General features: G+C 72.2%; 36 protein-coding genes, 2 tRNA genes and 1 pseudogene (1 of these 39 cut by a window edge). 32 read left to right on the top strand and 7 right to left on the bottom strand.

All coding sequences use genetic code 11. The features are described 5' to 3' along the window. Window positions 1-267: 267 nt before the first annotated feature. Window positions 268-1,998: a beta-N-acetylhexosaminidase gene (locus tag ABZV00_RS23320; RefSeq protein ID WP_355609632.1), complete on the bottom strand. Its 1,731-nt coding sequence runs from the start codon at window positions 1,996-1,998 to the stop codon at window positions 268-270. A gap of 312 nt (window positions 1,999-2,310) precedes the next feature. On the opposite strand from ABZV00_RS23320, the gene ppdK reads away from it, so the two are divergent. After that, the gene (ppdK, locus tag ABZV00_RS23315; protein ID WP_355609630.1) at window positions 2,311-5,046 is read left to right on the top strand and encodes a pyruvate, phosphate dikinase; all 2,736 of its coding nucleotides are present in this window, start codon (window positions 2,311-2,313) and stop codon (window positions 5,044-5,046) included. Window positions 5,047-5,096: 50 nt separating this feature from the next. Here the strand turns inward: ppdK and ABZV00_RS23310 are convergent, their stop codons facing one another. Further along, on the bottom strand, window positions 5,097-5,597 hold the full coding sequence (locus tag ABZV00_RS23310) for a roadblock/LC7 domain-containing protein (protein ID WP_328419264.1): 501 nt from the start codon (window positions 5,595-5,597) through the stop codon (window positions 5,097-5,099). A gap of 251 nt (window positions 5,598-5,848) precedes the next feature. On the opposite strand from ABZV00_RS23310, the gene ABZV00_RS23305 reads away from it, so the two are divergent. The 3 genes from ABZV00_RS23305 to ABZV00_RS23295 all read left to right on the top strand — a co-directional run bounded on the left by ABZV00_RS23305 (window position 5,849) and on the right by ABZV00_RS23295 (window position 8,389). After that, a complete protein-coding gene (locus ABZV00_RS23305) occupies window positions 5,849-6,202 on the top strand; it encodes a VOC family protein (protein WP_328419262.1) in 354 nt (117 codons plus the stop codon). A 72-nt stretch (window positions 6,203-6,274) separates the two neighbouring features. Beyond that, window positions 6,275-7,543, top strand: a complete 1,269-nt coding sequence (locus ABZV00_RS23300) for a deoxyguanosinetriphosphate triphosphohydrolase (protein WP_355609628.1) — start codon at window positions 6,275-6,277, stop codon at window positions 7,541-7,543. A gap of 15 nt (window positions 7,544-7,558) precedes the next feature. After that, window positions 7,559-8,389 carry a siderophore-interacting protein gene (locus tag ABZV00_RS23295; RefSeq protein WP_355609626.1) on the top strand — a complete coding sequence of 277 codons (831 nt, stop codon included), beginning with the start codon at window positions 7,559-7,561 and terminating at the stop codon, window positions 8,387-8,389. Between the two features lie 7 nt (window positions 8,390-8,396). Here the strand turns inward: ABZV00_RS23295 and ABZV00_RS23290 are convergent, their stop codons facing one another. Next, window positions 8,397-9,605: a low temperature requirement protein A gene (locus ABZV00_RS23290; RefSeq protein WP_355609625.1), complete on the bottom strand. Its 1,209-nt coding sequence runs from the start codon at window positions 9,603-9,605 to the stop codon at window positions 8,397-8,399. Between the two features lie 114 nt (window positions 9,606-9,719). Here ABZV00_RS23290 and dnaG point away from each other — a divergent pair. Together dnaG and ABZV00_RS23280 are read left to right on the top strand one after the other, a co-directional pair. After that, window positions 9,720-11,622: pseudogene (gene dnaG / locus ABZV00_RS23285) on the top strand (DNA primase). Then, a complete protein-coding gene (locus ABZV00_RS23280) occupies window positions 11,623-12,159 on the top strand; it encodes a hypothetical protein (RefSeq protein ID WP_355609623.1) in 537 nt (178 codons plus the stop codon). A gap of 40 nt (window positions 12,160-12,199) precedes the next feature. Here ABZV00_RS23280 and ABZV00_RS23275 read toward each other — a convergent pair whose 3' ends face one another. Together ABZV00_RS23275 and ABZV00_RS23270 are read right to left on the bottom strand one after the other, a co-directional pair. Further along, complete coding sequence (locus ABZV00_RS23275) at window positions 12,200-13,219, bottom strand: TAXI family TRAP transporter solute-binding subunit (protein WP_355609621.1); 1,020 nt, start codon at window positions 13,217-13,219, stop codon at window positions 12,200-12,202. Beyond that, window positions 13,216-15,459 (bottom strand): TRAP transporter fused permease subunit, encoded by a 2,244-nt coding sequence (locus ABZV00_RS23270; protein ID WP_355609640.1) that lies wholly within the window; start codon window positions 15,457-15,459, stop codon window positions 13,216-13,218. The genes ABZV00_RS23275 and ABZV00_RS23270 overlap by 4 nt, the downstream gene beginning before the upstream one ends. Window positions 15,460-15,731: 272 nt before the next feature. On the opposite strand from ABZV00_RS23270, the gene ABZV00_RS23265 reads away from it, so the two are divergent. The 22 genes from ABZV00_RS23265 (at window position 15,732) to ABZV00_RS23160 (ending at window position 43,356) form a co-directional block, all read left to right on the top strand. Then, window positions 15,732-16,664 (top strand): ABC transporter ATP-binding protein, encoded by a 933-nt coding sequence (locus tag ABZV00_RS23265; RefSeq protein ID WP_355609619.1) that lies wholly within the window; start codon window positions 15,732-15,734, stop codon window positions 16,662-16,664. Between the two features lie 107 nt (window positions 16,665-16,771). Next, window positions 16,772-17,314, top strand: coding sequence for a hypothetical protein (locus tag ABZV00_RS23260; protein ID WP_355609617.1), 543 nt, complete (start codon window positions 16,772-16,774; stop codon window positions 17,312-17,314). Window positions 17,315-17,550: 236 nt separating this feature from the next. Further along, window positions 17,551-18,351 (top strand): ABC transporter permease, encoded by an 801-nt coding sequence (locus tag ABZV00_RS23255; protein ID WP_355609638.1) that lies wholly within the window; start codon window positions 17,551-17,553, stop codon window positions 18,349-18,351. A 10-nt stretch (window positions 18,352-18,361) separates the two neighbouring features. Continuing rightward, the gene (locus ABZV00_RS23250; RefSeq protein WP_328419247.1) at window positions 18,362-19,171 is read left to right on the top strand and encodes an ABC transporter permease; all 810 of its coding nucleotides are present in this window, start codon (window positions 18,362-18,364) and stop codon (window positions 19,169-19,171) included. A 63-nt stretch (window positions 19,172-19,234) separates the two neighbouring features. Next, window positions 19,235-20,260 carry a YihY/virulence factor BrkB family protein gene (locus ABZV00_RS23245; RefSeq protein ID WP_355609615.1) on the top strand — a complete coding sequence of 342 codons (1,026 nt, stop codon included), beginning with the start codon at window positions 19,235-19,237 and terminating at the stop codon, window positions 20,258-20,260. 258 nt (window positions 20,261-20,518) lie between these two features. Continuing rightward, entirely contained in the window at window positions 20,519-21,697 is a 1,179-nt protein-coding gene (locus tag ABZV00_RS23240; protein ID WP_328419243.1) for an ROK family protein, read from the top strand. 175 nt (window positions 21,698-21,872) lie between these two features. Beyond that, on the top strand, window positions 21,873-23,384 hold the full coding sequence (locus ABZV00_RS23235) for a sugar ABC transporter ATP-binding protein (RefSeq protein WP_355609636.1): 1,512 nt from the start codon (window positions 21,873-21,875) through the stop codon (window positions 23,382-23,384). Then, window positions 23,381-24,499, top strand: coding sequence for an ABC transporter permease (locus ABZV00_RS23230; RefSeq protein WP_355609613.1), 1,119 nt, complete (start codon window positions 23,381-23,383; stop codon window positions 24,497-24,499). Before ABZV00_RS23235 ends, ABZV00_RS23230 begins: the two co-directional genes overlap by 4 nt. A 95-nt stretch (window positions 24,500-24,594) precedes the next feature. Beyond that, on the top strand, window positions 24,595-25,647 hold the full coding sequence (locus ABZV00_RS23225; RefSeq protein WP_355609611.1) for a substrate-binding domain-containing protein: 1,053 nt from the start codon (window positions 24,595-24,597) through the stop codon (window positions 25,645-25,647). Window positions 25,648-25,667: 20 nt separating this feature from the next. Beyond that, a complete protein-coding gene (locus tag ABZV00_RS23220; protein WP_355609609.1) occupies window positions 25,668-26,894 on the top strand; it encodes a Gfo/Idh/MocA family oxidoreductase in 1,227 nt (408 codons plus the stop codon). A gap of 624 nt (window positions 26,895-27,518) precedes the next feature. Next, complete coding sequence (locus ABZV00_RS23215; RefSeq protein WP_355609607.1) at window positions 27,519-28,685, top strand: inositol-3-phosphate synthase; 1,167 nt, start codon at window positions 27,519-27,521, stop codon at window positions 28,683-28,685. Then, window positions 28,669-29,601 (top strand): SCO3242 family prenyltransferase, encoded by a 933-nt coding sequence (locus tag ABZV00_RS23210; protein WP_355609605.1) that lies wholly within the window; start codon window positions 28,669-28,671, stop codon window positions 29,599-29,601. Before ABZV00_RS23215 ends, ABZV00_RS23210 begins: the two co-directional genes overlap by 17 nt. Next, the gene (locus tag ABZV00_RS23205) at window positions 29,598-30,572 is read left to right on the top strand and encodes a sugar phosphate isomerase/epimerase family protein (RefSeq protein WP_355609603.1); all 975 of its coding nucleotides are present in this window, start codon (window positions 29,598-29,600) and stop codon (window positions 30,570-30,572) included. The genes ABZV00_RS23210 and ABZV00_RS23205 overlap by 4 nt, the downstream gene beginning before the upstream one ends. Window positions 30,573-30,628: 56 nt before the next feature. After that, a complete protein-coding gene (locus ABZV00_RS23200; RefSeq protein ID WP_328419229.1) occupies window positions 30,629-31,267 on the top strand; it encodes an EboA domain-containing protein in 639 nt (212 codons plus the stop codon). Next, on the top strand, window positions 31,267-32,124 hold the full coding sequence (locus ABZV00_RS23195) for a TatD family hydrolase (RefSeq protein ID WP_328419228.1): 858 nt from the start codon (window positions 31,267-31,269) through the stop codon (window positions 32,122-32,124). Before ABZV00_RS23200 ends, ABZV00_RS23195 begins: the two co-directional genes overlap by 1 nt. Beyond that, window positions 32,124-33,329: a metabolite traffic protein EboE gene (gene eboE / locus ABZV00_RS23190; protein WP_355609601.1), complete on the top strand. Its 1,206-nt coding sequence runs from the start codon at window positions 32,124-32,126 to the stop codon at window positions 33,327-33,329. The genes ABZV00_RS23195 and eboE overlap by 1 nt, the downstream gene beginning before the upstream one ends. Next, window positions 33,326-34,750 carry a nucleotide pyrophosphatase/phosphodiesterase family protein gene (locus ABZV00_RS23185; RefSeq protein ID WP_355609599.1) on the top strand — a complete coding sequence of 475 codons (1,425 nt, stop codon included), beginning with the start codon at window positions 33,326-33,328 and terminating at the stop codon, window positions 34,748-34,750. The genes eboE and ABZV00_RS23185 overlap by 4 nt, the downstream gene beginning before the upstream one ends. Further along, a complete protein-coding gene (locus ABZV00_RS23180; protein ID WP_328419222.1) occupies window positions 34,747-35,814 on the top strand; it encodes a polyprenyl synthetase family protein in 1,068 nt (355 codons plus the stop codon). Before ABZV00_RS23185 ends, ABZV00_RS23180 begins: the two co-directional genes overlap by 4 nt. A 288-nt stretch (window positions 35,815-36,102) precedes the next feature. After that, a complete protein-coding gene (locus tag ABZV00_RS23175) occupies window positions 36,103-38,976 on the top strand; it encodes a PQQ-dependent sugar dehydrogenase (RefSeq protein WP_355609597.1) in 2,874 nt (957 codons plus the stop codon). Window positions 38,977-39,051: 75 nt separating this feature from the next. Beyond that, on the top strand, window positions 39,052-41,169 hold the full coding sequence (locus ABZV00_RS23170) for a ThuA domain-containing protein (RefSeq protein ID WP_355609595.1): 2,118 nt from the start codon (window positions 39,052-39,054) through the stop codon (window positions 41,167-41,169). 344 nt (window positions 41,170-41,513) lie between these two features. Next, the gene (locus ABZV00_RS23165) at window positions 41,514-42,017 is read left to right on the top strand and encodes an ATP-binding protein (RefSeq protein ID WP_328419216.1); all 504 of its coding nucleotides are present in this window, start codon (window positions 41,514-41,516) and stop codon (window positions 42,015-42,017) included. A 331-nt stretch (window positions 42,018-42,348) separates the two neighbouring features. Further along, window positions 42,349-43,356 carry a sugar phosphate isomerase/epimerase family protein gene (locus ABZV00_RS23160; RefSeq protein WP_355609593.1) on the top strand — a complete coding sequence of 336 codons (1,008 nt, stop codon included), beginning with the start codon at window positions 42,349-42,351 and terminating at the stop codon, window positions 43,354-43,356. An 85-nt stretch (window positions 43,357-43,441) separates the two neighbouring features. Here ABZV00_RS23160 and ABZV00_RS23155 read toward each other — a convergent pair whose 3' ends face one another. Continuing rightward, window positions 43,442-43,864, bottom strand: a complete 423-nt coding sequence (locus ABZV00_RS23155) for a hypothetical protein (protein WP_328419212.1) — start codon at window positions 43,862-43,864, stop codon at window positions 43,442-43,444. A gap of 293 nt (window positions 43,865-44,157) precedes the next feature. Here ABZV00_RS23155 and ABZV00_RS23150 point away from each other — a divergent pair. The 4 genes from ABZV00_RS23150 (at window position 44,158) to ABZV00_RS23135 (ending at window position 47,993) form a co-directional block, all read left to right on the top strand. Further along, window positions 44,158-44,230, top strand: a tRNA-Asn gene (locus tag ABZV00_RS23150). A 194-nt stretch (window positions 44,231-44,424) separates the two neighbouring features. Continuing rightward, window positions 44,425-46,548: an MMPL family transporter gene (locus ABZV00_RS23145; RefSeq protein WP_355609591.1), complete on the top strand. Its 2,124-nt coding sequence runs from the start codon at window positions 44,425-44,427 to the stop codon at window positions 46,546-46,548. Beyond that, window positions 46,538-47,776 (top strand): NAD(P)/FAD-dependent oxidoreductase, encoded by a 1,239-nt coding sequence (locus ABZV00_RS23140; RefSeq protein WP_355609589.1) that lies wholly within the window; start codon window positions 46,538-46,540, stop codon window positions 47,774-47,776. Before ABZV00_RS23145 ends, ABZV00_RS23140 begins: the two co-directional genes overlap by 11 nt. A gap of 140 nt (window positions 47,777-47,916) precedes the next feature. Then, window positions 47,917-47,993, top strand: a tRNA-Ile gene (locus ABZV00_RS23135). Between the two features lie 118 nt (window positions 47,994-48,111). Here ABZV00_RS23135 and ABZV00_RS23130 read toward each other — a convergent pair. Then, window positions 48,112-48,689, bottom strand: the 3' portion of a protein-coding gene (locus tag ABZV00_RS23130; RefSeq protein WP_355609587.1) for a helix-turn-helix transcriptional regulator. The gene runs 190 nt beyond the window's last position; only the last 578 of its 768 coding nucleotides appear in the window; its start codon lies off the right edge, out of view — the gene reads right to left on this strand; the stop codon is at window positions 48,112-48,114.

The following is a 48,689-nucleotide window of genomic DNA, read 5'->3' as shown; positions in this document are numbered from 1 at the left end:
AGCGTCGGTCTTCCGCCCGAGCGTCGGTCTTCCGCCCGAGCGTCGGTCTTCCGCCCGAGCGTCGGTCTTCCGCCCGAGCGTCGGTCTTCCGCCCGAGCGTCGGTCTTCCGCCCGGCCGTCGGTCTTCCGCCCGGCCGTCGGTCTTCCGCCCGGCCGTCGGTCTTCCGCCCGGCCGTCGGTCTTCCGCCCGGCCGTCGGTCTTTCGCCCGACTCGCGGCCTGCGAGGGCCTGGGTGACGGGTGAGGCGAGGTCGCGGGTGCGGGGCGGTCAGGGCTGGTCGGCGACTGGGACGGGGACGGTACCGGGGTCGGGCTGGGTCGGGAGGTGTGGGCGGGTCGGCTGGGCGGAGCCGATCCCCTCAGTGGGCCAGGGGACCTCGGGGGAGAGGTGGAAGGTGATCCCGGCGGTGGTCCAGCGCGGGCCGTGTCCGGCCAGCCGGTCGCGGAACCCGGCCCAGTCGTGCGTAGCCCGGGGCGACCAGCCCAGCTCGGCGATGGCGGGCAGCCGAGGGAACAGCATGAACTCGATCTCGGCCAGCGAGGTGATCGACTCGGTCCAGAGCGGGGCCTCCACGCCGAGTACCGCCGCCTCCGGCACGCCCGTCACGTGTGACCCGGGATCCCAGTCGTACGCGCGTCGCACGTCGATCAGGCCGGCCCAGTCCTGCCCGACCGGGGTGTCCGGGGCGTACTTCATGTCCAGGTAGGCGTGGTTGCCGGGGGAGACGATCAGCCGGGCGCCGTGGCGTACCGCCTCGGCAGTGATGGCCGAGTCCTCGCCGTTCGTGCCCCACCACTGGAGCACCCGTCCGTCGGCGTGCGCGGCCGGGGCGAGCTGGTGCCAGCCGACGACGGTCTTACCGGTGTCGGCGACGATCCGCTGCACCCGCTCGACGAAACCGGTGTACACCTCGCCCTTGACCTTGAACGCCTCGTCGCCGCCGATGTGCAGCCACGGCCCCGGGGTGAGCGCGGCCACCTCGCCCAGCACGTCTGCGATGAAGTCGTACGTCCGCTCGTCGGCCGGGTCGACGTAGCTGAAGCCGACCTCGGTGCCGGTGTACGGCGGCGGTGCGACCTTGTCCGGTGCCAGTTCCGGGTACGCGACCAGCGCGGCGTTGGTGTGGCCGGGCAGGTCGATCTCCGGCACCACGGTGATGTGCCGGGCGGCGGCGTACTCGACGATCCTGCGGTAGTCGGCCTTCGTGTAGAACCCGCCGGGGCCGTCGCCGACCTCGGTCGTCCCGCCGACGGCGGTCAATCGTGGCCGGGAGTCGACAACGATCCGCCAGCCCTGGTCGTCGGTCAGGTGCAGGTGCAGGTGGTTGAGCTTGTACCGGGCCAGGTGGTCGATCACCCGGAGTACGTCGGCGACGGCGAAGAAGTGCCGCGCCACGTCGAGCATCGCGCCGCGGTACGGGAATCGGGGCCGGTCGACGATCGACCCGCCGGGCAGCATCCAGTGCTCGGCGACCGGGACCGGGCTCTCGATCGCCGGTGGCAGCAGTTGACGCAGGGTCTGCGCGCCGTAGAAGAGACCGGCGGCGGTGACGGCGGTGACGGTGACCCCGGTCCGGGTCACGGCCAGCCGGTACCCCTCGGGGCCCAGGCCGTCGTCGTCGGTCAGGACCAGCGCGATGCCGTCGACCGGTGCCGGCCCGGCGGCGTCGGTCACCGGCAGCGGGTATCCAGTGGCCGGACGCAGCTGCTCGGCGAGCTGTTCGGCGACCGCCAGCGCGGCGGGATCGGCGCTGGCCACGATGACCGCCTCGGCCGGCAGCAGCCAGTCCTCGGCCGGGTTCGGCTCGACCTCCTGCGGGGCGGGCACGACGTCGGCCAGGCGAACCGGGGCCGGCGGGGCGAGCAGCTCACCGGCGGCCCGTTCGGCGGCCCGGGCCAGCGTGGCCGCGTCCGGTTCGTGCCCCGACAGTGAGATCGGGTCGGTAGATCCGGCCGCGCCGGGGGTGGCGGCGGATCCGGGGGAGGAGATGGTCGACACGGCGGCGGCTCCGGGGGTGTATTCGCGCCGAATATGGCAAAAGTGAGTTTCGCTGGCTGCGTTGTCATCAAGAGTACGGCGAGAGGGCGGGATGCGTGATCGTGCGCGTGGAAGCGTTCCCAAAAACCGGTACGAACGCGGATAGTCGTGATGGCTGTGCCTATTGTCACCGAACGGTCCCAGGCCGCTCGATGTTCGCTTAACCTTCGCCCACCGATCGATGTCAACCCCGGGATTACCGGTGGTCCGTCCCGGGGTATGAGGAAACTGAACCTTCGTTAAGTGTCAATCCGGCGCGCGTGGGAGGCTCTGGTGGCAGCGCAAGAGACCGTCGATCACAAGTACGTCTACGACTTCTCCGAGGGCAACAAGGACCTCAAGGACCTGCTCGGCGGCAAGGGCGCAAACCTGGCCGAGATGACCAACCTCGGGCTGCCGGTGCCCCCCGGCTTCATCATCACCACCGAGGCCTGTCAGGCGTACCTCGCGACCGGCCGGGAGCCGGACGGGCTCGCCGGCCAGATCGAGGCGCACCTGGAATCGCTGGAGCGCGCGATGGGCAAGCGCCTCGGCGACCCGCAGGACCCCCTGCTGGTCTCCGTCCGTTCCGGCGCCAAGTTCTCGATGCCCGGCATGATGGAGACCGTCCTCAACGTCGGCCTCAACGACCAGAGCGTGGTGGGGCTCTCCACCCAGGCGGGCGGGTCCACTGAGCAGGCCGCCTCCGGCGGCGCGAACAGATTCGCCTGGGACTCCTACCGGCGACTCATCCAGATGTTCGGCAAGACCGTCTGCGACGTGCCGGGCGAGGAGTTCGAGCACGCCCTCGACGAGGTCAAGCGCGCCAAGGGCACCCACAACGACCTGGACCTGGACGCCGACGACCTGCGCGGGCTGGTCGACTCGTACAAGAAGATCTTCGTCAAGCACACCGGTCGGGAGTTCCCGCAGCAGCCGCGCGAACAGCTCGACCTGGCCATCCGGGCGGTCTTCGAGTCGTGGAACGCCGAGCGCGCGGTGCTCTACCGCCGCCAGGAGCGGATCCCGGCCGACCTCGGCACCGCGGTCAACGTGGTGTCCATGGTCTTCGGCAACCTCGGCCCGGACTCCGGCACCGGCGTCGCGTTCACCCGGGACCCGGCCAGCGGCGCGCAGGGCATCTACGGCGACTACCTGGCCAACGCCCAGGGCGAGGACGTCGTCGCCGGCATCCGCAACACGGTGCCGTTGCAGGAGTTGGAGCAGCTCGACAAGTCCTCCTACGACGAGCTGCTCGGCATCATGGCCCGGCTGGAGGAGCACTACAAGGACCTCTGTGACATCGAGTTCACCATCGAACGCGGCAAGCTCTGGATGCTGCAGACGCGGGTCGGCAAGCGCACCGCAGCCGCCGCGTTCGTCATCGCCGGGCAGTTGATCGACGAGGGCCTGATCGACCTGGACGAGGCGCTGCACCGGGTCAACGGCGCGCAGTTGGCCCAGCTGATGTTCCCGCGCTTCCAGCTCGACCACGACTTCCAGCCGGTCGCCAAGGGCATCGGCGCCTCGCCCGGCGCGGCATCGGGCAAGGTGGTCTTCACCTCCGCCCGGGCCGTCGAGCTGGCCGCCGAGGGCGAGTCGGTGATCCTGGTCCGCCGGGAGACCAACCCGGACGACCTGAACGGCATGATCGCCGCCAAGGGCATTCTCACCTCGCGCGGCGGTAAGACCAGCCACGCCGCCGTGGTGGCCCGGGGGATGGGCAAGACCTGCGTCTCCGGCGCCGACGAGATCGACGTGAACGTGCCCGCGAAGCGGTTCACCGTGGCCGGGCAGACCGTCGGCGAGGGCGACGTCGTCTCCATCGACGGCACCACCGGCAAGGTCTACCTGGGCGAGGTGCCGGTCATGCCGTCGGAGGTGGTGCAGTACTTCGAGGGCAGTCTCGACCCCGCGCACATCGACAACGCGCTGGTTCGGGCCGTACACCGGATCATGACGCACGCCGACGACAAGCGGCGGCTCGCGGTCCGCACGAACGCCGACACCGGCGCGGACGCCGCCCGGGCCCGGCGCTTCGGCGCCGAGGGCATCGGGCTCTGCCGCACCGAACACATGTTCCTCGGCGACCGGCGCGAGCTGGTCGAGCGACTGATCCTGGCCCGAGCCGAGGGTGAGCGCGAGGCGGCGCTGGCGGCGCTGCTGCCGTTGCAGCGGGCCGACTTCGAGGAGATCTTCCGCGAGATGGACGGGCTGCCGGTCACCGTCCGGCTGATCGACCCGCCACTGCACGAGTTCCTGCCGCCGCTGGAGCAGCTCGCGGTCAACGTCGCGGTCGCCCAGGAGCGCGGCGAGGACGTGGCCAAGGAGGAGGCGCTGCTCGCCGCCGTCCGGCGGATGCACGAGGAGAACCCGATGCTCGGGCTGCGGGGCGTCCGCCTCGGCCTGGTCATCCCCGGCCTGTTCGCGATGCAGGTCCGGGCCATCGCCGAGGCGGCTGTCACCTGCGCCCGTGGCGGCGGGACGGCCAAGCCGGAGATCATGGTGCCGCTGGTCGGCGCCGTACAGGAACTGGAGACGGTCCGCGCCGAGGCCGAGAAGATCATCGCCGAGGTGGTCGGGGACAGCGGGGTCGAGGTGCTGATCGGCACCATGATCGAGGTGCCCCGGGCGGCGCTGACCGCCGGTCAGATCGCCGAGGCGGCGGAGTTCTTCTCCTTCGGCACCAACGACCTGACCCAGATGGGCTGGGGCTTCTCCCGCGACGACGTCGAGGGCGCGTTCTTCTGGCGCTACCTGGAGTTGGGCATCTTCGGCATCTCGCCGTTCGAGTCGATCGACCGCGACGGCGTGGGCCGGCTGGTGCGGATCGCCGCCGAGGAGGGCCGGGCCGCCCGGCCCGGGCTGAAGCTCGGTGTCTGCGGCGAGCACGGCGGCGACCCCGACTCGGTGCACTTCTTCCACGAGGTCGGCCTGGACTACGTCTCCTGCTCGCCGTTCCGGGTGCCGGTGGCCCGGCTGGAGGCCGGTCGGGCGGCGGTGGAGACCGGCGGGTCGGACAGCCGCTGACGCAGGGCCGGCGGTGGACCGGGCTCCCGGGCCACCGCCGGCACCAGCGATCAGATCGGCGGGCGCCGCCAGGTGGGTCGGGCCGAGCGGTGCAACTGCGCCGGCAGGGTGGCCATCGGGGTACGCACGGCCAGCGGGGCGTGCGCGTCGGGCATGGCGGTGTTGCCGATCCCGCCGCCGCGGATGTCCAGCACCGAGCCGGCCCGATGGGCCACCGCCCGGGCCTCCTCGTGCAGCGCCTCCAGGTCCTCCGCGGCCGCGACGGTGACCAGGGTCAGCAGGGCGTTGCGCCCGGCCGGGTAGGTCACCACGCAGCCGGCGGTGGTGCGCACCACCGACTCCCGGAACTCGCCCTGCTGGGCCGTGTCGGCCATCCGGTGGCCGAGCCCGAAGCTGGCCGCGGCGAGCGCGGCGAGGTGGGTGGCGTCGGTGCTGGGCAGGTCGCTGGAGATGAGTAGCCCGTCGGTGCCGGCCAGGACGGCTCCGGCGACCTCGGGACGGCGCCGACGCAACCCGCGTAGCTCCGTTCCCACCACGGTGTCTGCGTCCACGAGCGTCCCCTTACCGGTCAGGCTCTGCGTGTCGATCGGCTGGTCACGTTCCGCGCTGGGAACGCTACCGGTAGCGACCTCCGCTCGCGAGCCCGTAACCCTCGGCAATCGGTTGACAACTCCCGGCCAATCGGCGGTTGTGGGCCTGCGGACGAGGCGTCGCGGGCGGGCCGGGCGGCCCCGACCGGCGTAATCTTGGCTCCTTCGCACACCGCCGATTGCGCACGCCGTCGAGGGGGAAGGGTGACTGCATGACCAGCGTCTGGGAGAGCCTGACCGTCGATGCCCGCGATCCGGCCCGACTGGCCCGCTGGTGGGCCGAAGCCCTCGGCTACCAGATCATCACTGAGAAGCCGGACGAGGTGGAGATCCGCCAGTCCGTCGACAAGCTACCCGGCCTGGTCTTCCTGCCGGTGGCCGACGGCAAGGAACGCAAGAACCGGCTGCACCTCGACCTTCGTCCGGCCGACCAGGAGGCCGAGGTCGAACGGCTCGTCGACATGGGCGCCCGGCACGTCGACATCGGCCAGGGCCAGGTGGACTGGACGGTGTTGGCCGACCCGGAGGGCAACGAGTTCTGCGTGCTTCGCGAGCGCGAGGAGTGAGCCGGGTTTGCGAGCCCCGCAGTCGCGAGCAAGATGTGGCTTCGCGAGCGCGAGGAGTGAGCCGGTGACCGGTTGACCGCACCGCCGTCCGTCGCGGCGGACGCCCGGCTGGTCGAGGAGCCGCCCAAGGACACCGGCCACCGCCGGTCACCGTACGAGCGGGACCGCGCCCGGGTGCTGCACTCAGCGGCGTTCCGCCGGCTGGCCACCAAGACCCAGGTGCACACCGCCGGCACGGACGACTTCCTGCGCACCCGGCTGACCCACTCGCTGGAGGTCGCCCAGATCGCCCGCGAGATGGGCGCCCGGCTGGGCTGCGACCCGGACGTGGTGGACGTCGCCGGGCTCGCGCACGACCTCGGGCACCCGCCGTTCGGGCACAACGGCGAGGAGGCGCTGGACCAGCTCGCCACGCCCTGCGGCGGCTTCGAGGGCAACGCCCAGACGCTGCGGGTGCTGACCCGGCTGGAAGCGAAGGTGCTCCTCCCGGACGGCTCGTCCGCCGGGCTGAACCTGACCCGTGCCTCGCTCGACGCGATCGGCAAGTACCCCTGGCTGCGCCGCCCCGGGCAGCGCAAGTTCGGGGTGTACACCGACGACGCGGCCGTCTTCGGCTGGATCCGGGCCGGCGCGCCTGGCGACCGGCGCTGCCTGGAGGCGCAGGTGATGGACTGGGCCGACGACGTCGCGTACTCCGTGCACGACGTGGAGGACGGCATCCACGGCGGGTACGTCACGCTGCGTCCGCTGCTCGACGACGCCGATGAACGGGCGGCGCTCTGCACCGACGTGGCCGCCACCTACTCCGGGGAGTCCCCGGGTGACCTGGCCGAGGTGCTGGTCGAGTTGCTGGCCGACCCGCTGCTGGCCCCCCTCGTCGGGTACGACGGCAGCCACCGCGCCCAGGCCGCGCTGAAGGCCACCACCAGCGGGTTGACCGGCCGGTTCGTCTCCGCGGCGGTGGCCGCCACGGAGGAGCGGTTCGGCGCCGGCCCGCATCGCCGCTACGCCGCCGACCTGGTGGTGCCGCGGCTGGTCCGGGCCCAGTGCGCCCTGCTCAAGGGCATCGCGCTGCGCTACGTGATGCGTCGCTCCGGCTTCCGGGGCCGCTACGAACGGCAGCGGGCGATGCTGGCCGAGTTGGTGGGCGCGCTGGTCCGGCGGGCGCCGGACGGGCTCGACCCGATCTTCGCCCCGCTGTGGCGGGCCGCGCCGGACGACGCCGCCCGGCTGCGGGTGGTGATCGATCAGGTCGCCTCGCTCACCGACCCGGCGGCGGTGACCTGGCACACCCGCCTGGTGGGAGGTGGAGCACCGCCGTCCGGGGGTGGCGCAGCTTAGGCTAGCCTAAGTGGTATGACGGAACGCCCTAGGAACGTCACCTCGGTCCGAGTGCTGCGCACCGAGCGGCCCACCCCGCATCTGATCCGGCTCGTCCTCGGCGGGGACGAGCTGGCCGGCCTGCCGGTGGGCGAGTTCACCGACCACTACATCAAGCTGGTCTTCCCGCAGCCCGGCGTCGCGTACCCGCAGCCGCTGGACCTCGCCGAGATTCGCCGTGACCTGCCCCGCGAGCAGTGGCCCCGGCTGCGCGCGTACACCGTGCGGCAGTGGGACCCGCTGGCTGAGGAGCTGACCGTCGACGTGGTGCACCACGGCGACGAGGGGCTGGCCGGCCCGTGGGCCGCCGCGCTGCGCCCGGGCGACCCGGTGCACTTCGTCGGACCCGGCGGGGCGTACGCCCCGAGCCCGGACGCGGACTGGCACCTGCTGGTCGGCGACGAGAGCGCCCTGCCGGCGATCGGCGCCGCCCTGGAACGGCTGCCGCTGGGCGCCCCGGCCCATGTCTTCGTGGAGATCGCCGACCCGGCGGAGGAGCAGAAGCTGCTCAGCCCGGGCGCGGTCCAGCTCACCTGGCTGCACCGCGGCGAGCGCCCGGTGGGTGCCGCGCTGGTGGCGGCGGTGCGGGACCTGGAGTTCCCGCCGGGCCAGGTGCACGCCTTCGTCCACGGCGAGGCGACCTTCGTCCGGGAACTGCGCCGGCTGCTGCGCGCCGAGCGGGGCGTACCGGCCGATCGGCTCTCCATCTCCGGCTACTGGCGGCGCGGCATGGACGACGAGGGCTGGCGCTCGGCCAAGGCCGACTGGAACCGGGAGGTGGCGGCCGAGGAGCCCACCGCTGCCTGAGCACGGTTCAGCCCTCGGTCTGCCGGTCCCATTCCTCACGGACCGCGGTGAGTCGCCGGTTGAGCAGCACGGCGTACCCGACGATCGCCGGGGCGAGCAGCAGCAACAGCAGCCGGGCCTCGCGTACCGTCGCGCCGATCAGGCTGACCGAAATCACCGCGTAGGCGGTGATCGCCAGCCGGGAGGCGCTCGGCCGGGTAGCGAGCGTGAACAGGCCCAGCCCACACAGCACCCAGACGACCACCGAGGCAGCCAACAGCAGCCGCAGCTCCAGCGGCAGCCGGCTCGCGCCGCTGTCGACCAGCCGTACCGTCTGCCCGAGCGACCAGCCGAGCAGCAGCAGCGCACCGCTGAGCGGGATGTGCAGATAGGTGTACGCCTGCCCGGCACGCAGGCGGGTCGTCGACAGGTTGGTGGTGACGAAGGTGGTGTAGACCCACCAGACGGCGGCCGGCACCACGAAGGCCAACCCGGCGGTGAGGATCATGTGCGGCCGGGGGTGGTCCGGCACCGCGAAGAGCAGGTTGGCCAGCGCGCTGCCCAGCACGATGATGGTGAACTGGCCGATCCGTTCCGGCAGGTGCCGGTTGTCCACCGGCCACTGCTCGAGCCGGCGTCGGCCGACCCAGGGCGTGGCCAGCTCGATGGCCATCGCGACGACCCACAGCGCTGGGCGCAGCGCGATCGGCACGGCCAGCGAGACCAGCCAGATCAGCCAGCCCAGCCCGAAGCCGACCAGGTAGACCGAGATCACCGTGCGGGCGATCGGGCTGGCCGGCCGGGCCCGCAGGTAGAGCAGAAGCAGCACGCCCCGGACGATCAGGTACCCGACCGGCAGCAGCGCGCTCTCCGGCACCTCGTCCACGCCGAGCGTCATCGTGCCGGCGCCGACCAGCGCGACCAGCACCAGCAGCCGGTGCGGCAGATCGTCCGGGTCGAACCGGGTGTCGTAGTAGACCTGACCCATCCAGGCCCACTGGACCACCACGAAGAGCCCGCTCACGGCAAGTATGCCGCCCACCGACGGGGTCGAGTCGGTGCCCAGCCGGGCCACCACCGCCGCCAGCGCGTACACGAAGATGATGTCGAGGAAGAGCTCCAGCCAGGTGGCGTGGCGGTGCCCGGCCTCGTCCTCCAGCGGTGCCGGCCCGCGTACGCCCAGCCGACCGGACAACCATCCCGGCAAGCGGGCGCCGACGGTCCGTACCCTCCGCATCTGGTCATGGTCCCCGCGCGGGTCCGGCTCCCGGGCGGGAACCGTCGAGCCGGCAGCGGTGGCCGCCACATCCGGCGTGCCCCGGCCGGCGTGCCGCCGGTCCGGCAGGGCAGGATGTACGCCGAGGGGGTGGCGCATGGCTGGGCGAATCCGGGACGAGGACATCGCACTGGTCCGGGAACGCACCTCGATCGGGGACGTGATCTCCGAGACGGTCACCCTGAAGTCCGCCGGCGGCGGCAACCTCAAGGGCCTGTGCCCGTTCCACGACGAGAAGAGCCCGTCCTTCAACGTCTCCCCGGCCCGCAACGTCTGGTACTGCTTCGGCTGCGGGGCCGGTGGCGACGCGATCAAGTTCCTGATGGACGCCGAGCACCTCAGCTTCATCGAGTCCGTCGAGCGGCTGGCCGGCCGCGCCGGCATCCAGCTGCGCTACCTGGAGGACGACAAGGGCACCCCGCGCCCCCGACCCCAGCAGGGCCAGCGCCAGCGCCTGGTTGCCGCGCACGCCGCCGCCGTCGAGTTCTACCAGGCTCAGCTCAGCACCGCCGGTGCCCGCCGGGCACGGGAGTTCCTGGCCCAACGTGGCTTCGACCGGGCCGCCGCAGAGCGCTACGGCTGCGGCTTCGCGCCGGAGGGCTGGGACCTGCTCACCAAGCACCTGCGCCAGCAGGGCTTCACCCACCAGGAACTGGTCACCGCCGGGCTGTCTCGGGAGTCCCGCTCCGGCACGCTGATCGACCGGTTCCGCCGGCGGCTGCTCTGGCCGATCCGCGACCTCGCCGGCGACGTGATCGGTTTCGGCGCCCGCAAGCTCTTCGAGGACGACGACGGCCCGAAGTACCTGAACACCCCCGAGACGCCGATCTACAAGAAGTCGCACGTGCTCTACGGCATCGACCAGGCCAAGCGGGAGATCGCCAAGCAGGGCCGGGCGGTGATCGTCGAGGGCTACACCGACGTGATGGCCTGCCACCTGGCCGGGGTGACCACGGCGGTGGCGACCTGCGGCACGGCGTTCGGCGCCGACCACATCGGGGTGCTGCGCCGGTTGCTGCTGGACACCGACTCGGTGGCCGGGGAGATCATCTTCACCTTCGACGGGGACGCCGCCGGGCAGAAGGCGGCGCTGCGCGCCTTCTCCGACGACCAGCGCTTCGTGGGCCGGACGTTCATCGCCGTCAGCCCCGACAACATGGACCCGTGCGAGCTGCGGCTGGCCAAGGGCGACCTGGCGGTGCGCGACCTGGTGGCCCGGCGCGAGCCGCTGGTCGACTTCGCGCTGCGGCACGTGATCAGCCGGTACGACCTGGACACCGTCGACGGCCGGGTCGAGGCGATGCGCCGGGCCGCGCCGCTGGTCGCGCAACTCAAGGACCGGGAGAAGCGCCCGGAGTACGTCCGCAAGCTCGCCATGGACCTCGGGATGGAGATCGAGCCGGTGCAGCGGGCGGTGCTCGCCGCCGCCAACGCCCCGCCGCCCGGCGCCCGGGACGCCGCCCCCGCCGGCCGGCCCGCGCCGACCCGCCCCGAGCCGGCACTGGACAGCCCGCAGTCGATGGTCGAGCGGGAAGCGTTGAAGCTCGCCCTGCAGCAGCCCGTGCTGGCCGGGCCGATGTTCGACGCCGTCGAGGCCACGGAGTACCGGCACCCGGTGCACGTCGCGGTACGCGCGGCCATCGCGGCGGCCGGCGGGGCCGTGTCGGCGACCGGCGGCGCCGTCTGGATCGAGTTGGTCCGCGACGCCTGCGACGACCTGGCGTCAGCGGCGCTGGTCGGCGAGCTGGCGGTGGAGCCGCTACGGATCGACGGTGAACCGGACCCGCGCTACGTGTCGATCACGATGGCCCGGGTGCAGTTCGGGTCGGTGACGGCCCGGATCCGGGACCTCAAGTCGCGGATCCAGCGGATCAACCCGGTCAACAACAAGGACGAGTACTTCGCCGCCTTCGGCGAGCTGCTGTCACTGGAGCAGCACGCCAGGGCGCTGCGCGAGCAGGCCGCAGGAGGCCTTTAGATGGGACTGTTCAGCCGCAAGCCGAAGCTCCCGCCGGCCGACCGGCCGCCGCTCGCCGCCGACGAACGGGTGCTGGCCTGGGCGGCGGCGGGCAACGGCGAGGGCGACGGGGTGGTGGTGGCCACCAACCTCGGTCTGTGGCTGCCCGGTCGGGGGCACCGGCTCGGCTGGCACGACATCCTCAAGGCCGTCTGGTCCGGCCGCGAGCTGACCGTCACGCCCGCCGAGACCCTCGTCGAACGCGACGCGTACACGGTGGTCACCGACTGCCCGGCCGAGTCGTACCTGCTGCTCGACCCGGGCGAGCTGCCGCACCAGGTGCGGGCCCGGGTGACCCGCTCGGTCGCGTACACCGAACACCACCCGGTGCCCGGTGGCGGGGCCCGGGTCGCGGCCCGGCGCGCGGCCGGGGTGGACGGTCTGACCTGGACGGTCCGCCTCGACCCCGGCACCCCGCCGGACGAGGAGGACCTGCTCGCCGAGACCGACCGCCTGGTCACCGCGGCCCGGGCCGCCACCGCACCGGTCGACGGGTAGCCCGACGCCCGGCCCGCGGCGGCCCGACCCGCTGGCCGGGTCAGTTGGCGCCGAGATCCTCCAGCGCCTTCGCGGCACCACGGTGCAGCGGAACCGGCTCGGTCTTCCGGGCGGTCTCCAGGGAGATGCCCTTGGCCGCCGGGTTCGCCTGGGCCAGGGTGTCCCGCTTGTCGAAGACCGTCCGGGTGATCGCACAGGCGACGTTGGCGTCCAGGTCCTTGCGGACCAGCAGCACGTTCGGCACGACGATCGTCGGGGTGTCCGCCGCCGTCCGGTACGCGTCCCGGCCGATCGTCCCGGCCTGGTAGGCGGGGCTCAACTCGGTCATCTTCGGCAGCAGGGGCGCGATGTCGATGAACTTCACCCGGTCGCCGGCGGTGGTGAACAGGTCGGTCAGGCCTCCGGTGGGCAGGCCGCCGGACCAGAAGAAGCCGTCGATGCTGCCGTCCTTGATCCCCTCGACTGTCTTGGTCAGGTCGAGCCGCTGCGCCCGAATGTCCTTGGCCGGGTCGAGGCCGGCGGCCTCCAGCAGCCGATTGGCGATCACCTCGGTGCCGGACTTCGGCGAACCGGTGGAGATCCGCTTGCCCCGCATGTCGGCCACCGAGTTGATCCCGGCGTCATTGCGGACCACGACCTGGGTGTAGTTGTCGTAGATGCGTGCGAGCGCCTCGACCGGCTGCGGCGCGGTGAAGCTGCCCTTGCCCTGAACCGCGTTGACCGCCGTGTCGAAGAGGGAGAACGCCACGTCGTACTGGCCGCCGACCAACTGCTCGACGTTCTGCACCGAGGCGCCGGTCTCCGCGGCCGTGCCGGAGAGCTTGCCACCGGTCGCTCCGGACAGTTGCCCGGCGAGGGCGTTGCCGACCACGTAGTAGACGCCGGTCGCGTTGCCGGTGGCGATGCCGACGCGGGTCTCCCGGGTCACCTCACAGGTGACCTCGCTGGCCGCGTCGTCCTTGGCGGCACCGCCCTGCTGGCCCCCGCAACCCGTGGCTCCGACCGCGACGAGGGCGACCACGCTCAGACCCGCCACGAGCCGTACATCGATTCGTCTCACAGTTTCTCCTCCCGGAGGTTCGCTGGTGAACCGGCTGGCCGCCCGCCGGCCCGGCCGGCGGATCCGCGTCGTACGAACACTCCCGCCACCGCGACGGCGGCCAGCGCGGCGCCGACCGTGACCGGTACGGGTTCGAGCCAGAGCAGCGTCACGCCGGCGAGTGCACCGAGCACACGCTCCGGGGCGCCGGCGGGACCAACGCCGGGCAGCCATCCACCGGCGGCGACGGCGAGCACGGCCACGCTGAGCGCGGTGACAAGGCCGGCGAAGACGATCCGCTGCACGCCGCCGATGCCGAGCAGGCCGAGCCCGGCCGGTGTGATGACGAAGGCGATCGGGGTCAGGTAGGCCGGCAGCGCGTAGCGCAGGGTCTGCCACATGGTCGGCACCAGCCGACCGCCGGTGACCGCGGCGGCGGCCACCGCCGCGAGCGCGGTCGGTGGGGACACCTCGGACAGGACCGCGAAGTAGAAGACGAACATCGCGGCGGCCGGTGCCGTCACGCCCAGGTCGAGCAGTGCCGGGCCGACGATCACCCAACCGATCACGAACGAGGCGGTGACCGGCACGGCCAGGCCCAGCAGAGTGAGGGCGACGGCCGCGAGCAGCGCGGTGAGCACCAGCACGAGGGTCGGGTCCGAGGTGACCGCCTTCGCCCCACCGACCAGCAGCGCCGCGGCCTGCGGCCCGAGGCCGGTCTTCGTCGTGGTCGCCGTGATGATGCCGGCGGCGGCGCAGACGGCGGTCACCGCGAGCACGCCGCGTACGCCGGTGACGAGCGCGGCCATCAGCCGGGCCGGGGTGAGCCGGTGCGTACGGTCCAGGAAGGAGAGCGCAGCCGCCAGGAGGGTGGCGAAGACGACCGCTCTCGTCGCGGACACGCCGACGGCGAGGAGCACGATGATGGCGATCAGCGAGGCGAAGTGGTAGCCGAACCGGCCCAGTAGGCGCCACGGTGAGGCGACGTCGATCACCACCGGGCGTACGCCGGAGCGGCGTGCGTCGATCTCCACGGCGAGCAGGATGCCGAGGTAGTAGAGCACCGTCGGCACGGTGGCCCAGCCGAGCACCTGCAGGTACGAGACGCCCAGGTACTCGGCGATGATGAACGCCGCCGCGCCCAGGGTTGGTGGGGAGAGGATCGCGCCCACCCCGGCCGCGGCCAGCATGCCGCCGGCCCGCTCCGGGGGATAGCCGGCGCGGCGCAGCAGTGGCCAGGTGACCGCGCCGATGCTCACCGTCGTCGCGGCACCGGAGCCGGAGACGGTGCCGAGCAGGAATCCGGAGGCCACCGCGGTCCGCCCGGCGGCGGTGCGCGAGCGGCGGAACGCGGCCGCTGACAGCTCGACGAAGAACCGCCCGGCACCGGACAGCTCCAGCACCGCGCCGTAGATGGTGAACAGCACGATGTACGAGGCGGCCACGTCCAGCGGGGTGCCATAGAAGCCGCTGTCGGAGTTGTAGAACGCGTCGACCAGTTGGCTGAAGTCGAGCCCGGAGTGGGCGACCGGCCAGGACTGCGGCAGCAGCCCGCCGTAGTAGCCGTAGCCGAGGAACAGCAGGCAGACCGCGGGCAGGATCCACCCGGTGGTCCGCCGGCACGCCTCCAGCAGCAGGAGCAGCAGGAGGGTGCCCATCACCAGGTCCAGCGGCACGAGCAGGCCCTGCCGGTCGAGGAAGGCGTTGTAGCCGCCGCCACCCGTACCGATCCAGATCGGCAGCACGGGGTAGAGGCAACCGGCCACTGCCAGCGCGACCAGGGCCCAGTCCACCGCGGTGGGTCGCGTCGGGGCCGGACGCGGCAGGCCCGGGTCGACCGGCCGGCTGGTGCGGCGCTGCCAGGCCAGCAGCCGGGCCCGCAGCCGCAGGTCGGCCGGGTAGGCCAGGAAGACCAGCGGCAGTACGAGCGCCAGGAAGATGATCAAGTAGTACTTGCTGCCCTGCGCCAGCGGGCGGAACACCTGCCAGAGGGCCAGCCCGCTGGCCGCCAGCGCCGCCGCGGTGAGGAGCAGGCCGGCCGGCCCGGACAACACCCGGCCCGGCTTCTCGTCCTCGAACTGGGCGGCCAGGTCGCGCGTCGTCCGCTCGGGGTCGGTGCGCGCATCGTCGCCGTCGATGCGCCCGGCCTGGTCGGCGCTGCCGGGTGGGTCGGCCACGGCGGTCTCGGCCCCGGCTGGCGCAGCGACGGTCCCGGTCTCGGCTGGCGCAGCTACGGTCCCGGTCTCGGCTGGCGCAGCCATGGCCTCGGTCTCGGCTGGCGCAGCCTGCCGGGGTGGTGCACCGCCGGTGCCCGGAGCGGGCTCGCTGGTGGGGGAGTCGGCTGGTTGTGCGGGTGGTGGCGAACCGTCGGGCGAACGGGTGGGCGACACGAGGGGACGATACACGTCGATCGACTATCAGGTGGGGCATCGACGGGCGTTTCGCCGCGGGCAGGTCGGGTGTCGGCGCCGCCGCCTCGACCGGCGTCGAATTTGCCTGGAGGGCTGTCGGACCTGGCCGCTAGGGTCGGGCGGTGACTTCGGGGCGACCACTGATTCAGGCTCGCGGGCTGGTGAAGCGGTTCGGCGACTTCACCGCCGTCGACGGCATCGACGTCGAGGTGCGCTCGGGCGAGGCGTTCGGCTTCCTCGGGCCCAACGGCGCCGGCAAGTCCTCCACCATGCGGATGGTCGGCTGCACCTCCCCGCCGAGTGGGGGTGAGCTGCGCATCCTCGACCTGGACCCGGTCCGCGACGGGCCGGCCATCCGGGCCCGGCTCGGCGTCTGCCCGCAGCTGGACAATCTCGACCCGGAGCTGACGGTCCGGGAAAACCTGACCGTCTACGCCCGCTACTTCGGCATCTCGCGCCGGGCGGCCCGGGAGCGGGCCGCCGAGCTGCTCGACTTCGTCCAGCTCACCGAGCGGGCCGACAGCAAGGTCGAGCCACTCTCCGGCGGAATGAAGCGCCGGTTGACCATCGCCCGCGCGCTGGTCAACGATCCGGAGATCGTGCTGCTCGACGAGCCGACCACCGGGCTCGACCCACAGGCTCGGCACCTGGTCTGGGAGCGGCTGTTCCGGCTCAAGCAGCAGGGCGTCACGCTGGTGCTCACCACGCACTACATGGACGAGGCCGAGCAGCTCTGCGACCGGCTGGTGGTGATGGACGGCGGGCGGATCGTCGCCGAGGGTTCGCCCCGGGCGCTGATCGAGCAGCACTCCACGCGCGAGGTGGTCGAGCTGCGCTTCGCCGCCGAGTCGCAGGAGCCGTTCGCCGGCAAGCTCGACGGGCTGGGGGAGCGGGTCGAGGTGCTACCCGACCGCATCCTTCTGTACGTGGCCAACGGCGACGCGGCGGTCGCCGAGGTCTCCGCGCTGGGGCTCAGGCCGGCCAACGTGCTGGTGCGACGCAGCGGCCTGGAGGACGTCTTCCTGCACCTGACCGGCCGCACCCTGGTCGACTGACCCGCGCCCGAGCCCGCCGGTCGGGTCAGTGGCGCGTTGTGATCTTGCGTAGCATCGGCAGCCCGGTGAGCGCGTCCGCCCGACCGGCAGCAAACCATGGGGGTTTCATGTCCAACCTGCCGACCAACAGCCGGCATCAGGCCGGGTTGACCGCCCTCTACCTGGGCTTCTTCGCCACAGTCTGGTTCAGCGTGCCGGCGGCGGAGCAGCCGTGGCGCGCACTGCTGGTGGTGGGCAGCGTGGCTTCCATGATCACGGCCGTGGTGGGCGGCGTGGTGTCGGGCCGCCCCCGGGGCGCCGGCGGCGGAGCGGGGGACCGGGCGACCAACCGGCGGTACGTGCTCATCGTCGTCGCAGAGTTCGCCGCCGCCGGGGTGGGCGCCGTCCTGCTGGCCGCCGCCGACTGGTCCGAGTACATCCCGGTGCTGGTCTGTGCGGTGGTCGGGCTGCACTTCTTCCCGCTCGCCCCGCTGTTGCGAGACCCGCTGCTCCGGCCACTCGGCATCGCGATGTGCGTGCTGGCGGCGGCGGGGCTCGTCGTCGCGCTCGCCTCGGCGGTGTCGGCCGGTGTGGTGGTCGGCACCGGCGCGGGGGTGCTGCTGCTCGGCTACGCCGTACAGGCGCTGGTCCGCGCCCCCCGGCGCGGCTGATCCCGCCGCCGCACCCGCCTCGGCGTGCACCCGCCTCGGCGTGCACCCGCCCCGCCGCCGGCTCGCACCTGTCCGACGGTGGGCGCGAAACGCGCCCCGTCGTGGTTGCCGGGGCCGGCGGAAACGGGGGGACAGGTCGGGGGAGGTCGCCGTAGGGTGACCGGCGGCCTGTCGTACCCCGGGGGTAGGAAGGTCGTGGTGGCAGGCACGGTGGGGCGGGGGTGGTCGTGGTGAGCGTGGCGGGATCGACGCGCGAGCGGGCTCGGCCGGGGCTCCCCTGGGTCCCGGCGTACGCCGTGTTCGAGCACTACCTGGTGGGGTTACGACGCACCTGGCGGGCCGGGGTGTTCTCCTCGTTCCTGCTGCCGGTGTTGACGGTGCTCGGCTTCGGGGTGGGCGTCGGCGCCTACATCGACCAGGGCGTCGGCGGCGTGCGTTACCTCGACTGGCTGGTCCCCGGGCTGATCGCCTCGACCGCCCTCCAGGTGACCGTCGGCGACTCGACGTGGCCGGTGTTCAGCAACTTCCAGTGGGTCAAGACATACTTCGCGCAGAGCGCGTCGCCGCTGCGGGTGGGCGACATCGTGGCCGGGCACCTGGCCTTCGTGCTGTTCCGGGTGCTCACCACGATCGCGGCGTTTCTGCTGGTCACCGGGCTGTTCGGGGCGCTGCGGTCGCCCTGGGCGGTGGCCACCCTGCCGGTGGTGGCACTGCTCGGGCTGGCCATGGCCGCGCCGACATTCGCGTACACCGCGTCGGTGTCCAGCGACAGTTGGCTGGCGATGCTGTTCCGGTTCGCGGTCATCCCGATGACGCTCTTCGCCGGGGTGTTCTTCCCGGTCGAGTCGCTGCCCGAGGCGCTGCGCTGGCTGGCGTACCTGACACCGCTCTGGCACGCCGTCGACCTCTGCCGCGCGGCCACGCTCGGCGTCGCACCACAGTGGTCGATCGCCGGGCACCTGCTCTACCTGGCGGCCTGGGCCCTCGGCGGCTGGTTGCTGGCGCTGCGCGCGTTCCGTCGCAAGCTCGTCGTCTAGGGAGAATGTCGTGGTCACGCTGATCCTGCCTCGGCTGGTCGACGTCTCCGCCGCGTCCCGGCGTTCGGCGTCGGTGGTCGAGCGCAACGTCGCGGCCCTGAAGTCCGTCTACTGGTTGCTGCTGCTCTCCGGCTTCGTGGAGCCACTGCTCTACCTGTTCTCGATCGGGGTGGGCGTCGGGACGCTGGTCGGCGACCTGCCGCTGCCCGACGGGCGGCTGGTCTCGTACGCCGAGTTCGTGGCCCCGGCGATGCTCGCCTCCTCGGCGATGACCGGGGCGCTCGCGGAGACGACTTTCAATTTCTTCGGCAAGATGAAGTACATGAAGCTGTACGACGGGATGATCGCCACCCCGGTACGGCCGTTCGAGATCGCCGTCGGTGAGTTGGGCTGGGCGATGCTGCGCGGCAGCGCCTACTCGGCAGCGTTCCTCGGGGTGATGATCGCGCTGGGCCTGACCACCGTCCCCCGGGCGCTGACCGCTCTCCCGGCCGCCGTGCTGGTCGGGTTCGCGTTCGGCGCGCTCGGCATGGCGCTCTCCACCTTCATGCGTAGCTGGCAGGATTTCGACCTGATGGGGTCCGCCCAGTTCACCCTCTTCCTCTTCTCCGGCACGTTCGTGCCGGCGCAGGCCTATCCGACCCTGCTGCACTGGCTGATCGAGGTCACCCCGCTCTACCGGTCGGTGCACCTGATCCGTGGTCTCGCGTTGGGTGGCAGTGGTTGGTCCTGGCTGCTCGACGTGCTCTACCTGCTGGCGATGATGGCGCTCGGCCTGCTGGTCGCCTCGCGCCGGATGGGCAGGTTGCTCTACAAGTAGGGGTTACCCGGCGCCTCCTGCGGGGCATGTCGGAGGCAACATCGCCGACAGTGAGGAGGGGCAATGGCCTCCGACGAGTCTTCCGCCGACAGCGGGCGTGAGCGTGACTCCGCCAGCGCGCCGGTCGGTCCCGACGCCGGGCCGGACAGCCCCACCGACCTGCCCGGCAGCGGCTGGAAGGCGGCTCTGCGCCGGACGGTCACAGAGTTCCAGGACGACAGCCTGACCGACTGGGCCGCGGCGCTGACCTACTACGGGGTGTTGTCCATCTTCCCCGGGGTGCTGGTGCTGATCTCCCTGCTCGGCCTGCTCGGCGACGGCGCCACCGAGGGCGTCAAGGACACCGTCAACCAGGCGGTGCCGGAGGGGAACATCCAGCAGATCATCACGGACGCGATCAACCAGGCCCAGCAGAACGGCGGGCTGGCCAGCATCGCGGCGATCATCGGTCTGCTGGCCGCGTTCTGGTCCGCCTCCGGGTACATCGCCGCGTTCATGCGCGCCTCCAACACCATCTACGACGTGCCGGAGGGGCGACCGATCTGGAAGACGCTGCCGATCCGGGTCGGCGTCACGGCGGTGATCGGCGTGCTGCTGCTGGCCTGCGCGGTGATCGTGGTCTTCACCGGCCGCCTCGCAGAACTGGTCGGGAACGCGGTCGGGTTGGGCGAGACGGCGGTCACGGTCTGGAACATCGCCAAGTGGCCGGTGCTGCTGATCCTGGTCAGCCTGATGTTCGCGATCCTCTACTGGGCTTCGCCGAACGCGCGGCACGGCGGGTTCCGCTGGGTCAGCCCGGGTGGCGTGCTGGCCGTGGTGATCTGGCTGGTGATCTCCGGCCTGTTCGCCTTCTACGTGAGCAACTTCGGCTCGTACAACAAGACGTACGGGGCGCTGGCCGGGGTGATCATCTTCTTGGTCTGGCTCTGGCTGAGCAACATCGCGATCCTGTTGGGCGCCGAGTTCGACGCGGAGCTGGAGCGCGGCCGGGCCATCTCGGCCGGCCACCCGGTCGACGACGAGCCGTACGTCGAGCTGCGCGACGACCGCAAGCTCAGGAAGAAGCGGAACGCCGCCGGCCGCCGCTGATCGACGGTCCGACCGCCCCGCCACCGGAGAACGGCTGGCGGGGCGGTCCCGTGTCCTGCGGCGGTACAGCCGGAGAGCGGATGCGGGCGGCAGGTGATCCTTTTCTTGATCGACTAGTAGCTTTTGTTCTTTCGGACAAAAGTTGGGATCAGAACGGTTGAAGCTCTGGACACGCGGTACGGAACGCTCCTACTGTGTCGGACACAACACATCGGCATTGCGCCGATGTGAACGAGTCCGATGAAGAGGTGAGTCCCGGTGCGGACCGTCGACCCCCTGCACGTCCGGCTGTTGCGGTTACTCCGCGACGAGGGGGCCGTGTCCCGGGCAGAGCTGGGTGACCGGCTCCAGATGCCACGCCCGCGCCTGTTGGCCGAGCTGGACCGACTGGTCGCTCTGGGTTACGTCGCCGAGGCCGGGCTCGCCGCGTCCCGGGGCGGGCGCCGCTCCACTCTGGTCGAGCTGAACCCGAAGCTGCGGTTCGCGGCCGTCGACCTGGGCGCCAGCTCGATGGACGTCGAGGTGGTCAACGGCCGACTCGAACCGGTGGCCCACTACGCCGAACCGGCCGACATCCGCAACGGACCGAAGGTGACCCTGCAACGGGTCAACGAGTTGCTGCACAAGGCCCGGGTCGACGGCGCGTACGAGCGGCTGGACGCGGTGGGCATCGGTGTGCCCGGCCCGGTCAGCTTCCGCGACGGCGTCCCGGTCTCGCCGCCGATCATGCCCGGCTGGGACCGGTTCCCGGTGCGCGAGCTGCTCAGCCGGGAGCACGGCTGCCCCGCGGTCGTCGACAACGACGTCAACATCATGGCGATCGGCGAGCGCCACGGCGGGGTCGCCCACTCGGTGGACGACTTCCTCTTCGTAAAGATCGGCACCGGAATAGGGTGCGGCATCTACCTCACCGGCGAGGTCTACCGGGGCACCGACGGCTGCGCCGGGGACATCGGCCACATCCAGGTCGACTCGCACGGTCCGATGTGTTCCTGCGGCAATGTCGGCTGCCTGGAGGCGCTGTTCAGCGGTGCCGCACTGGCCAAGGACGCCATCGCCGCCGCCCGCAGCGGAGTGTCGCCGGCGCTGGCCGAGCGGATGGCCCTGCGCGGTGTGGTCACCGCGCTGGACGTCGCCGAGGGTGCCGTCGAGGGGGACGTGACCTGCATCCAGCTGATCCGCGACGGCGGACGGCGGGTCGGCGGGGTGCTCGCCGGCCTGGTCAGCTTCACCAACCCGTCGATGATCGTGATCGGCGGCGGGCTCGCCCAGCTCGGGCACATCCTGCTCGCCGAGATCCGCAGCGTCGTCTACCGCCGGTCGCTGCCGCTGGCCACCGGCAACCTGCCCGTCGTGCTGTCCGAGCTCGGCGGCCGTGCCGGCGTCGCCGGCGCGGCCGTGCTCGCCAGCGACGTCGCCTTCGGCGAGGCGTCATGAACCCCCAGTCGCAGACCGGGATGACGTCCGCGAGCCCGCAGTCGCCAACCGAACAACCGTCGTGAGCGAGGAGGAGACCGTGGCCCAGCCCGAGGAGAACGTCGCCACCGGTCCGGCGGACGCCGCCGCCGAGGCGCCGCTGGTCGAAGCCCCCGCCGACACCGTCGCTGGCGAGGTGGTCCTGCGCCTCACCGACCTGGTCAAGACCTTCCCCGGGGTACGCGCCCTCGACGGCGTGCAGCTGGAGGTGCGCGCCGGCGAGGTGCACTGCCTGCTCGGGCAGAACGGCGCCGGCAAGTCCACCCTGATCAAGGTGCTGGCCGGGGTGCACCAGCCGGATTCCGGCCAGGTCGAGTGGCGGGGCGAGCCGGTCAATTTCGCCAACCCGCAGGCCGCGATGCGCGCCGGCATCGCCACCATCTACCAGGAACTGGACCTGGTCGACGACCTGTCGGTGGGGGAGAACGCCTTCCTCGGCCACGAGCCGCGCCGGCTGGGCTTCGTCCGCCGTGGGCACATGGCCCGGCGGACCCGGCAGATCCTCGGCCGGCTCGGCCACGCCGAGATCCCACCGGGCCGGATGGTCCGGGCGCTGCCGGCGGCCGGCAAGCAGATCGTCAGCATGGCCCGCGCGCTGTCGCACGAGGCACGACTGATCATCATGGACGAGCCGAGCGCCGTGCTGGCCCACGACGAGGTGGGCAACCTGTTCCGGATCATCCGGGAGCTGACCGCCCAGGGCATCGCCGTCATCTACATCTCCCACCGGCTGGAGGAGATCCGCGAGATCGGCGACCGGGTCACCGTCCTCAAGGACGGCCGGACCACCGCGGCGAACCTGCCGGCTCGGGACACCCCCACCCGCGACCTGGTCAGCCGGATGACCGGCCGGAGCATCGAGTACGTCTTCCCGGAGCGCCCGGCGGACGACCCGGCCGGGGTGGAGTTGCTCCAGGTCGACGGGTTGACCCGGCCGGGCGAGTTCGCCGACGTGTCACTCAGCGTCCGGGCCGGCGAGATCGTGGGCATCGCCGGGCTGGTCGGCTCCGGCCGCTCCGAGCTGCTGGAGACCATCTACGGCGCGCGGCGGGCCGAGGCCGGCACGGTCCGGATGGCCGGCAAGGCGTTGCGGGCCGGCAGCGTGGGTGCGGCGGTCCGGGCCGGGATGGGCATGGCGCCGGAGGAGCGGAAGAGCCAGGCGCTGTTGCTCGGCGAGCCGATCTACCGCAACGTCACGCTGGCCACGTTCGGCCGGTACGCCCGGCTCGGCTTCACCAACGCCGGTGCGGAGCAGGCCGAGGCGGACCGGATCGCCGAAAGCCTGGAGCTGCGACCGCGCGACGTCCGCCGGCCGGTACGCACCCTCTCCGGCGGCAACCAACAGAAGGTGGTGGTCGGGCGCTGGCTGCTCGGCGACACCAAACTGCTGCTGCTGGACGAGCCGACCCGGGGCGTGGACATCGGCGCCCGGGCCGAGCTGTACCAGGTCATCCGCGGGCTGGCCGCTCGCGGTGTCGGGGTGCTGCTGGTCTCCAGTGAGGTGCCCGAGGTGCTCGGCCTGGCCGACCGGGTGCTGGTGATGCGGGAGGGGCGGGTCATCCGCGAGGCCCCCGCCGGCGAACTCGACGAGAACACCGTGCTCGACCTCGTGATGGCGGGGTCCCTGATGGAAGGCGCACCGGCATGAGCGACGCGACTCCCACTCCCACCGCGACACCGGAGCGCCCGCACGTGCCGGCGCAGTCCCCGGCCGAGACGGCGGTGGCCGGCGACCGGGCGGCCTCGACCGGAAACCGGCTCTCCTGGTGGCGGGGCGACGGCGGCGACGGCGCCAAGCGCAACCTCGGTCTGATCGGGGTGCTGGCCGCGCTCATCGTGGTGGGGGCGATCACCAAGCCTGATCTCTACGACGACCCCACCTGGGTCTGGAACAACATCCTGGCCATCCTGCAACTGGCCTCCGTCGTCGGCGTGGTCACGGTGGGGATGACCTTCGTGATCATCGGCGGCGGGATCGACCTCTCGGTCGGTGCGATCGTCGCGTTGGCCGGGGTCTGGTGCACCACGGTGGCCACCCAGAGCTACGGCGCCGGCGGCATGATCTTCGCCGCGATCGTGGTCGGCATCTGCGTGGGTCTGGTCAACGGCGTGCTCATCTCGTACGGGCGGTTGGTGCCGTTCATCGCGACGCTGGCGATGCTGGTGGCCGCCCGCGGGCTCGCCGCGTCGATCTCCAACAAGCAGACCCAGGTGTCGAGCAGCACCTTCATCAACGACATCGCGGCCCGCAAGGTGCTCGGGATCCCGATCCTCGTCTACATCCTCGGCGCGGTCGTCCTGGCCGGGTGGATCCTGCTCAACCGGACGACCTTCGGTCGGCGGACCATCGCCGTCGGTGGCAACCCGGAGGCCGCGCGGCTGGCCGGCATCAACGTCCGCCGGCACACCATGCTGCTCTACGCGCTCTCCGGCCTCTGCTGCGGCATCGCCGCCATCATGCTCACCTCCCAGGCCACCTCGGCCCAGGCGGCGATGGCCAACCTCTACGAGCTGGACGCGATCGCCGCCGCGATCATCGGCGGAACACTGCTCAGCGGTGGCCGGGGCACGATTGTCGGCTCGCTGCTCGGCGTCATCATCTTCGCCACGATCACCAACCTCTTCGCCATCAACGGCCTCTCCATCGAGGCGCAGAACATGGTCAAGGGCGGCATTATCGTCGCCGCCGTCCTGGTCCAGCAGTTCCAGTTCAAGTCCTTCACTCGGCTCCTCGCGCGGAACAGGGTCACCACCGCAACCTGACGCACCGCACCGTTGTCCCTGGCGACGTCGAGATATTCGACAGTGGCCGGACCTCGCACACCCTCACCACTCAAACCCGCTCCCAGGAGGTCGTCATGACCCAGCACAGTCGCGACCTGTCGCGCCGTCGGTTGCTGTTCGGCGGGGCCGCCGTCGGCGCCGCCACCCTGCTCACAGCATGCACAAGCAACGACACCCCGGCCGCCAGCACCCAGACCAAGGCCGCCGGAGACGGCGCCGGCAACAACGCCCCGGGCAAGAAGGTCGTCATCGGGTTCTCCGCCCCCGCGGCCGACCACGGCTGGATGGGCGCGATCCACGCCAACGCCAAGGCTCAGGCTGCCGCGTACTCCGATGTGGAGCTGAAGGAGGTCGACGGTGGGACGACCTCCGAGGCCCAGCGCTCCACGCTCGGCACGCTGATCGCCCAGAAGCCGGACATCATCGTCGTGCTGCCGCACGACGGCAAGGAGGTCAACGCCGTTGCCCTCCAGGCGATGCAGGCGGGCATCCCGATCGTCAACCTCGACCGGGTCTTCCCCGACGCGCTGGCCTCGCGGCTGGTCATCAAGGGTGACAACTACGGCATGGGCGTCTCGGCCGGCCACTTCATCGGCAAGCAGCTCAAGGACAAGGGCGTCACCAACCCGGTCATCGGCGAGATCGCCGGTCTGGAGATCCCGCTGACCGTCGAGCGCAGCGCCGGCTTCACGGCGGCCCTGGCGACGTACGGGTTCAAGGTGTCCAACCGCCGTTCGGCCGAGTTCACCTCCGACAGCGGCCAGCGCGAGGCGGCCCAGCTGCTCCAGGCGCTGCCCAAGATCGATGCCATCTGGAACCACGACGACGACCAGGGCATCGGCGTGCTCGCCGCCATCAACCAGGCTGGCCGCAAGGAGTTCTTCATGGTCGGCGGCGCCGGCTCGAAGCTCGCGATCGACGCGATCAAGGCCGACAACAGCGTGCTCAAGGCCACGGTCACCTACAACCCGTCGATGGCCTCCTCGGCGATCTCGCTCGCCCGGCTCGTCGCCCAGGGCCGGGGCCTCGGGGACCTCACGGAGCTGCAGGTGCCCAAGGAAGTGACCCTCGCCTCCGAGACGATCACCAAGGAGAACGCGGGCAGCTACGAGAAGCTCGGGTTCTGACACACGGGGGGAGACCCACCTTGTCCACGACAGACAAAGAACTGCGGGTCGGCATGGTCGGCTACGCGTTCATGGGCGCCGCGCACTCACAGGCGTGGCGCACCGTGAACCGCGTGTACGACCTGCCGGCGCGGGCCCGAATGGCGCTGATCTGCGGCCGGGACACCGCGAAGGTGGCCGACGCCGCCGACCGGCTCGGCTGGGACGCGTACACGACGGACTGGCGTGACCTGATCAACCGGGACGACATCGACGTGGTCGACATCTGCACACCGGGCGACAGCCACGCCGAGATCGCCCTCGCCGCGTTGGCCGCCGGCAAGCACGTACTGTGCGAGAAGCCGTTGGCCAACACGGTGGCCGAGGCGCGGGCGATGACCGCTGCGGCGGAGACCGCCCGGGCCGCCGGGGTGCGGTCGATGTGCGGGTTCAACTACCGCCGGGTTCCCGCGGTCACGATGATGCGCCAGTTGGTCGCCGACGGCCGACTCGGGGTGATCCGGCACGTCCGGGCGACGTACCTGCAGGACTGGATCGTGGACCCGCAGTTCCCGCTGGTCTGGCGGTTGCAGAAGGACAGGGCGGGCTCCGGCGCGCTGGGTGACATCGGTGCGCACATCATCGACCTGACCCAGTTCGTCACCGGCCAGCGGATCACCGGCGTCAGCGCGGTCACCGAGACCTTCGTCAAGGAACGGCCGTTGCCGGCCGAGTCGAGCGGCTTGGCGGCCACGGTGGACGGCGGCGGTCCGGTCGACGGCACCGGCGCGGCCACCGGGCCGGTCACCGTCGACGACGCCGCGGTCTTCGTGGCCCGGCTGGACGGTGGCGCCCTGGCCACGTACGAGGCGACCCGGTTCGCCACCGGGCGCAAGAACGGCCTGCGAGTCGAGATCAACGGCTCGCTCGGCAGCGTGGTCTTCGACCTGGAACGCCTCAACGAGCTGGAGTTCTACGACGCCACCCGGCCCAGCGTGGAACAGGGTTTCAGCCGCATCCTGGTGACCGAGGGCGAGCACCCGTACATGTCGGCGTGGTGGCCACCCGGCCACATCATCGGCTACGAGCACTCCTTCACCCACCAGATGCGCGACTTCATCGAGGCGATCGCCACCGGGGTCGACCCGGCTCCGTCGTTCGCCGACGGGTTGCAGGTCCAGCTCGTGCTGGACGCGGTGACCCGTTCGGCGGAGATCGGCTCCTCCTGGACCGAGGTGGAACCGGCGCTGGCCGTGGCGGCCGTCTGACCCATGTTCATCCGCGATGGCGGTGCTCGCGCCGCCATCGCCCGACCGGCTTTCCGGAGCCGACCGGCGAGGGACCGGCCGCGGTTTGCGCCCCGCGGTCGGGACGAGGTCGGCACCGGAGGGCGTGCAGCCGGGCCGTACGGCCCGGTGGCGCACGAGCAGGACGGTCGTCCGGTGCGACCGGACCGGGATTCCCCGGCCGCACCGGAGGACCGCCACCACCCCCGGCGATCCGGAGGACCCCATGGAACCGCCCGCCGCTGCCTTCACCCGTACCGCTTCCGTCCGCCGACGTTCGGCGTGCCGCACTCCGGTCGGTGATCCGTTGGGCACGGCGGCCTGAGACGTCCGGCCGGGGCGGGCCAACGCCCCGGTCGGCCGGATGCGGGGGAGGCAGGGTCGAGACGCCGACCGACCCTGCCTACCAACCCCGTCTGCCCGCCTCCGTACCGGGAACCGGTCCGGTGTCGTCGCCGCCGACGCCGACGTCGGAACCCGGTGCCGTCCCGGTGCGGGGCGCGGGCGGACGGGGCCCATCCACCCAGGCCGTATCTTTCCGAAGAATATTCTGATATTCCTATATTTAACTGCACCGACGGTTCCTCCTGAACGGGAAGGAGCACCATGCGAACGGGTGTCTGGCTGGTAGGAGCGCGCGGTTCCGTCGCGACCACCAGCATCGTCGGAGGGCTCGCGTTGCGGGCCGGCCTGGCCGGGCCGACCGGCTGCGTCACCGAGCTGCCGGAGCTGCGCGGCCCCGCCCTGCCGTCCTTCGCCGATCTGGTCTTCGGCGGTCACGACGTGGCCACCACTCCGCTGTGCAAGCGGGCCGAGGCGTTGGCCGACACCGGTGTCATCCCCGGGCGGCTGGTCGCCGCGCTCCCCGACGAGTTGGCCGCCGTCGAGCAGGAGCTGCGTCCGGCACCGGCCGGCGCGACCCAGGCCGACCGGGCCGCCGCCGTGGTCCGCGATCTCACCGCCTTCCGCGAGCGGCACGGGCTGGACCGGGTGGTGGTGGTCAACGTCTCCGCCACCGAACCGGCCCCTCGACCGCACCCCGGGCACGCCGACCCGGACGCGCTGCGCGCCGCTCTCACCGGCCCGGACGAGGTGCTGCCACCCAGCTCCCTGTACGGGTACGCGGCGCTGCTGGCCGGCTGCCCGTACGTCGACTTCACCCCGTCCACCGGGCTGCGGCTGCCGGCGCTGACCGCGCTGGCCGAACAGGCCCGACTGCCGTACGCCGGGCACGATGGCAAGACCGGCGAGACCCTGGTCAAGTCGGTGCTCGCGCCGATGTTCGCGATGCGCAACCTGGCCGTGCGGTCCTGGTCCGGGGTCAACCTGCTCGGCGGCGGTGACGGCGCCACCCTCGCCGACCCGGCCGCCAACGCCGCCAAGGTGCAGAGCAAGCAGCGGGTGCTCGGCGAGACGCTGGGCTACGTGCCGCAGGGCGGCACCCGGATCGAGTACGTCGAGGAGCTGGGCGACTTCAAGACCGCCTGGGATCTGATCACCTTCGCCGGTTTCCTCGGCACCGGGATGCGGATGGAGTTCACCTGGCACGGCTGCGACTCCGCGCTGGCCGCGCCCCTGGTGCTCGACCTGGCCCGGCTCACCGCCGCCGCGCACGCCGCCGGTCACGTCGGGCCGCTGGCCGAGCTGGGCTTCTTCTTCAAGGACCCGCTCGGCACGCCCACCCACTCGCTGGCCGAGCAGTGGGCCCGGCTGGTCGGCTTCACCGAGCGGCTGCACGCCGGCCGGGACGGTGCCCATGACCACGTTGGCTGACCTCGCCGAGCTGGTCCGGGCGCCGGCCGCGCTCTCGGTGCCCGGGGACGTGGTCGCCGGCGCCGCGGCGGCCGGCGCGCTGAGCCGGCGTACCCCCGCCCTGGCCGGTGCCTCGGTGTTGCTCTACTGGGCCGGCATGGCCGGCAACGACTGGGCCGACCGGCGGCTGGACGCCGTCGAGCGGCCCGAGCGGCCCATCCCCAGCGGCCGGGTCGCCCCGGTCGCCGCGGTCGGGCTCGCCGCCGGCCTCACGGCCGCCGGGGTGGGCCTGGCCGCCGCCGTGGGCGGTCGCCGTGCCGCCGCGCTCGCCGTGCCGCTGGCGGCCACCATCTGGGGGTACGACCTGCTGGCCAAGAACACCGCCGCCGGGCCGGCTGTGATGGCCGCCTGTCGCGGGTTGGACGTGCTGCTCGGCGCGTCCGGCGGTCGACTGACCCGGGCGCTGCCAGCGGCGGTGACCGTCGCCGCGCACACCTGGACGGTCACCGCACTGTCCCGCCGGGAGGTCACCGGCGCCGACGCCGCCCTGCCGCTGCGCACGCTGGCCGGCACCGCCCTGGTCGCCGCCAGCGCCGCGGTCGCGGCACCTGGGGCCGCCGTCCGGCGCGCCGAGCCGACCCCGACCGACGGCCCGTCCGCTGCTGGTGACCGCCCTGCCTTGCCGGTCCGGCTCGCCGCCGCGCTGCCCGCGGTGCTCGCCGGCTGGTACGCCGCCCGCTATGGCGCGGCCCAGGCCCAGGTGGTCCGCGACCCGTCGGCCGGCCGGGTACGCGCTGCGGTCGGCGCCGGGATCACCGGACTGCCCGCCCTGCAGGGGGCGCTCACCGCGCGCGGAGGCGCTGGCCTGCTCGGGCTGGCGGTCGCGGCGGCGGCGCCGCTGGGCCGGCGGCTGGCCCGGAAGGTCTCCCCGACATGACCGCCCCGCACCCCCGCCCCGGGCCACCGGCCGACGCCTCGACGCTGCGCCTCGGCTACGGGACCAACGGCTTCGCCAACCACCGGCTCGACGACGCGCTGGCCGTCATCGCCGACCTCGGGTATGTCGGGGTGGCGCTGACCCTGGACCACGACCACCTCGACCCGTTCGCGCCCGGCCTCACCCGCCGGACGGCCGCCGTCAGCCGGCGGCTGAGCGCGCTGGGCCTCGCGGTGGTGATCGAGACCGGGGCCCGCTACCTGCTCGACCCGTGGCACAAGCACGCCCCGACATTGCTGCACGACGACCCGACCCGGCGGATCGAGTTCCTGCGCCGGGCCGTCCGGATCGGCGCCGACCTCGGCGCGGAGGCGGTCTCCTTCTGGGCCGGCGTCCGCCCCGATCCGGTGCCGGCGCAGACCGCCTGGGACCGGCTGGTGTCCGGCTGCGCCGCCGTTGTCGACGCCGCCGACGCCGCCGACGTCACCCTCGGTTTCGAACCGGAGCCGGGGATGCTCGTCGAGGACATCGCCGGCTGGCGTCGGCTGCGCGCCGCGCTCGGCGACCCGGCCCGCTTCGGCATCACCCTCGACATCGGGCACTGCCGCTGCCTGGAGCCGTGGCCTGTGCCGCAGTGCGTCGCCGAGGTGGCCGGGCACCTGGTCAACGTGCAGATCGACGACATGCGCCGGGGAGTGCACGAGCACCTGGAGTTCGGCACCGGCGAGATCGACTTCCCGCCGGTGCTGACGGCCCTGGCCCAGGCCGGTTACCGCGGGCTGGTCGCCGTCGAGCTGCCCCGGGACTCGCACGCCGCGCCCGCCGTGGCCGCCCGGTCGATCGAGTTCCTGCGCGCCGCCGCGATGAGCGGCCGCACCGAGGACGAGGTGCCCGCCGGCACCCTCCGCTCTGCGTCAGCGGACGCGGCAGCCATGGCCGCCTATCCGGGCAGTGGCCGTCGTATGGGTTGAAGCAGCGCGGAGGGTGTGCCTGGGCACCTGCGGAGCAGCACGAGGGAGGAGACGGGATGACACCGGATTCACTACGGGCCGCGCTGCGGGGCGTACCCGACCCTGACTGGCTGGACACGGCGCTGCGCCGGGTCGGGGCCGAGCCCACCGCGATCACCCGGTTGTTCCCGGCCGCCGGCCGGCGCTGCGGCCGGGCCGCGCTGCCCGACGTCCCCGGCTGGACCGCCGACGACGCGGCCCGGGTATTGCTGCTCACCGCCCTGCCCGCCGAGCACGGCGAGTACGCCGACACCCTCTACCGGAACGGCGACGCCGCCGAACGGCGGGCCGTGCTGCGCGCCCTGCCGCTGCTGCCGATCGGCGCCGCCGGGGTACCGCTGCTGCACGACGCGATCCGGACCAACGACACCCGGCTGGTCGCCGCCGCGCTCGGCCCGTACGCGCGGCACCTCGATCCGGCGGCCTGGCGGCAGGCGGTGCTCAAGTGCGTGTTCTCCGGCGTGCCGCTGGCCGTGGTGGCCGATCTCGACACCCGCGCCGACGGGGAACTGGCCGCGATGCTGGCCGCGCTGGCCGCCGAGCGGCACGCCGCCGGCCGGGAGCTGCCCGCCGACGCCACCGCCCTGCTCGACCGGCTCACCGCGCACAGCGGCGGGACCGGCACCGTCGACCGGCCCACCCCCACGGAGGCGTGATGCGCATCTTCGACCCGCACATCCACATGACCTCACGCACCACGGACGACTACGAACGGATGGCCGCCGCCGGGGTCCGGGCCGTGGTGGAGCCGTCGTTCTGGCTGGGTCAGCCGCGCACCAGCGCCGCCTCGTTCGCCGACTACTTCGACTCGCTGATCGGTTGGGAGCCGTTCCGGGCCGGGCAGTTCGGGGTACGGCACCACGCCACGGTGGCGCTGAACCCCAAGGAGGCCAACGACCCGCGCTGCCGGCCGGTGCTCGACCTGCTGCCCCGCTACCTGGACAAGGACGCGGTGGTCGCGGTCGGCGAGATCGGGTACGACTCGATGACCCCGGAGGAGGACGAGGCGTTCGCCGCGCAGCTCGCGCTGGCCGTGGCGCACGACCTGCCGGCGCTGGTGCACACCCCGCACCGGGACAAGGCGCGGGGCGTCGAGCGCACCCTCGCCGTGGTCAACGAGTCCGGCATCGAGCCGGGCCGGGTGGTGGTCGACCACCTCAACGAGGTGACCGTCAAGCTGGTCCGGGACACCGGCTGCTGGCTGGGCTTCTCCATCTACCCGGACACCAAGATGTCCCCGCCCCGCATGGTGGAGCTGCTGCGGGAGTACGGGACCGAGCGGATGCTGGTCAACTCGGCCGCCGACTGGGGGCGCTCCGACCCGCTGCTGACCCGGGCCACCGGCGAGGCGATGCTGCTGGCCGGGTTCACCGACGACGACGTCGACCGGGTGCTGTGGCGCAACCCGGTGGAGTTCTACGGGCAGTCCGGCCGGCTCGACCTGAGCGACCTGGACTCCGCCGCCGCCGTGGACCCGCAGACCGGCAACTCGATCCTGCGCGGTGGTAGCTGATGCGGCTGCGGCATGCCGGCGGCGAGACCGTCCACCTCGGCTACTGCACCAACGTGCACCCCGCCGAGGAGTTCGCCGGCATCCTCGCCCAACTGGACACCTACGCCGTGCCGGTACGCGCGGCGCTCGGCTCCGACCTGCTCGGCCTTGGCCTGTGGCTGGCCGCACCGGTAGCCGCCGAGCTGGCCGCCGACCCGGCACTGCGCCGCCGGCTGCGCGCCGAGCTGGACGCGCGCGGGCTGGAGGTGGTGACCCTCAACGGCTTCCCGTACGCGGCCTTCCAGGCGCCGGTGGTCAAGCACGACGTCTACCGCCCCGACTGGACCACCGAGCAGCGGTTGACGTACACCCTGGATCTGGCCCGGGTGCTCGCCGACCTGCTACCCGACGACGCCGCCCGGGGCTCGATCTCCACCCTGCCGCTGGCCTGGCGGCAACCCTGGGGCGCCGACCAGGCCGATGCCGCCCGACGTCGGCTGGACCAGCTCGCCGCCGGCCTGGCCGCGGTGCAGCGGGACACCGGCCGGCAGGTGCGGGTCGGCTTCGAGCCGGAGCCTGGCTGTGTGGTGGAGAGCACCGGCCAGGCCGCCACGCTACTGTCCGGTATGGACACTGAGCGGTTGGGCATCTGCCTCGACCTCGCCCACCTGGCCTGTGCGTGGGAGGAGCCCGGCGCGGCGCTGGACCGGCTGCGGACGGCCGGCCTGCCGGTGGTCAAGGTCCAGGTCTCCGCCGCCGTCGAGGCGGCCGACCCGGCCGGCGGCGCCGACGCGCTGCGCCGCTGGGTGGAGCCGCGCTTCCTGCACCAGACCCGGAGCGCCGGCTGCGCGGGCGGGGTCGACCCGGCCGACCCGGCGTACGCGGCCGACGACCTGGACGCGGCGCTCGACGCGGCGCTGCCCGGCCCGTGGCGGGTGCACTACCACGTGCCCCTGCACGCCCCACCCGAAGAGCCGCTCGGCTCCACCCTGCCGGTGCTGCGCGCCGCGCTGGCCGCGCTCTACGCCGGACCGGCGGCCGGCTGTGACCACCTCGACGTGGAGACGTACACCTGGGGGGTGCTGCCGGCCGCGCGGCGACCGGGCACCGACGCGGAGCTGGCCGCCGGCATCGCCGCCGAGCTGGCCTTCGCCCGCGCCGAGTTGGTCGGCCTGGGCCTGACGCCGGAACTGACCACGACGGCCTGCGCGGGGGTGCCGCGATGAGCCGGCGACTGGTGGTGCTCGACGTGGTCGGGCTGACCCCGCGACTGCTGGCGCACATGCCCCGGCTGCGGGGGGTCGCCGACGGCGGCTTCCGGGCCGAGCTGGGCACCGTGCTGCCCGCGGTGACCTGCTCGGTGCAGTCCACCTTCCTCACCGGCGAGCCGCCGAGCGGGCACGGGATCGTCGGCAACGGGTGGTATTTCCGGGAGCTGGGTGAGGTGCTGCTGTGGCGGCAGCACAACGCGCTGGTCGGCGGGGAGAAGCTCTGGCAGGCGGCCCGGCGGGCCGAGCCCGGCTACACCGTCGCCAACGTCTGCTGGTGGTACGCCATGGGCGCGGACGTCGACTGGACGGTCACCCCGCGCCCGGTCTACTACGCCGACGGCCGCAAGGAGCCGGACTGCTACACCGACCCGCCGGAGCTGCACGACGCGCTCACCGGGCGGCTGGGCACCTTCCCCCTGTTCACCTACTGGGGGCCGACGGCCGGGCTGCCCTCGTCACGGTGGATCTGCCAGGCGGCCGAACAGATCCTGGCCGACGTGTCGCCCGACCTGACCCTGGTCTACGTCCCGCACCTGGACTACGACCTGCAACGGTACGGCCCGTCCTCGGCCCAGGCCGCGGCCGCGGCGGCCGAGTTGGACACGGTGCTCGGGCCGCTGCTGGACGCCGCTCGGGCCCGCGACGCCACGGTGGTGGTGCTCTCGGAGTACGGCATCACCGACGTGTCCCGGCCGGTGGACGTCAACCGGCTGCTGCGCGCCGAAGGGCTGCTGCGGGTGCACACCCAGGCCGGCATGGAGTACCTCGACCCGTGGACGTCCCGGGCGTTCGCGGTCGCCGACCACCAGGTCGCGCACGTCTACGTCCGGGACCCGGCCGACGTGCCGGCGGTGGCGAAGCTCTGCGCCGGGCTGCCCGGCGTGGCCGAGGTGCTCGACGCCGAGGGCAAGGCCGCGCACGGGCTGGATCATCCACGCGCCGGGGAGCTGGTGCTGGTGGCCGAGCCGGACGCGTGGTTCACCTACTACTACTGGCTGGACGACGCCCGCGCACCGGACTTCGCCCGGCTGGTGGAGATCCATCGGAAGCCGGGTTACGACCCGGCCGAGCTGTTCTTCGATCCGGCCGCGCCAGGTGCGGCCAAGCGTCGCGCCGGGGTGGCGCTGGCCCGCAAGAAGCTGGGCATGCGCTACCTGATGAGCGCGGTCGGCCTGGACGCCGGGGCGCGGGCGGTACGCGGCTCGCACGGGCGGCTGCCGACCGACCCGGCGGACGCTCCGGTGCTGCTCTGCTCCGACCCGGCCGCCGCCCGGGAGCGGATCGCCGCCACCGACGTCAAGGCACTGCTGCTGGAGCTGGCCGGGCTGACCTCTGGGGGCGGCGCGGAGGCGGCCCGGCCGGGGGAGGGGTCATGACGGTCACCGTCGCGCCCACCGACGCCAGCGGGCTGCGGGCTCGCTTCGACGCGGAGTTGGCCGGGTTCCTCGACCGGCAGGGCCCGGACTGGCCGGACGGCGCGCCGCGCGGCGTGTTCACCGCGCTGTACCGGTTCGTGCTGGCCGGCGGCAAGCGGCTGCGCCCGCTCTTCTGCTACTGGGGCTGGCGCGGTGCCGGGGCGGCCGACGGCACCCCGATCGTCGTGGCCGCGGCGGCACTGGAGCTGTTCCACGCGTTCGCGCTGATCCACGACGACATCCTGGACGGCAGCGACCGCCGCCGGGGTGAGCCGTCCGTGCACCGGCTCTTCGCCGATCTGCACGCCCGCTCGTCGTGGCGTGGCGACCCCGAGGCGTACGGACGCAACACCGCGCTGCTCTGCGGGGATCTCTGCGCGGCCTGGTCGGACCAGATGTTCCACGAGTGCGGCCTGAGCACCGAGCAGGTGCACCGGGGGTACGGGATGTTCGCGCTGATGCGTACCGAGGTGATCGCGGGGGAGTACCTGGACCTGGTCTCCGGGGTGGGCGACGGCTCGGTGGCCAGCGCGCTGACCGTGATCCGGATGAAGGCGGCCCGGTACACGGTGACCCGACCGTTGCAGATCGGTGCGGCCCTGGCCGGTGCGGGGCCGGAGCTGATCGCCGCGCTGGGCGAGTTCGGTGACCCGCTGGGTGACGCGTTTCAACTCCGCGACGACGTGCTGGGCGTCTTCGGTGACCCGGCGGTCACCGGCAAGTCCGTCCTGGACGACCTGCGCGAGGGCAAGCCGACGGTGATGATGGCGCTGGCCCGTAGCGCCGCCGACCGGCCGCAGACCGCCAGGCTGCGCGAGCTGTTCGGCAATCCCGCGCTGGACGCTGACGGCGCGGCGGAGCTGCGCGGGATCATCGAGGCGACCGGCGCCCGGGAACGGATCGAGCAGATGATCCGGGTCCGTACCGAGGCCGCGCTGGTCGCGCTGGAGACCGCGACGGTGGCCGACGAGGCCCGCGCCGCGCTGGTCGCGCTGGCCGCACAGGCGATCGACCGCCGCGCCTGATTCGCCGGCGTTCGTCGGCCTCGGCCCCCCGGACATCGTCCGCCGTCTTCGGGGAACGGCGCTGCCTGGTGACTTTCAGCCGAATCGACGAAAGTTCACGCCGGTTCGCCGGAAGGCATAGACACATTGACACTCGTAACTTAGTGTCGTGGCCAACACGACAATGTTTCGTCGAGGTGAACCGGCGGCGCGGTAACCCATCGACCCCACCCCACCACCGCTACGGCATCCGGCGCGACGGCGCGCGCCCGGCCTGGCAGTCATTCGTCAGGAAGGGACAGCACAACGATGTCCATGAAGGATGCTCCCACCCACCGATCCCGACGATGGTTCTCCGCCGGATCGGCGCTGCTGCTGGTGGCTGCGGCCGGCACGGTCGCACTCGGCGCCGGACCGGCCGCACTCGGCGGCCCGACCCCCGCCCAGGCGCACCCGATCAACGCCACCGACTTCCAGCAGGTCGAGCTCGCCCGCGGCGTGGCCGAGATGGGCGAACCGATGTCGCTGGCCGTGCTGCCGGACCGCTCGGTCCTGCACACCGCCCGCAACGGCACACTGCGCCGCACCGACGCGAACGGCACCACCGCCGTGATCGGCACCCTGCCGGTCTACAACCACGACGAGGAGGGGCTGCAGGGCGTCGGGGTCGACCCGAACTTCGCCAGCAACCGGCAGATCTTCCTCTACTACGCCCCGCCGCTCGCCACGCCCGCCGGCGACGCGCCGGCCACCGGCACCGACTTCTCGGCCTGGCAGGGCGTCAACCGGCTCTCCCGGTTCACCCTCAACGCCGACTTCACGATCAACCAGGCCAGCAAGGTCGACGTGCTCGACGTGCCGGCCGATCGCGGGATGTGCTGCCACGTCGGCGGGGACATCGACTTCGACGCCGCCGGCAACCTCTACCTCTCCACCGGCGACGACAGCAACCCGTTCGACTCGGCCGGCTACTCCCCGATCGACGAGCGGACCAACCGCAACCCGGCGTACGACGCGCAGCGCAGCGCCAGCAACACCAACGACCTGCGCGGCAAGATCCTGCGGATCAAGGTGAACGCCAACGGGACGTACTCCATCCCGGCGGGCAACCTGTTCGCGCCCGGCACGGCCAGGACCCGGTCGGAGATCTACGCGATGGGCTTCCGCAACCCGTTCCGGATCAGCGTGGACAAGGCCACCGGCGTCGTCTACGTCGGTGACTACGGGCCGGACGCCGGCACCACCAGCGCCACCCGCGGGCCGTCCGGCCAGGTGGAGTTCAACCGGGTCGACGCGGCGGGCAACTACGGCTGGCCGTACTGCACCGGCACCAACACCAGCACCGAGACGTACAACGAGTGGGACTTCGCGGCCAACACCGGCGGGGCTAAGTACAACTGCACCGGCGGGCCGACCAACAACTCGTTCCGCAACACCGGCCTGGGCACCCTGCCGGCGGCCAAGCCGGCCTGGATCCGGTACGCCGGCGACGCCGGCACCCCGCCGGAGTTCGGCGGCGGCTCCGAGTCGCCGATGGGCGGCCCGGTCTACCGGTACAACGCCTCGTCGACCTCGACGACGAAGTTCCCGCAGTCGTTCGACGGGCAGTTCTTCGCCACCGAGTTCGGCCGCGGCTGGATCAAGCCGATCCACGTCAACGCCGACGGCTCCCGGGGCACCATCGACAGCTTCCCCTGGACGGGCAAGCAGGTGATGGACTCGGCGTTCGGACCGGACGGGGCGTACTACGTGCTCGACTACGGCACCGGCTACTTCAACGGTGACGCCAACTCCGCGCTCTACCGCTTCGATCACGTCGGGGGCGGCAACCGGGCGCCCAACGCCACGGCCAGCGCGAACAGGACCTCCGGTGCCGCACCGCTGGCGGTGACGTTCTCCTCGGCCGGCTCGTCCGACCCCGAGGGCGGCGCACTGACGTACTCGTGGAACTTCGGTGACGGCACCAGCTCCACGGCGGCCAACCCGTCGAAGACGTACACCACCAACGGCACCTACACCGCGACGCTGACCGTGCGGGACCCGCAGGGCGCCACCGGCAGCGCCAGCGTGGTGATCAACGTCGGCAACACCGCGCCCACGGTGACCATCAACAGCCCCGGCAACGGGCAACTGTTCAGCTTCGGCGACACGGTGCCGTTCAGCATCACGGTCACCGACCCGGAGGACGGCACGATCGACTGCACGAAGGTCAAGATGACCTACGTGCTCGGGCACGACCAGCACGGGCACCAGATCACCTCCAAGACCGGCTGCTCCGGCACGATCACCATCCCGGTCGACGGTGAGCACGACGACGCGGCGAACATCTTCGCCATCTTCGACGCCGAGTACACCGACGCCGGCGGGCTGACCACGCACACCCAGCACACGCTGCCGCCGCGGCACCGGCAGGCCGAGTTCTTCGGCACCTCGTCCGGGATCAACGTGTTCAGCAAGACCCCGGCCGAGGGTGGCAAGACCGTCGGCGACATCAACAACGGCGACTGGATCGCGTTCCAGCCGTACCGGCTGGGCAACGTGACCTCGTTCAGCGCCCGGGTCTCCTCGGCGGGTGCCGGCGGCACGCTCCAGGTCCGGGCCGGCTCGGCCACCGGCACGGTGCTCGGCTCGGCCACCGTCCCGGTCACCGGGGGCTGGGAAACCTTCACCACGGTGACGGGGGCGATCACCAACCCGCCGACTGGCACCACCACGCTCTACCTGACGTTCGCCGGGTCGGGCACCGGCGCGCTCTATGACGTGGACGCGTTCACCTTCACCACCGGGGCACCGCCCGCCGGCGGGGCCGGTCCGATCAAGGGCCTGGCCGGCAAGTGCCTGGACGTGCGCTCCGGCGCCACCGCCGACGGCACCCAGATCCAGATCTACACCTGCAACGGCAGTACGGCGCAGACCTGGACGGTCACGCCGAACTCGACGATCAAGGCGTTGGGCAAGTGCCTCGACGTCTCGGGCGGCGGTTCGGCCGACGGCACCAAGATCCAGCTCTGGACCTGCAACGGGACCGGTGCGCAGAACTGGGCCGCGCAGGCCGACGGCACGGTGCGCAACACCCAGTCCGGCAAGTGCCTCGACGTCTCCGGAAACAACTCGGCGGACAGCACCGCCGTGCACCTCTGGACCTGCACCGCCGCCCCGAACCAGAAGTGGACCCTGCCCTGAGTTGACAGGAGGGGCCCCTTGTCAACGCCTAGTGTGGTGCAAGGGACCCCTCCTAACCGTTCTTAGGAGAGCGACATGCGCAGACTCCTGCGACCCGTCCTCGGCGCGGCCACCGCCGTCCTCGCCGTCATCGCCTGTACCACCCCGGCCACCCCGGCCAGCGCCGCCGACGCCCCCTACGACGTGCTGGTCTTCTCCAAGACCGCCGGCTTCCGCCACGACGCGATCCCGGTCGGCATCCAGACCATTCGGGACCTGGGCGCGGCGAACAACTTCACCGTCACCGCCACTGAGGACGCCGCGGCGTTCACCACCGCGAACCTCAACCAGTACGAGGCGGTGGTCTTCCTCAACACCACCGGCGACGTGCTCAACGCCAGCCAGCAGACCGTCTTCGAGTCGTACATCGGATCGGGTCGCGGGTACGTGGGTGTGCACGCCGCCGCCGACACCGAGTACGACTGGCCGTTCTACGGCAACCTGGTCGGCGCGTGGTTCGCCTCGCACCCGGCCATCCAGCAGGCCAACGTCAAGGTGGAGGACCGGGGGCACGCGGCCACCGCGCACCTGCCGCAGACCTGGACCCGCACCGACGAGTGGTACAACTACCGGACCAACGCCCGGTCCACCGCCCACGTGCTGGCCACCCTGGACGAGTCGTCGTACTCCGGTGGCGGGATGGGCGCGGACCACCCGCACTCCTGGTGCAAGAGCTACAACGGCGGCCGGTCCTTCTACACCGGCGGCGGGCACACCCAGTCGTCGTACGCGGAGCCCGCGTTCCGGGCCCACCTGCTCGGCGGCATCCGGTATGCGGCCGGTCGGAGCAAGGCCGACTGCCGGCCCGAGACCGGCTACACCCCGCTCTACAACGGCTCGACCAGCGGCTGGTCGCAGGCCGGCCCGGGCAACTTCACCAACTCCGACGCCACCCTCACCTCGGTGGGTGGCATGGGGATGCTCTGGTACAACGCCAAGCAGTTCACCAACTACTCGCTGAAGCTGGACTGGAAGCTGGCCGGCGACGACAACTCGGGCGTGTTCATCGGCTTCCCACCGTCCAGTGACCCGTGGTCGGCAGTGGACAACGGCTACGAGATCCAGATCGACGCCACCGACGCGGCCGACCGCACCACCGGATCGGTCTACACCTTCAAGTCCGCGGACATCGCGGCCCGTGACGCGGCGCTCAACGCGGCGGGGGAGTGGAACACCTACGAGCTGCTGGTCGAGGGCGAGCGGCTGCAGATCTTCCTCAACGGCGTGAAGATCAACGATTTCACCAACACCAACCCGGTCCGTTCGCTGGCCGGCCACATCGGCATCCAGAACCACGGCACCGGCGACGACGCCTCGTTCCGCAACATCCGGATCAAGGAGTTGGGCACCACGCCACCGCCGACCGGGAACACCACCATCCAGGCCGAGGCGTTCAGCTCGGCCAACGGGGTCACCCCGTTCACCAAGGCGGGCGCCAACGGCGGCCAGACCATCGGCTACATCGACCCGGGCGACTGGTCGGCGTACAACGGTGTGAACCTGACCGGCGTCACCTCGTTCACGTCCCGGGTCGTCTCCGGCGGCGCGGGCGGCACCATCCAGGTGCGTACCGGCTCGGCCACCGGTCCGGTGCTCGGCTCGGTCGCGGTGCCGAACACCGGCAGCTGGACCACCTTCGCCAACGTCACCACCGCACTGTCCGGCGTCCCGTCCGGCGCCCAGAACCTCTACCTCACCTTCACCGGTAGTGGCACGGGGCTCTTCGATGTGGACGACTTCACCCTGGTCAGGGGCGGCGGGGGCGGCAACCCCGGGGTCGGCCCGATCAAGGGCCTGGGCGGTAAGTGCCTGGACGTGCGTTCCGGCGGCACCGCCGACGGCACCCAGATCCAGATCTACACCTGCAACGGCAGTACGGCGCAGACCTGGACCGTGACGCCGAACTCGACGGTCAAGGCGCTCGGTAAGTGCCTCGACGTGTCCGGCAGCGGCACCGCCGACGGCACCAAGATCCAGCTCTGGACCTGCAACGGCACCGGCGCGCAGAACTGGGCCGCCCAGGCCGATGGCAGCCTGCGCAACGCGTCGTCGGCCAAGTGCCTCGACGTCTCCGGAAACAACTCCGCGGACAGCACGATCGTGCACCTCTGGACCTGCAACGGCGCGGCCAACCAGAAGTGGACCCTGCCCTGATCCCTCGCTGATCCGACCCCGCTGATCCGGCCCGCCGGGTGTGCCCCGCCCGGCGGGCCGGTCACCGCCGCGAGCGCGATACCGCCGGGCGTGTCCCGCCCGGCCGGTCGGTCTCGGCCGCGAGCGCGATACCTCTGAGGCATCAATATGCCCCTGAGGTATCGCGCTCGTGCCGCTGCGGGGGTGGTCACCCGACCGACGAGCCGCGACCGGCGAACCTTGACCGGCGAGCCCCGAGGGTCGGGCCGGCGGACTCCGCGCCGGCCGCGGCCACGGACTCCGCGCCGGGCGCGGCCACGGACTCCGCGGGCCGGCTCACAACCGGCTGCCGTACCTTGACCCGCATGGGGCGTTTCGCGCGGTGGCGCCGGATGGCGCGGGTGCAGGGGCACCGGCTGCGCGGGGCGCTGCGCCGGGCTGAGGAGCCCGACGAGTCAGGCGGGCCGGCACCCAGCCTGAACCGCCTCGACGCGCTGGTGGAGGGTTTCGCCGCAGGTCAGCCGGTGCGCTGGACCCTGGCCGGGCCGCCCCGGCCGCTCCCCGACGCGGTCGACGTGGCGGCGTACCGGATCATCGAGGAGGCGCTGACCAACGCGCGCCGGCACGCCCCGGGCGGGCCGGTAGCGGTCCGGCTGCGCTACGACGCCAAGGGCATCACCATCGAGGTACGCGACGACGGCGCCGGACCCGGACCGGTGGGCGGTGACACCTCCGAACCCGGCCGCGGCCTGCTCGGTATTCGCAGGCGCGCCGAGCGGATCGGCGGCACCTTCTCCGCCGGCCCGCGCCCCGGCGGCGGCTTCACCGTCCGTGCGGTCCTGCCCGCGCCCGAAGAGGTAGCGGAGTGATGAACCGGTGGCGGGGCCGCAGCCGCCCGCCGGTCCGGCGCGGCCCGCGCTGGTCCTGACCCGGATCGACGAGCATCACCGCGACGTGGTGCGTCCGCCGGAACCCGCCCGAACTACCCCGGGCGGTGGGCTTTCGCGATGGGGGCGGCGGAAATAGGGTGGGGGCGGCGACCGTGACGGTGGCCGGTGACCCGGTGGGAGGCGCAACCCGCCGGGCCCAGGTGCGTTCCGCATCCACCGGTGTTCCGTCCCGCTGCCGCGTACCGGTCTGACCGGTCATCCTCGCCCCGGTCCGCACATGGAATCCCCATCACAACAGGGGAGAAGGACAATGGCGCGACCCATCACGCTCTTCACCGGCCAGTGGGCCGACCTGCCGTTCGAGGAGGTCTGCCGGCTCGCCTCCGAGTGGGGCTACGACGGTCTGGAGATCGCCTGCTGGGGCGACCACTTCGAGGTCGACAAGGCGCTCGCCGACGACTCGTACGTCGAGCGCAAGCGGGAGACCCTTGCCAAGCACAACCTTGAGGTCTTCGCGATCTCCAACCACCTGGTCGGTCAGGCGGTCTGCGACCACCCGATCGACGAGCGGCACCAGGACATCCTGCCCGGCCGGATCTGGGGCGACGGGGAGCCCGAGGGGGTCCGCCAGCGGGCCGCTGAGGAAATCAAGGACACCGCGCGGGCGGCGGCGAAGCTCGGGGTGAAGACCGTCGTCGGCTTCACCGGCTCGTCGATCTGGCACACCCTGGCGATGTTCCCGCCGGTGCCGCCGTCGATGATCGAGCGCGGCTACCAGGACTTCGCCGACCGGTGGAACCCGATCCTCGACGTGTTCGACGAGGTGGGGGTGCGGTTCGCGCACGAGGTGCACCCCAGCGAGATCGCGTACGACTACTGGACGACCAAGCGGGCCCTGGAGGCGATCGGCAACCGGCCCGCGTTCGGGCTGAACTGGGACCCGTCGCACTTCGTCTGGCAGGAGCTGGACCCGGTGAACTTCATCTTCGACTTCGCCGACCGGATCTACCACGTCGACTGCAAGGACGCCAAGGTGCGCACGGGGGACGGCCGGCGTGGCCGACTCGCCTCCCACCTGCCCTGGGCGGACCTGCGCCGCGGCTGGGACTTCGTCTCCACCGGGCACGGCGACGTGCCCTGGGAGGACTGCTTCCGGGCGTTGAACGCGATCGGTTACACCGGCCCGATCTCCATCGAGTGGGAAGACGCCGGGATGGACCGACTGGTCGGTGCCCCGGAGGCGTTGCAGTTCGTCCGTCGGCTCGCCTTCGACGCTCCGACGGCCGCCTTCGACGCGGCGTTCAGCAGCAAGGACTGACCGCTCGCCGGGTAGGCGGTCACCCGCACCCGGACAGACCACGGGCCGGTCGCCCTGCGGCGACCGGCCCGTTGACGTGCGGTGGTCAGAGCGTGCTGGCGTTGGTGCCCGAGCCGGACGGCTTCGTGCGGGGGGTGGTGGCCGACGGCGACCCGGAGGTCGTGCCGACCGTGCTGCTGGTGCCCGACGAGCCGGAGCCCGCCTTGGCGCCCACGGTGGCGGGCGTGCCGGCGAACGCGTCGTCGGCGGCGGTCAGCTCCTGCTTGCCGGTGCTGCCGTTGCCCGTGCCCAGCTTCTCGCCCAGCTTCGTCTGGCCGAGCTTGTCCTTGCCCTCGCTGTAGAGCCGGTTGGCCTGGGCCTGCGCGACCCCGGCCGCCTCCTGGACGGTCGGGTGGTCGAGCACCTTGCGGCCCTGGACCACGAGCTCTTCGTACTTTTCCCGGCCGGCACGAGCGCCCAGGACGAATCCCGCAGCCAGCCCGCCAAGGAACATGATCTTTCCGCGCATGGCGGCTCCTTCCGTACCTGACGCGCTGTCGCCCCAGCGAGTTGCCTCGTCGGGAGCGACGAATTCGCGCCTGCGTCCTCTGTCCGCAGCTAACTACCCATCCTGCTCCCCGCTCAAGCCTGCTTGTGCCGGGATGACGATTTACCCGAATTGTCGATGGCTCGCGACGCTGACCTGGATGCCTTGATCAGGGGTGGCCGGGGGCGGAACCCACTGGCCCACCACCGGGGGATGTCCTGTACTCTTGTCCCGTCGCACGGCGTCGGAGAGATCCGGGGTTGGGCGGTGTTCGGTCCCCTGTAGCTCAATTGGCAGAGCAGCCGGCTGTTAACCGGCAGGTTATTGGTTCGAGTCCAATCGGGGGAGCTTCTCCACTCAGCGCCCGTCGGCAAGTACGCCGACGGGCGTCTTCGTGTTCGTACTCCGCGCTCCCGCCAGCACGTTGCGTCCCGGTTCGCTCCGGTTTCGCCCTCCTGCGACGGTTTCGCCCGGCAGGATGGTCGATGTCGACCTAGAATCCCGCTGCGTCGATTGATGCGTCGATTCCTGGATGGGTGCGGATGTCCGGACGAGGGGGCTTCGGCCGGGTCACGCTGATCGCGGTGGCGGTCGTGCTGGCCTGGCTGGTGATCGGCGGCGTGGCCGGGCCGTACTCCGGGCGCCTCAGCGAGGTCGCCACCAACGACAACGCCGCCTTCCTGCCCACCGACGCCGAGGCGACCCGCGCCCAGGACCTCGGCGGCGAGTTCGTCGACCGGCAGACCGAGCCGGCGCTGGTCGTCTACGAGCGGACCTCCGGCATCACCGACGCGGACCGGCAGCGGGTGAGCGCCGACGCCGCCCTCTTCGCCCAGGTGCCCGGCGTGGTCACCCCGCTGTCCCCACCGATCCCCAGCGAGGACGGCCAGGCGCTCCAGGTCGTCGTGCCGGTGGACGACGCCGCGGGCGAGGAGATCGAAACCGTCGTCGAGCGACTGCGCGACATCACCGGTGGTGACCGGGACGGGCTCACCGTGGACGTCGCCGGACCAGCCGGCCTGCTCGCCGACCTGATCGAGGTGTTCTCCGCCATCGACGGGCCACTGCTGCTGGTCACCCTGGTCGTGGTGCTGATCATCCTGCTGATCGTCTATCGCAGCCCGGTGCTCTGGATCTTCCCGCTGCTGGCCGCCGGCATGTCGTACGCGCTGGCCTCGGTCTTCGTCTACCTGCTCGCCGACGCCGACGTGGTCAAGCTCAACGGGCAGGCCCAGGGCATCCTCACCGTGCTGGTCTTCGGCGCCGGCACCGACTACGCGCTGCTGCTTATCGCCCGCTACCGGGAGGAGCTGCACCGGCACGAGCACCCTTGGGAGGCCATGCGTACGGCGTGGAAGGGCGCCGCGCCAGCCATCATCGCCTCCGGCGGAACGGTCATCGTCAGCCTGCTCTGCCTGCTGCTGTCCAGCCTCAACTCCAACCGGGCGCTCGGCCCGGTCGCCGCCATCGGCATCGCCGCCACCCTGCTGGTGATGCTCACCTTCCTGCCCGCGTTGCTGGTGCTCGGCGGCCGATGGGCGTTCTGGCCCCGGCGGCCCCGGGCCGACCAGGCCGACCCGCGGGCCGAGCACGGCATCTGGAGCCGGATCGCCGGCTTCGTCGCACGGCACGCCCGACCGGTCTGGCTGATCACCGCCGCCGTACTGGCCCTCCTCACGCTCGGCCTCACCCAGCTCGGCGCCACCACCCTCGGCCAGTCCGACCTGTTCACCCAGCGCACCGACTCGGTGGACGGCCAGGAGGTGATCTCCCGGCACTACCCGGCCGGCACCGGCAGCCCGGCCACCATCTTCGCCACCGAGCAGACCGCCCGGCAGGTGGCCCAGGTGGCGCAGGGCGTGCCCGGCGTCGCCGCGGTCCGCCCGGTCAGCGCCGTCCAGCAGACCGGCCCGCCCGACCCGACCGCCGCACCGAAGGTCGTCGACGGGCGGGTCCAACTGGAGGCGACCCTGGCCGACCCACCCGACAGCGACGGCGCCGAGCGGACCATCCGCGAGCTGCGGGCGGCCGTACACCAGGTGCCCGGCGCGGACGCGGTGGTCGGCGGCTTCACCGCGATCAACGTGGACACCTCCGACGCCGCCAAGCGCGACCAGAGCGTCATCATCCCGGTGGTGCTGGTGGTCATCGCGGTCATCCTGGCGCTGTTGCTGCGCGCGCTCCTCGCCCCGCTGCTGCTGATCGCCACCGTGCTGCTCAGCTTCGCGGCCACCCTCGGCCTCTGCGCGCTGCTGTTCCGCTACGCCTTCGACTTCCCCGGGGTGGACACGTCCTTCCCGCTCTTCGCGTTCGTCTTCCTGGTCGCCCTCGGCATCGACTACAACATCTTCCTGATGAGCCGGGTCCGGGAGGAGTCGGTCAGACGTGGCACCCGGGCCGGGGTGCTGGCCGGCCTCGCGGTCACCGGCGGGGTGATCACCTCCGCCGGCATCGTGCTCGCCGCCACCTTCTCCGCGCTGGCCGTCCTGCCGCTGGTGGTACTGGTCGAGCTGGGCACCGCGGTCGCCGTCGGGGTGCTGATCGACACCATCATCGTCCGGTCGCTGCTGGTGCCCGCGCTCGCGTACGACATCGGGCCGAAGGTCTGGTGGCCGGGCCGGTTGTCCCGGGCCAACGGTGAGCGGGAGGCGCGCGATGCTGGCTGAGACCGACGTCGTCATCGTCGGCGGCGGTCTGGCCGGCCTCGCCACCGCCCGCCGCCTGCACCGCGCCGGCGTGCCCTGGCGGCTGCTGGAGGCTGGCGGCCGACTCGGCGGCCGGGTCGCCACCGACGTCGTCGACGGCTACCTGATCGACCGCGGCTTCCAGGTGCTCAACACCGCCTACCCTCGGCTCGGCACGCTGCTGGACACCAAGCGGCTCAACCTCGGGTACTTCACCCCCGGGGTGCTGGTGCGCAAGGGCGACGACCTGTTGCGGCTGGTCAACCCGCTGCGCGTACCGACCGGCGGGCCGCGTACCGCGTTGGCCGGCGTCGGCTCCCTGCTCGACCGGGTGCGCTTCGCCATGCTCGCCGCCGGCTGCGCCACCCTGCCCGCATCTCGGCTGCTCACCGCGCCGGAGACCAGCGCCGAGACGGCGCTGCGCCGGGCCGGCCTCTCCGACGCGATCATCGAGGAGTTGCTGCGGCCGTTCCTGTCGGGCGTGTTCATCGAACGGGAGCTGGCAACCTCCAGTCACGTGCTGGCGATGGTGCTGCGGTCCTTCGCCCGCGGCCGGATCGGCCTGCCCGCCGAGGGGATGGCGGCGCTGCCCCGTGCCGTCGCCGATCCGCTGCCGGCCGACCTGATCGACCTGGACAGCCCCGTCGCCGAGATCGCACCCCGCCGGGTTCGCACCCACGCCGGCGACATCCGCTGCCGGGCCGTCGTGGTCGCCGTCGACCCGCCCGCCGCGTCCGCGCTGCTGTCGACCCTGGCGACGGTACGGATGCACAGCTACACCACCTATTACCACAGCGCGCCCGAGCCACCGCTGACCGAGCCGATCCTGCTCGTCGACGGCGACCGGCGGGAGATCGTCACCAACACCGTGGTGCTCAGCAACGCCGCCCCGACGTACGCGCCGACCGGCCGGCACCTGGTGGCCACCTCCGTGGTCGGCCCGAGTGCCCCGCCCGAGCCGACCGTACGGGCCGAGTTGACCCGGCTGTACGGCCGGTCCACCGCCGACTGGACGCACCTCACCACCGTGGCCGTTCCGGACGCGCTACCCGCCGCGCTCCCACCGCAGGGGCGGCTGCGCAAGCCGGTGGCGCTCAGGGAGGGCCTGTTCGTGGCCGGTGACCACCGGGACAGCCCGTCCATCCAGGGCGCCCTGGCCAGCGGCTGGCGTACCGCCGGGGCCGTCCTGGCGGAACTGCGCGCCGGGTGACAGGCTGCTGCCCGGCGGCCCCGGACAGGCGGCAGCGCGCTGTTATATTCCTGTTGCCCATCGTGCGGTTGAGGCGTGGGCGCCGGCCGGCTCGGTGCTGGCCGCTGACCGCCGGGCGGGATAAGATCCGGCGCGGTGTCGGGGCGGTAGCTCAGCCGGTTAGAGCAGGGGACTCATAATCCCTCGGTCGCGGGTTCGAGTCCCGCCCGCCCCACCAACAGCGCTGAGTTGGGCAACGTAAATCGGATGTAGCGGTGCCCGAACCGCTGGGGTAAGTGCCTCGTGAGCAGGCTGGCCGTCACCACCGCGCTTTTTATCTGCGGCAGGACAGTGCGCTATTCCGTGAAGTAGGCGGCGCTCTCCGCGTCCGCCGGGTAGTAGGACTCGATCGCGACCTCGTCCAGCGTGATGTCCATCGGGGTGCCGAACGTGGTGATGGTCGAGAACAGCCGCAGCTCCCGTCCGCCGATGCGAAGGATCATCGGGATCACGACGTCTGACTCGATCCGCTCGCTCGACGGACCCGTGGGTTCGGGCGCGAGCAGTTCTTCGTAGAGCGCGGTGAGCTCGGGGTCGGGTGCGATGGCGAGCTGGCGCGTGATCCGGTTGCGGAACACCGCTCGCACGTCGGCCAGGTTGACGACCATGGGCGCGAACCCGCGCGGATCCAGTCCCAGCCGCACCAGGTTGACCGGCGGCCGTAACAGGTCGGGCGCAACCCGCGCGAAGAACGGGTCGACGGCGCGATTGGTCATCACGATGTTCCACCGGCGATCGAATACCAGCGCCGGGTACGGCTCGTGCGCGCGAAGCACCCGCCGGACCGCGTCGAAGGCCGCCGACAGTGCGTCGTCGTCGAGTGGACGCTCATCGTGCCGAGGTGCGAAGCCGGCGGCGAGCAGGAGCCGGTTGC

Source organism: Micromonospora sp. NPDC005173 (assembly GCF_040608515.1).
Classification (GTDB): Bacteria; Actinomycetota; Actinomycetes; order Mycobacteriales; family Micromonosporaceae; genus Micromonospora.
This window is presented reverse-complemented; position numbering and strand designations above follow the sequence as displayed.

Bases quoted from the DNA above. Each gene is read 5' to 3' on its own strand.
- ABZV00_RS23305 (WP_328419262.1), top strand. From the start codon at position 5,849: ATGACCAGCGTCTGGGAGAGCCTGACCGTCGATGCCCGCGATCCGGCC.
- ABZV00_RS23295 (WP_355609626.1), top strand. From the start codon at position 7,559: ATGACGGAACGCCCTAGGAACGTCACCTCGGTCCGAGTGCTGCGCACC.
- ABZV00_RS23290 (WP_355609625.1), bottom strand. From the start codon at position 9,605: ATGCGGAGGGTACGGACCGTCGGCGCCCGCTTGCCGGGATGGTTGTCC.
- ABZV00_RS23280 (WP_355609623.1), top strand. From the start codon at position 11,623: ATGGGACTGTTCAGCCGCAAGCCGAAGCTCCCGCCGGCCGACCGGCCG.
- ABZV00_RS23270 (WP_355609640.1), bottom strand. From the start codon at position 15,459: ATGGCTGCGCCAGCCGAGACCGGGACCGTAGCTGCGCCAGCCGAGACC.
- ABZV00_RS23260 (WP_355609617.1), top strand. From the start codon at position 16,772: ATGTCCAACCTGCCGACCAACAGCCGGCATCAGGCCGGGTTGACCGCC.
- ABZV00_RS23245 (WP_355609615.1), top strand. From the start codon at position 19,235: ATGGCCTCCGACGAGTCTTCCGCCGACAGCGGGCGTGAGCGTGACTCC.
- ABZV00_RS23230 (WP_355609613.1), top strand. From the start codon at position 23,381: ATGAGCGACGCGACTCCCACTCCCACCGCGACACCGGAGCGCCCGCAC.
- ABZV00_RS23225 (WP_355609611.1), top strand. From the start codon at position 24,595: ATGACCCAGCACAGTCGCGACCTGTCGCGCCGTCGGTTGCTGTTCGGC.
- ABZV00_RS23215 (WP_355609607.1), top strand. From the start codon at position 27,519: ATGCGAACGGGTGTCTGGCTGGTAGGAGCGCGCGGTTCCGTCGCGACC.
- ABZV00_RS23210 (WP_355609605.1), top strand. From the start codon at position 28,669: ATGACCACGTTGGCTGACCTCGCCGAGCTGGTCCGGGCGCCGGCCGCG.
- ABZV00_RS23205 (WP_355609603.1), top strand. From the start codon at position 29,598: ATGACCGCCCCGCACCCCCGCCCCGGGCCACCGGCCGACGCCTCGACG.
- ABZV00_RS23200 (WP_328419229.1), top strand. From the start codon at position 30,629: ATGACACCGGATTCACTACGGGCCGCGCTGCGGGGCGTACCCGACCCT.
- ABZV00_RS23195 (WP_328419228.1), top strand. From the start codon at position 31,267: ATGCGCATCTTCGACCCGCACATCCACATGACCTCACGCACCACGGAC.
- eboE (WP_355609601.1), top strand. From the start codon at position 32,124: ATGCGGCTGCGGCATGCCGGCGGCGAGACCGTCCACCTCGGCTACTGC.
- ABZV00_RS23185 (WP_355609599.1), top strand. From the start codon at position 33,326: ATGAGCCGGCGACTGGTGGTGCTCGACGTGGTCGGGCTGACCCCGCGA.
- ABZV00_RS23180 (WP_328419222.1), top strand. From the start codon at position 34,747: ATGACGGTCACCGTCGCGCCCACCGACGCCAGCGGGCTGCGGGCTCGC.
- ABZV00_RS23175 (WP_355609597.1), top strand. From the start codon at position 36,103: ATGTCCATGAAGGATGCTCCCACCCACCGATCCCGACGATGGTTCTCC.
- ABZV00_RS23170 (WP_355609595.1), top strand. From the start codon at position 39,052: ATGCGCAGACTCCTGCGACCCGTCCTCGGCGCGGCCACCGCCGTCCTC.
- ABZV00_RS23165 (WP_328419216.1), top strand. From the start codon at position 41,514: ATGGGGCGTTTCGCGCGGTGGCGCCGGATGGCGCGGGTGCAGGGGCAC.
- ABZV00_RS23160 (WP_355609593.1), top strand. From the start codon at position 42,349: ATGGCGCGACCCATCACGCTCTTCACCGGCCAGTGGGCCGACCTGCCG.
- ABZV00_RS23155 (WP_328419212.1), bottom strand. From the start codon at position 43,864: ATGCGCGGAAAGATCATGTTCCTTGGCGGGCTGGCTGCGGGATTCGTC.
- ABZV00_RS23145 (WP_355609591.1), top strand. From the start codon at position 44,425: ATGTCCGGACGAGGGGGCTTCGGCCGGGTCACGCTGATCGCGGTGGCG.
- ABZV00_RS23140 (WP_355609589.1), top strand. From the start codon at position 46,538: ATGCTGGCTGAGACCGACGTCGTCATCGTCGGCGGCGGTCTGGCCGGC.